Genomic DNA, 56086 nt, shown 5'->3' with positions numbered 1-56086 from the left:
CGACGTCGTCGTGTTCTGCGGCGGCATCGGCGAGCACGCCTGGCGCATCCGTGCGCGCGTCTGCCAAGGCTTCGAATGGCTCGGGATCGTGCTCGATGAGAGCAGGAATCGCGCGGGCGAAACCGTGGTCTCGGCGGATGGCTCGCGGGTTCGCGTGCTCATGATCAACACCAACGAGGACATCATGATCGCGCGGCATGCCGCGCGGCTGTTCGCTGTCCGGAGCAACGATTGATGCGGCGGGGCGGGCCTGCGGATTTGGCCCTTGCATGTCATCGTCTTTTGGTATCTCCAGGATGAAAGACCAAGAAAACCGGGCAGGGAAGCGATGGACGGCAGCGTGGCGGTGCGTGAGGCGGACCTGGAATTTGACTATGTCGTGGTCGGTGCCGGCTCCGCGGGCTGCGTTCTCGCCAATCGTCTCAGCAGCGACGGCAGGCACACGGTGCTGCTGCTCGAAGCCGGTCCCAAGGATACCAACATCTGGATCCACGTTCCGCTCGGCTATGGCAAGCTGTTCAAGGAAAAGACCGTCAACTGGATGTACCAGACCGAGCCCGAGCCGGGGCTCGACGGCCGCTCCGTGTTCCAGCCGCGCGGAAAAGTGCTGGGCGGCTCCAGCTCGATCAACGGCCTGCTCTACGTTCGTGGCCAGCACGAGGATTACGACCGCTGGCGCCAGCGCGGCAATGTCGGCTGGAGCCATGACGATGTGCTGCCCTATTTCAAGCGGGCGGAAAATCAGTGCCGCGGCGCGGATGACTACCACGGCGTCGGCGGCCCGCTGCCGGTGTCCGACTGGCGGCACGAGGATCCGCTGTCCGAGGCGTTCGTGAAGGCGGCGGTCGAGGCCGGCCTGCCGTTCAATGCCGACTTCAACGGCGCCAGCCAGGAAGGCGCAGGCTTCTTCCAGACCACGACCTTCCGCGGCCGCCGCTCCAGCAGCGCGGTGTCCTATCTGCGGCCGGCGCTCGGCCGCAGCAATCTCAACGTCGAGACCGATGCGCTGGCCCAGCGCATCCTGTTCGAGGGGCGCCGCGCCAGTGGCGTGAGTTTCAGCCAGCGCGGCCGGCTGCGGACCGTCCGCGCGCGCAAGGAAGTCCTGGTATCCAGCGGTGCTTATAATTCTCCGCAGCTGCTGCAACTGTCCGGCGTCGGCCCGGGTGACCTGCTCAAGCAGCACGGCATCGCCGTGGTGCTCGATGCGCCGGGTGTCGGCAGCGACCTGCAGGATCATCTCCAGGTGCGCATCGTGATGCGCTGCAGCCAGCGCATCACGCTCAACGACATCGTCAATAATCCCGTTAGCAAGGTGCTGGCCGGCGCGCGCTACGCGGCCTTCCGCAAGGGCCCGCTGACGATCGCGGCAGGCACTGCCGGCGCGTTCTTCAAGACCGATCCGCGGCTCGCGAGCCCGGATGTCCAGATCCACTTCATCCCGTTCTCGACCGACAAGATGGGCGAGAAGCTGCACAGCTTCTCCGGCTTCACCGCCTCGGTCTGCCAGCTCAGGCCCGAAAGCCGCGGCTCGCTGCGGATCAGGAGCGCCGATCCGGCGACACCGCCGGAGATCCGCATCAATTATCTCGCCAGCGAGACCGACCGGCGGGCCAATGTCGACGGGCTCCGGATCTTGCGGAAAATTCTGGCGGCGCCAGCCTTGAAGCCGTATGTCTCGGATGAAGCCTATCCGGGGTCCAAGATCGTGAGCGACGACGACATCCTGGCCTATTGCCGACAGACCGGCAGCACGATCTATCATCCGACCTCGACCTGCCGGATGGGGACCGATGCGCTGGCCGTGGTCGATCAGCGGCTGCGGGTGCGCGGCATCGACGGCCTGCGCGTCGTCGACGCCTCGATCATGCCGGACCTGGTTTCGGGCAACACCAATGCGCCGGTCATCATGATCGCGGAGAAGGCCTCCGACATGATCTTGCAGGACACGCGCTGACGCAGGAATGAGCTCGTGACACGTTTCCGGATCGGTACCCGCAAGAGCACGATGGCGTTGGCGCAGACGGAGGAGATCGCGCGCCGGCTGCAGGCCGCGATCCCCGCGCTCGACATCGAGATCGTCAAATTCGAGACGACCGGCGACTCTGACCAGACCAGCAAGCTTCTGACCCATGGCGGCAAGGGTGGGGCGTTCGTCGCCGAGATCCGCCGGGCCATGCTCGAGGGCAAGCTGCATGCAGCGATGCACTCGCTGAAGGACATGCCGGGCAATGAGGAGACGCCGGGTCTCGTGATCGCGGCCTTGCTGTCGCGCGATCCGCCGGGCGACGTGCTGGTGTTGCGGCGGGGGTTGTCGCTGGACGATTTCCGCAAGGATGGCGGCCGGGGCTTCAAGATCGGCACCAACGCCGTGCGCCGCGCGGCCTACGCGCGGCGGCTGTTTCCGCACGCCGAGCTGATCCATTTCCGCGGCGCCGCCGACACCCGCATCCGCAAGCTCGACAATGGCGAGTTGCAGCGGCTGCCGGATGGCGGTGCGGTCGGGCCGGCCGATGCGCTGATCATGGCGCGGTCCGGACTGGAGCGGGTCGGACTCTCCGACCGTGCGTCGTACGACTTTCCCGTCGCCGACATGCTGCCGGCGGTCGGGCAGGGCATCGTCGCAGTCGAGTGCCCCGCATCGGATTTCGAGACACGGCGGATCCTGGCGACCATCGATGACGTGGCAGCGCGGGCCTGCGCGGACGCCGAGCGCGAGGTGCTGTGGGTGCTCAACGGCCACTGCAACTCGCCGATCGCGGGCTTCTCGACCATCGACGGCGCGCAGATGACCTTGACCGCCTCAGTGCTCGACGAGGACGGCGGCCGCTTCATCGAGGCGCAACGCTCTGCGCCAGCTGATCGTCCGCGCGAGCTCGGCCGGACGGTCGGGCTCGAATTGCTTGCCAAAGGCGCGGCCGCGCTGATCGAGCGCAGCCGGCCGCGCTAGCCCGTCAGCCCTTGAAGGCGCGCACGCGCGCCAGCATCTGCTCGACATGGGCGATCGGGGTCTCCGGCAGGATGCCGTGGCCCAGATTGAAGATGTGCCGCCCGCTGGAATAGCTTGCCAGCACGTCATCGACCGCCTGGTCGAGCGCCGCGCCGCCGGTGATCAGCGCCAGCGGATCGAGATTGCCCTGAACCGCAACCTTGCTCTGCACCCGCTCGCGCACCAGGCCAGGCTCCGCGGTCCAGTCGATGCTGACAGCATCGATGCCGGTTTCCGCGACAAAGCCCGGCAACAGAGCACCAGCGCCGCGCGGAAAACCGATGATCTTCGCATCCGGCCGCGCCTTGCGCACGCCCTCGACGATGCGCTTGGTCGGCGCGACCGACCAGCGGGCGAACTCGCGCGGGGACAGCACGCCGGCCCAGGTGTCGAAGATCTGCAGCGCGTCGGCACCTGCGTCCAGCTGCTTCAGGAGATAGGCGATGGAGCTGTCCACCAGCGCGTCGATGATCTTGCTGAACGCTTGGGGATGGCGGTAGGCGAGCAGCCGCGCCGGGGCCTGGTCCGGCGTGCCCTGGCCCGCCACCATGTAGGTCGCGACCGTCCATGGCGCGCCGCAAAAGCCGATCAGTGCGGTGCTCGGCGGCAGCTCGCCGCGGACGCGGCGCAGCGCCTCGAACACCGCCTCGAGCTTGGAGAGATCCGCTTGGCCGGACAGCGTCGCGATCTTGTCGGGCGTGTCCAGCGGATCGAGTCGCGGCCCTTCGCCGACCTCGAAACGGACGCTGCGGCCGAGCGCGTGCGGGATGACCAGGATGTCGGAAAAGATGATCGCCGCATCGAAGCCGAAGCGCCGGATCGGCTGCAGGGTGACCTCGGCGGCCAGCTCAGGATTGAAGCAGAGGTCCAGGAAACCTCCGGCCTTGGCGCGGACCTCGCGATATTCCGGCAGATAGCGGCCGGCCTGGCGCATCATCCAGATCGGAGGCACGCTTTGCCGCTGACCGGCCAGCACGTCGATGAAAGGCTTGTTCACGGCAGTCTCACTCACGCTGGGGCTCCGCAACCTTCAGGACTGGTTTACCGCCCGTGATACATGGCCGGGCGGTTCCGGCCAAGCTTATATCGGTCCGGGCGCCAACCCGGCGGGCGTGCCCACGCGTCGACAGGATGCGGGATCGACCAGGGAACACGCCTCTCGCCGCGGCGTTGTCGGCGCACAGGGAGATCGATCATGGCTGAGAAATTCAATCCCGCACCGCGCGACAAGCATGCCGTCGATACACGCGAGGCCGCTCGTCTCGATGGCAAGGCTGCAACGGCGCTCGACGAGGGACTCATGGATACGTTTCCTGCGTCCGATCCGGTCAGCGCGCAGCAGCCGTCGACGACGCGCGTGAATGCGGCGAGTGGCGAGCGAGACGCTTCCGGGCAGCGGGCGTCCTCGCTGTGGGAGAAGGTCCGATCGGCGTTCGCACGTTGAACTAACAAGTATGGCGCGAGCGCGCACACCTGCGGCGACCCCGTAATTATACGGTTGAGCCGTAGTCCTACGGTGTGTCCCGAGGACGTGGAACCGGGCTCATTTCAGAGTTAGCTAAGATGTCCGTGAGACTCTGCCGAGGTCCGGAGAGTCCCGCGGAATGGACGTTGGTGCGACCAGAGTTGACCTGAGCCGCCTGCCCTTGTGGGCGGCTGGCGTGCTTGCGCTTTTGTGTGGCGCCATCCTCGCCTTCAGCGGCTGGGGCGAGTGGACGACGCGGAACGCCGAGGTGCGGAATGCCGAGATCGATCTGGCCAATCTCGCGCGATCTCTCACACAGCACGTCGAAGACACGTTCGAGCTCGCCGATTCGCTGCTGCGCGGGGTTGTTGCCGCACTTGAGACTGATGACGGCAAGTCCGGCGCAATCGCCCGTCTGCAGACGATCCTGAAGGCCCGAAAGGCGACGCTGGGCCGCATCCGGGGCGTCTTCGCCTATGACGGGAATGGCGACTGGCTCGCCACGACCGAGGACGTCACGCTCTCCAACTACAATAATGCCGACCGCGACTACTTCGCTCATCACCGCACATCGGCCGACCGCTCGCTGCTGATCGGCCATCCGGTGCAGAGCAAGTCCGGTGGGCAGTGGGTGATTACCCTCTCGCGCCGCTGGAATCACTCCGACGGCAGCTTCGGCGGCGTCGTGCTCGCGACCGTCGATGTCGCCTATTTCGCCGGGTTCTACCGCCAGTTCGACGTCGGCCAGCAGGGAACGATCAGTCTGATGAGCCGCGACGGATCGGTGCTCGCGGACAACTCCGAGCCGGATTCGCGAACGCTTGGGCATCCGGTCCTCGAGGTGATTCCCTATCACCCGGCGTCGGGCACCTTGCACTTCCGCCGCCCGGGCGAGATGTCCGACCGCATCGGCTTTTACCAGCACGCGCAGCGCTATCCGTTCCTCATCCTGGCCACGCGGACGGAGGCGGACGTGCTCGCCGAGTGGAAACGCGACGCTTTCGTGCGGTTCACTGTCCAGGTCAGTCTGCTCGCGCTCGTCGTTGCGATCGGCATGTTCCTCGTCAAGCAGCTGCTGCGGCGGCAGCAGCTATCCGCAGCGCTCGCGGCCAAGGAGGAGAACTTCCGGCTGCTTGCCGAAGGCTCCAGCGACATCGTGACGCGCATCGATCTCGACGAATGCATCGGCTACGTGTCGCCCTCGACCACGCGCGTTCTCGGATGGCATCCGTCGCAGCTGCTCGGCAAGCGCGCGATCTCCGGCGTGAATCCGCTCGATCGTCCGCAGCTCCAGGAGATCCTGGATCAGCTCAGGAAGGGCGCGGCCGACGAGGCGCGTGCGACCTATCGCATGCGTCGGCGCGACAAATCGGAAATCTGGGTCGAGGCCACCATTCGCGCCACACGCCAGCCGAACGGCGAACTCGATGGGTTCGTCGCGGTCACGCGCGACGTGACGCAGCAGAAGACGCTGCAGGGCCGGCTCGAGACGCTGGCGATCGAGGACGGTCTCACCGGGCTCGCCAACCGCCGCCGCTTCGACGAGCGGCTGATGGAGGAGTGGGGCAGGGCCTATCGCGAAAAGACCTCGCTGGCGCTCTTGATGATCGACATCGACCACTTCAAGGCCTTCAACGACACCTACGGCCATCCGGCGGGCGACGAATGCCTGCACACGGTCGCCAGCGTTCTGGCGGACGAGGCCCAACGCAGCTCGGATCTCGTGGCCCGCTATGGCGGCGAGGAGTTTGCGCTGCTGCTGCCGAACACCGATGCCGCGGGATGCGCGCGGCTCGGCGAGCGCATCCGGCGGGCCCTGCATGAAGCGGGCATCGTCCACGCGCACAACCCGCCGGGCATCGTGACGGCCAGCATCGGCGGGGCTGTCTGCCGCCCCGGCTTCGAGCGCTCCGCGGGCCCGGCTTCGCTGATCGAGTCGGCCGACCGCGCGCTCTACGCGGCCAAGGACGGCGGCCGCGACCGCTTGGTCATGGCAGGCGAGGTGGTCGATCTGCCCTCGAGCAAGGCGCCGGCGACCGTTCCGGCCTGAGGCTGCCGCACGCTCAGTAGTGCGGCGGCGGCTCATTGCGCGGCCCCTCGGCATTGCCTTGGGCGTCCTCGAGCCGCTCGACCATCAAGGCGATCTGCCGCTTCAGGGCGTCAATCTCGCGCCATTGCGCCGTGATGGTCTGGTTCAGGGTCTCGATCGTGTCGTCCTGAAACGTCAGCCGCATCTCCAGCCGGTCGATCCGTTCGGCCAGTTCCTGGCGCGACTGTTCAGAATGGCTCATCGCTCGCGCCCTCCGCCTGACCTTGGCTCGCAGCCGCGGCGTGCTCGCGCAGCCCGTGGCCGAGCGCGACCCGTTCGTCGAACACGAAACAGCCGCCGCGCCAGCGGCTGTCGGCTTCCGGGACCTCCTCGAGATATCTCAGGATGCCGCCCTTGAGGTGGTAGACCTCTGAAAATCCGCGGGCCAGCAGCAGCGCGCTCGCCTTCTCGCAGCGGATGCCGCCGGTGCAGAACATCGCGATCCGCTTGTGCCTGGCCGGATCGAGCGCGCGGGCCGCGAAATCCTTGAACTGTCCGAAGCTGCGCAGGCCGGGATCGACCGCGCCTTCGAACGTGCCCATCGCGACCTCGAACGCATTGCGGGTGTCGAGCACGAGCGTATCGGGCGCTGACATCAGCGCGTTCCAATCGGCGGGACTGACATAGGTCCCGACCTGGCGGGTCGGGTCGGCGGCGGCATCGCCCAGCGTCACGATCTCGCGCTTCAGCCGGACCTTCAGGCGCTGGAAGGGCATGGCCGCAGCCTGCGAGAACTTCAGCTCCAGATTGTCGAGGCGCCCGGCGAACAGCGTGCCGAGCCGAAACGCGTCGACCAGCGCGGCGATGGCCTGTTCGGACCCGGCCACGGTGCCGTTGATGCCCTCCTCAGCGAGCAGGATGCTCCCCTTGATACCGCGCTCCGCGCAGAAGGTCTTGAGCGGCGCGCGAAGGTCGCGGAAGTCGGGCAGTGCAACGAACTGATAGAAGGCGGCGACGGTCAGGGGCATGCGGCCATTTAGCAGCAGAGCTGACCATAGAAAAGCTGGTATCCCGGGCCATTGCCGAGGCTGGAAGGAATGTGCCATGTAGCTGGCCAGCACGGGCGTCCCGGCCCCAACAAGATCACGCAGCGAGCAACGATGAGAAGCTTCCATTTTCCCGGCAGGTCCACGGTCCACGCCCAGAACGGAATGATCGCAACCTCGCATCCGCAAGCCGCGCTGGCCGGGATCGAGGTGCTGCGCGCCGGCGGGACCGCAGCCGACGCCGCGGTGGCGGCCTGCGCGCTGCTCGGCGTGATCGAGCCGCAGTCCACCGGTATCGGCGGCGACTGCTTCGCACTCGTCCAGCCCAAGGGCGAGGGCCGGGTCACGGCCTATAACGGCTCGGGCCGGGCGCCGGCCGCGGCCACCGTCGACTGGTACCTCGAGCGCAAGATCCATTCGGTGCCGCTGACCTCGGCCCACGCCGTGTCCGTGCCCGGCGCGATCGACGCCTGGGACCGCATCCTGCGCGACCATGGCCGGCTCGGTCTCGACCGCCTGCTGCAGCCGGCGATCCGCGCCGCCGAGGACGGCTACGTGGTGGCGCCGCGAGTCGGCTTCGACTGGAACAACCAGTTCGAGAAGCTCAAGAACGGCACCAACACCGCGCGCTATTTCCTGCCGCGCGGCAGGGCGGCCGTGGCCGGCGACGTGATCCGCCAGCCGGAGCTGGCGCAGACCTTGCGCGTCATCGCCAAGGAAGGCCCGAAGGGCTTCTATACCGGCGCCGTCGCCGAGGACATGGTGCAGACCCTGCGCGGCATCGGCGGCCTGCACACGCTGGAGGATTTCGCCAACCACCAGACCGAGGTCACCGCGCCGATCGGCACCACCTACAAGGACCACGACGTCTGGCAGTGCCCGCCGAACGGTCCGGGCATCACCATGCTGGTGATGCTCAACATCCTGTCGCGCTTCGACCTGACCCGGATCGCGCCGCTCAGCGTCGAGCGCTTCCACCTCGAGGCCGAGGCCGCGCGCATCGCCTACATGATGCGCGAGCAGCACATCGGCGATCCCGCGCACATGACGACCGAGGTCGCCAGCATCCTCGCCAAGGAATTCGCCGACGAGTACATCTCGCAGATCAGCCTCGACAAGCTGCTCGATCTGCCGAACGTCGCGCCGCCGATGAATCCGGAGACGGTCTACATCACGGTGGTCGACCGCGACCGCAACGTCTGCTCCTTCATCAACTCGATCGCGCATTCGTTCGGCTCGGCGATCGTCTCCAACGAGACCGGCGTGCTGCTGCAGAACCGCGCCGGCGGCTTCCGCATCCAGCCCGGTCATCCGAACTGCATCGGTCCGGGCAAACGCCCGCTGCACACCATCATCCCGGCCCTGGCCACCAAGGCCGGCCGCGCCCAGATGTCGTTCGGCGTCATGGGCGGCCAGTACCAGCCGGTCGGCCAGACCCACGTGCTGACCAACATCCTCGACTATGGCTGCGACGTGCAGGAAGCCATCGATATGGCGCGCGGCCTGCACTACGAGGGCGTCTATCAGCTCGAGGACGGCGTGCCCGCGGAGGTCGTCGAGGGACTGCAGAAGATCGGCCACAAGACCACCAAGGTGGGCTCGCCGCTCGGCGGCGGCCAGGCGATCTGGATCGACTGGGACAAGGGCACGCTCACCGGCGGCTCCGACCCGCGCAAGGACGGCTGCGCGCTGGGCTATTGAGGCGGGTTCATTCTCCGCGGCTGTCGGTGTGGATGGCCACGGCGGCCACACCCTGCACCCGGCGTTCGTGATGACCGGCACGTCCCTCTGCATGAGGCATGGGCGGGGCGGCTCTGGTCTGATTTTCGTAAGACGCGAAGAACCCACTTTCGGGAGAGCGGAACCGACGCCGTGCCGCGGGCGCGGGCGCGCGGCCGCACTTGTCTCTCGCTGCTGCCAGGCGTCAGCCGCGTCCCATCGTGAAGATCGGCCGGAAGCAACCGAGGATCAGGCGCTTGCGATCGAATGGTATCTCGCCGGATATCTCGAAGCGTTGATCGTGGCGCATGCGCGCTTCAGCCGCGTCGAGCGTCGCCTTGTCGGGCCAGACCTGCCAGGAGAAGACGATCTTCTCGCCAGCTTGTGCTGCCACGGCGCGGCGAAAATCGGTGAAGGTGCCGTCTGGAACCTGGTCCTCCCAGGACTCGACGATCTCGAGGCAACCATATTCCTTGAACAGCGCGGCCCCGTGCTCGGCCCAACGGCGGTAGGCCTCCCTCTTGTCCTCCGGTACCGGGATCACGAATCCTGCGACATACATGGCTCAGGCTCCCCTGGGGATCGTGCCGAGAGGCTAGCACGGATCCAGTTGAGCGGCGGCGCCGGGCGGCTGGGCAAAGCGGCATGTTGCCGCTCGGAACACTCGTGTTCCGGCGCCGCTTAGCGTAAAGCAGCCGGAATCAACCGAGGTTTTCCGTCCATTGTCCTTTCCCGCTACAGTTTCGCCGCTCGCCCGCGCTCTCGCCGAGCGCAATTACGAGCAGCCGACCCCCGTTCAGCTTGCCGTTCTCGATGACGAGGCGGTCGACCGCGACCTGCTGGTGTCCGCCCAGACCGGCTCCGGCAAGACCGTCGCTTACGGTCTGGCGATCGCGAAAAACCTGCTGGGCGAGGCCGAGCGGTTCGAGCGGGCGTCAGCGCCGCTGGCGCTGATCGTCGCGCCGACGCGCGAGCTGGCGTTGCAGGTCCAGCGCGAGCTCGCCTGGCTCTATCAGCATGCCGGCGCGCGGGTCATCTCCTGCGTCGGCGGCATGGATCCGCGGCGCGAGCAGCGCGAGCTGGAAGCAGGCGCCCATATCGTCGTTGGCACGCCCGGCCGGCTGTGCGATCACCTTCGGCGCGGCCGTCTCGACATTTCGGAGCTGAAGGCGGTGGTGCTCGACGAGGCCGACGAGATGCTCAATCTCGGCTTTCGCGAGGACATGGAGTTCATCCTCGAGACCACGCCGGAGACGCGGCGGACGCTGCTGTTCTCGGCGACCTTTCCGCGCGGCATCGTGGCGCTGGCGAAGCAGTATCAGGACGATGCATTCCGGATCGAGGTCGAGGGCGACGAAGGCGGGCATGCCGACATCGAGTACCGCGCCATCCGCATCGCCGCCGACGATGTCGAGCACGCGGTGGTCAACGTGCTGCGCTTCTACGAATCGCCGAGCGCGATCGTGTTCTGCAACACCCGCGAGGCGGTCCGTCACCTGCAGGCGGCGCTGCTGGAGCGCGGCTTCTCCGTCGTCGCGCTGTCGGGTGAATTGACCCAGAACGAGCGGACCACGGCGCTGCAGTCGCTGCGCGACGGCCGCGCGCGCGTCTGCGTGGCGACCGACGTCGCGGCGCGCGGCATCGACCTTGCGAAGCTCGATCTCGTCGTCCACGCCGAGCTGCCGAATGATCCCGAGGTCATGCAGCATCGCTCGGGCCGCACCGGCCGCGCCGGGCGCAAGGGCGTCAGCGTGCTCCTGGTGCCGCCGGCCCGACGGCGGCGGGCGGAAACGCTGCTCAATCTCGCCGGCATCGATGCCGTCTGGGGAGCGGCGCCGCAGGCCGACGAGATCCGCAAGCTCGATCAGGAGCGCATGCTGCACGATCAGGTCTTCACCGAGGAGACGACGGCGGAGGATCTGGCGCTCGCACAGGCCCTGCTCGCGGAGCGCTCGGCCGAGGACATCGCTGCGGCCTTGGCGCGGCTCTATCGCGCCCGGCTGCCGTCGCCCGAGGACATTCTCGATCCCGGCCAGGATCGTGGCCGGGCGCGCGAGGATCGCGGCCGCGACGCCAATAGGCCGGTGCGTGGCGAGGAGCGCGCTCCGCCAGCGCCCCGAACCAAGTCGGGGAAGCCGTCCGCGCGTCATGGCATGGGCGAGCCCAGCGTCTGGTTCCGTGCGGCGATCGGGCGCAAGAAGAATGCGGAGGCGCGCTGGCTGCTGCCGATGATCTGCCGCCGCGGCGGCATCGACAAGAATGACATCGGTGCCATCAAGATCCTGGACACCACGACCGAGTTCGAGATCGCTGCCCGCGTCGCCGATGCCTTTGCCGCCAGCATCCGTCGTCCGGACAAGGAGGACAACATCCGCATCGAGGCGCTTGCCGGGGCGCCATCCGGGCAGGGACCTGCGGACAAGCCGCGACCGGACAAGCGGCCGCCGCCGCGGCGCGACGTGGAGGAGAGCGATCACCGTGCGCCGCGCCGGGACGATCGGCGCGATGGCAAGGACACCAGGCCGCGCAGCAAACCGTATCGGGACAGCGACGCGAAGCCCGGCCGCGAACCGGCGTTCGCGAAGAAAAAGCCGCATCGCGACAAGTCCAGCCATGCCGCACGGACGTATTCAGGAGACGCCCCGCGAACGAAACCGCCAGGCGGCAAGAAGGCCAAGGCCAAGCGCCGCGGCTGACCTGCATCTGGCCTGGGCGCGGGAGCTGGGGTCGGCCAGGCTGCCGATCAGCGAACATGAGGGAGACGCCGCGCATGAGCCGGTACGCCGTTCTGTATTTTGCGACCCTGGCCGTGCTGCTCGGCTTCGACATCCCGTTCCTGAGCATCGTTGCCAAAGGCTTCTTCCAGTCGCAGGTCGGCGAGATGCTCGGCGAGGTCCGCCCGGTCCCGGCCGTGCTGTTCTATCTGCTCTATGTCGTGGGCGTGCTGATCTTCGTCAGCGCATCGGCGGATGCGAATTGGCGCTCCACGTTGCTCTACGGCGCGCTGTTCGGCCTGTTCTGCTATGCGACCTTCGAGCTGACCTCGCTCGCAATGCTCAAGCAGTGGACCTGGGCCGTGGTGGCCATGGACATCAGCTGGGGCGTGTTCGTCACCGCGGTCTCGGCCACGGTCGGACTGTTGATTGCGGATTGGGTCACGCCGCGGGCTTGAAGGCCGCGCTCGCACCTGCACCTGTCGCAGACGACAACGCCGCAGCGTCTGCTGCGGCGTTGCAAGAGGATGACAGACTTTAAGCGGCTCTAGGCCGCCCTCACGGTCTGCAGGAAGCGGCCGACTTCCGAGCGCAGCTTGTTGCTGTCGCTCGACAGCGTCTTGGCTGCCGACAGCACCTGGGAGGAGGCCGATCCGGTCTCGCTGGCGCCCTGCTGCACCGCCGAGACGTTGGACGAGACCTCATGCGTGCCCTGGGCCGCCTGCTGCACGTTGCGTGAGATCTCCTGGGTGGCCGCGCCTTGCTCCTCGACTGCGGCTGCGATCGTCGAGGCGATCTCGGACAGGCGTTCGATGGTTCCGGAAATCTCGCGGATGGCGGCGACGGAGTCCTGGGTCGCGCCTTGGATGCTGGAAATCTGGTGGCCGATTTCGCCGGTCGCCTTTGCCGTCTGTTCCGCGAGTGCCTTGACCTCGGAGGCGACGACGGCGAAGCCGCGCCCGGCTTCGCCAGCGCGCGCCGCCTCGATCGTGGCGTTGAGCGCCAAGAGGTTGGTCTGGCCTGCAATCGTGTTGATGAGCTCCACGACATCGCCGATGCGCGCGGCGGCCTTCGACAGCTCGCCGACCCGCTCATTGGTGCGTCGTGCCTGTCCCACCGCGTCGCCAGCCATGCGGGCCGATTCCTGCACCTGGCGGCTGATCTCATTGACCGAGGAGGTGAGCTCCTCGGTGGCCGACGCCACCGACTGCACGTTGGTGGAGGCTTCCTCCGAGGCGGCGGCCACGGTGGTTGCGAGCCGCTGCGAGCGGGTGGCGGTGGAGGTTAACGATCCCGCCGACGCCTCGAGCTCGGTCGAGGCCGACGAGACCGTCCTGATGATCTCGCCGACGGCGCTTTCGAAATTGTCCGCGAGCCTGTGCATGTCGGCCTTGCGCTGCTCGGCGCTGCGCCGCTCTATTTCTTTCTGCTCGGCCTCCATGCGGAGCTTGGCGAGCCCGTTCTCCTTGAAGACCTCGGCCGTCCTGGCGACGTCGCCGATCTCGTCCGTGCGGTCGGTCGAATGCACGGCAATGTCGTAGTTGCCGCCGGCAAGCTGCTGCAGCAGAGCGACGATGGCGCGGATCGGCTTCACGATACCGAACTGGCCGATCAGAAAGCCAAGCATGCCGCTGAACGCGATGCCGACCGCAGCGAGGATGATGAGGTGGCGAGACGTCGCCTCATACTGATCGTGAGCCTCCTTCGCCTTTTCCTCGACCCGGGCGTTGAGGCGGTCGGCCACCGCGCGGACTTTGGTCTGCAAATTCTCCGCGGCGGCACGGCTCTTCATCGCGCTCTCGCGCAGGCGCACGGCGCTGTCGCTGACACCGCTGGACTTCTCCGCGTCGACCACGGCCAGCGTCTTGTCGAGCTGACTCTTGTAGGCCGTGAAGGCCTCCTTCACCTCGGGCAGCATGGCCTTCGCCTTCTCGTCCACGGTCTCGCTCACCAGGGCGAAGCGTTCGTCATATTGCTTGAGCTGGGTCTGGATCACCTCGCGCGCGGCAAGCCTGTTCTCGTCACTCGGATCGAGCGCGCTGCGAAACTCGGCGCGGTTCAGCGCGATGACGTTCTGGTTGACCCGGGCCGCCAGGAGCGCGCGCTTGGACGCTGATGCCATGACATCGGCCTTCTCACTGAGGTCGCGCAATGAGGCAATGCCCAGCCAGGCCATGGCTGCAGCCACTGCGCTCAGCAGAATGACGATCGAAAGGACCTTGGTGAGAATGCGGAAACGACCCATGAACTCCATGCTTCACTCCAAATAAATTGATCCGGCGGCGGCCGCAGACGGCAACCGCGCCACGCGCCAAGCTGACGCATGATCAGAATCCTTCAGTTAGAGTTAAATTTTGCGCAATGACGATGGACTGGCGGATACGTATAAATACGACATGCGGCCACGGTTGTCGTGCGCGTGAACGAAGAAGCCCTTCGCCGGGCACGTCGGGACCGAGATGGTGAGGATCTGGATCGGCCGGTTAGCGGTGTTGTCCACGTGAGCGGTGAGGATCGCCCGCGATCGCCTAGAAGGTCAGAGGAGAGCCGGGGCGCACGATGGCGCCCCGGGATGATGTCAGCGAACTTCGTTTGCTGTCGTTACTTCGGCTGCGGCACCACGCGCAGATACGGCTTCGGCGCCTTCCAGCCGTTCGGGTAGATCGTCTTGGCCTCGTCGTCGGACACCGAGCCGGCGATGATGACGTCCTCGCCCTGTTTCCAGTCGGCAGGCGTCGCGACACGGTGCTTGGCGGTCAGTTGCAGCGAGTCGATGACGCGGAGAATTTCCTGGAAGTTGCGGCCCGTGGTCATGGGATAGACCAGGATCAGCTTGATCTTCTTGTCCGGGCCGATGATGAAAACGTTGCGGACGGTCAGGTTGTCGGCGGCGGTGCGCTTGGCCGGATCGCCGGAGACTGCGGCCGGAAGCATGTCATAGAGCTTGGAGACGTTGTAGTCGGTGTCGCCGATCATCGGGTAGTTCGGCGCCGTACCCTGCGTCTCGCGAATGTCCTCCGACCACTGCGCATGCTTGTCGACCGGATCGACCGACAGGCCCAGCAGCTTGACGCCGCGCTTGTCGAACTCCGGCTTCAGCCGGGCGAGCGCGCCGAGCTCGGTGGTGCAGACCGGGGTGAAATCCTTGGGGTGCGAGAACAGCAGCGCCCAGCTGTCGCCGATCCAGTCGTGGAATTTGATCTTGCCTTCGGTGGTTTGCGCGTCGAAGTCCGGGGCGACTGAGCCGATCTGGAGAGCCATGGGTATCCTCAATTCCATTGCAGGAGGGCGTATAAATTCTTCTAATCACTATAGGAAATACCTCCCATGAAGGGAACCGTTCCGGAGAAAAGAGAAAATTTTTCCATTTCAGCTCAAGCGCGCAACACGTTCTTTTGAGTTCCGCGGGTGCGGGGAAACATCCGTGAGACTACCGGCTGCCCAGATTTCGCCATGTCTCGGTCGCAACACGCCGCCCCCGCAGCCAGCCGCTTTGAACCGTGATCGAGGTCACTGCGGCTAATCGGCAACCGATACAAAAACCCACAAGGCCGTTTCGAACCGTTAACCACTCGTTCAGACGCGGACCGACAAGGTGGGTCAACACAGCAACTGAGAAGAGAACATGTCTGCCTCTGCCCCAAAAGCCATCGGCGCCCTTGATGGTCTCGAGCCGTCCTCCTGTGAAAGTGCTGCGTCCGCGCTCGCCATCGTGCGCGACGGCGTGATCACCGGGGAAGGCCCGACCACTGCGGGACGCGTCCATTTCTCCCGTGTCCTCGATGCCGATGACGCCGCCTGGTGTGCGCGTATCCTGACTGCTGCTGCGATCAATGACGCGCCGGTCAGCCGCGCCGAGGCCGAGGCCCTGTTCGAAATCGATGCTGCCGCGACCGAGCGGAAGGACGACGGCCGTTTCGAGGATCTGCTCGCCAAGGCGATCGCGCACCACACCGCCGCAGCTTCGGGCCTGCCGGTGCCGCCGCGCAGCGTCGCGCTGTCGCCGGACACGGCGATCGAGAGCTGGGCGCCGGCCAATGCGCGCGGCCTGCGCAGCGATGCGCTGGAGTGGGTCGCCAAGCAGATGCGCGGCAAGCGCCAGGGCAACCGCAACCGCGCGCTGATGGCGATGGTTGCGACCCTGGTCGGCGTCACCGTGCTGCCGCTGGCGCAACTGCCCTCGATGATCGATATCGGGATGTAATCCGTCCTCCGACCCTCAGCGAATGCGAAGAGCGCGATGGCATCATCGCGCTTTTTGCTTTTTGTGCTCTCGGCGTGTCGAGGCTTGCTCGGCTCCAGCCTCTTGATGAGGCGGGCGCGCTGGTGAATCAATCGGCCGTGATGAGACCGAGCACGGAGACCTCGAGATGAGGCAATGGAGCTTTCCCGCGCGTCTTCTTGCGGTGGCGGCGACGGCGCTGCTGCTCATGATGGCCTGGCAGACCTTTCCGTTGATCCAGGCGGAGCTGCTCGGCCTGCGTTCCAAGCCCCGCGACATCACGCCGCGCGGCGATCTCGCGTCGGATGAGAAGAGCACGATCGCGCTGTTCGAGAGCCGCAGCGGCTCGGTGGTGTTCATCACGACGGTCCAGCAGTCGGTCAATCCCTGGACGGGGAACGCGCAGGGGGAGCGCTCAGGCACCGGCTCGGGCTTCGTGTGGGACGAACTCGGCCACGTCGTCACCAACTATCACGTCATCGAAGGCGCGACGGAAGCGCTGGTGAGCCTCACCGACGGACGCTCGTTCCGTGCCGCCCTGGTCGGCGCCAATCCGGAGAATGATCTCGCCGTGCTCGTGATCGGCGTCGGCGTGGACCGGCCGAAGCCGCTGCCGATCGGCACCAGCGCCGATCTCAAGGTCGGACAGAAGGTGTTCGCGATCGGCAATCCCTTCGGCCTCAACAGCACGCTGACCACCGGCATCGTCTCGGCGCTCAACCGCAACCTGCAGGTCACGCAGGATCGCGTCCTCAACGGCCTGATCCAGACCGATGCCGCGATCAATCCCGGCAATTCAGGCGGGCCGCTGCTCGACAGCGCGGGACGGCTGATCGGCGTCAACACCGCGATCTACAGTCCGTCGGGAGCATCTGCCGGCATCGGCTTCGCCGTGCCCGTCGACAAGGTCAACCGCATCGTACCGCGGCTGATCGCGGCGGGACGCTATGTCAGCCCGAGCCTCGGCATCCGCACCGATCCCAAGGCCAATGAGGCGCTGTCGGCGCGCCTAGGCCTCTCCGGCGTGTTCGTGCTCGACGTCGAGCCGGATTCGGCAGCCGAGAAGGCGGGGCTCATTCCGGCGCGGCTGAGCCGCGACGGCGGCTTCGTGCTCGGCGACGTGCTGCTGGCGATCGACGGGCAGAAGATGGATTCGCCCGACGACATGACACGCGCATTGGAGGGCAAGTCGCCGGGGGACCGTGCCGTGCTGCGCGTGCTCCGCGCCGGCAAGACGATCGAGGTCCGGGTGGCGCTCGACGTGGCGCGGTGAGGGTGGCGTGATGCAGCATGATGGGCGCAGCTCCGCACGGGAGAGCTCGTGTTTCCACGCGTCATTGCGAGCGCAGCGAAGCAATCCAGGGCGGTGCGCGGGATTCTGGATTGCTTCGCTACGCTCGCAATGACGCGGAGAGAGCGGGGGCCCGCAGGAGCGAAACGACTTGCGGGACGAGATCACCCGGGTTGTCGCTGACGCTCACCCGGGTGGTACGCGGTTGGTTATTTCACTGCGTTGGCTATCTGATTACTTCGCCGCCGCCTTCTGTTTCGGCGCCTCTTCGTCGAGCCCAACCGTGCGGCCGGGGAAGCCGGCAACGTCGAAATAGCGCTGCTGGCCGACGCGCTGCAGCTTCAGCACCGTGCGCAGGCCGCCGGCGGCGGGATCCGACTTGATGACGTCGGTCGTGGCCTTCGGCGTCGCGCCATTCGGCATTGCCTCGGTCATGACGCGGCCGATCAGCTTGCCATTCGGCTTGGTCTTGAGGTCGAGCAGCTTGGCGGCGGTGATGCCGACGTCGGCGTTGCTGACGGGCAGCGGATCGACGAAGCCCGACTTGAAGTCGGGACCGATGGCGGCCATGAAGTTGTAGGTATCGCCGCGGCTGAACGAGCCGTGCATGCCCTGGCCCTGGCGCAGCACGGTATCGGCGACCTCGACCGAGCAGTTGCTCGGTACGTCGCAGCCCGGCGCGACATAGGAGCGGAAGTTGACGACGACCGCCGGATGCGGCGTCACGGCCTTGCCGTCGAGATTGACGACCGACAGCGGCAGCGTGCCGGGGATCTCGCCGAGCTTGTCATCGACGAAGATGCCGGAGACGTAGTCCTGCTCGAGCAGTGCCTTGATGGTGCGGCGGGCGAGCTTCCTGTCGTTGTTCGGCAGATAGATCAGGTCCGAGCCGCCATTGGTGGCGACGACGAGATCGGGCTTGGTCGGATCCTTGCCGAGCACGCCGTTGCCGGCCTTCGGGTGTTTGCCGGCGGGTACTGCCGCGTTCTTGTCGTTCGGATCGAACAGCGGCAGGTCGAGCGCCTTGGCGAGGTCGAGCGCCAAAAAGCCCATCGGCAGGAAATCCTTCGGCGTGTCGTCATAGCTGACCTTGGCCGAGGGACTGGTCTTGCTCTCCTTGGAGATGGTTGAGAAGCCGTGGTCGGCCTGCACCATGATGTTGGTCGAAGCCGCCAGCCCGAGATCGTCGAGCGCCTTGCGCAGCGCCGCCAGATTGTCGTCGGCGTTCCTGATGCCGGCCATCGAGGTCGGGCCGTTGATTCCAGGCGTGATGGTGTTGAGGCTGTCGCCGTGATTGTGCTGGCTGCCGTCGGGATCGCGCGACCAGAACACCAGCACGAACGGCTTGTTGCGCGCCTTGAACATCGGCAGCACCACCTTGGTGGCCACATCGACCATGTAGGCCTGCTGCGGCACGTTGGCCGATGTCGTGCCCGGCGTCTTGGCGTCGCCGGCCTTGCCGTTGTCGCCGCGCGGCGGCGTTGCGGTCGGCAGCCCGGCCTTGGTCATGGCCTCCTTGACCTCGTCGGTCACGGCCACGCCGTTCTTGCCGCCGGTGGAATCGTCGATCACGATCGAGGAGGTCGCGCCCGGCTTGCAGGGGCAGGCGGTGTGGTCGAACAGATAGGTCGGGCCGAGCTTGCCGATCGCGGCCGTCGAATAGCCGGCCTTGCGGGCGAGCTTCAGGATCGTGTCCTCGTTGAGGTAGTCGCCATTGAAATGCTCGTCGATGTCGCCGAGCACGGCGTCGTTCTCGATGAAGGGCACGACGGTATCGCCGGCGGGCGCCGAGGTGTAGCCGGTGAAGATCGTGTTCGAGAACGTGCCGGTGTCGCCGAGATAATGGCCGGTCGCCATCGCCGAGCCATTGGCCATCGTGAAGGTCGGAAACAGCGAATGCGAGTTCTTGAAGTTGACGCCCTTGTCGCGGACGGCCGCCATGGCCGGGGCGGTGTCCGGGGTGACCTTCAGCGCCCGCAGGCCGTCGGGAATGAACAGGATCAGGTTATGGGGGGAGGCGTTCTGCGCAAATGCGGCGCTGGACGACAGCAGGGTCAGTCCGGCGCACAGCAGGACGAGCGGGCGGCGCATTTAAAACTCCTGAAAAGCATCGGCGGAATCGCGGCGTCTCGCCGCATGGCGAAGGTTTAGTTTTGCCGCATGACGGTTTCGTTACAAGAGGGAGGCGCGTGAATGCTGCGCAGCGGAATGATTATTGCCGTTGCGGCAGCTGATGTGAGGAACAAGCACCACGCTCCCCGGTTGTCGGCGCGCAACAACCAGGGAGTTTACCATGCCTGCCGAGAAGGATCTCAACGAACTCTTCCTTGATACGCTCAAGGACATCTACTACGCCGAGAAGCAGATCCTGAAGACCCTGCCGAAGATGGCCAAGGCCGCCCAGTCCGACAAGCTGCAGGCCGCCTTCCTCAAGCACCAGGACGAGACCGAAGGCCAGATCGAGCGCCTCGAGCAGATCTTCGAAATGCTCGGCAAGCCGGCCCGCGGCAAGAAGTGCGATGCGATCGAGGGCATCATCGACGAGGGCAAGGAGATCATGGACGAGTACAAGGGCACGCAGGCGCTCGACGCCGGTCTCTTGGCCGCCGCCCAGGCGGTGGAGCATTACGAGATGTCGCGCTATGGCACGCTGAAGGCCTGGGCGCTCAAGCTCAACATCCCGAAGGCGGCCAAGCTGCTCGACCAGACGCTGAACGAAGAGCGCAAGACCGATGAGACCCTGACCAAGATCGCGGAGACTGCGGTCAACTACGAAGCCGCGGCCTGATCGCCGGGCTGATCGTCACCACATCGCCGCCGCCAGCGCCGCAACCAGCGCTGGCGGCGTTGCTACGAGTCCGATCTTCAGAAACTGCCAGGCGGAGACCTCGATCTTTTCGCGCCGCAAGGCGGTGAGCCAGAGGATGGTGGCGAGCGAGCCGGTCACGGAGATGTTGGGGCCGAGATCGACGCCGATCAGGATCGCGCGGATGACCTCGTGCGGCAGGTGGTCGCTGGCCGCGACCGAACCCGCGACGAGACCGACCGGCAAATTGTTGGCGATGTTGCCGGCCGCGGCCGTCATCAGCCCGGCCGCCCAGGCCGTGCCAAGCGGCGCCTGGGCGACGCCGTCATGCAGCCAGGCGCTGAGCTGACCGATGGCGCCGACGCGGTGCAACGCCTCCACCATCACGAACAGGCCGCCGACCAGCGGCAGTACGCTCCATGACACGCCCTCGATCACGGGCCACGGCGATTGCCTGCTCATCAGCAGGATTGCGGCAGCCGTCACCACACCGCAGACGAAGGTCGGCAGGCCGAGCTGAACGTCGAGTGCCGACGCCGTCAGCAGCACGGCCGCGATCGCCATGATGCCGAATGCGGCCAGCCGCCCCTCGCGGCTGAGCCGGGGCTTGTCGACATCGGTGCGCAGCGTCTCCGCACGCAGCGCTCGGCGCTGGGTCAGCCACAATGCGACATAGGTGATCGCAATCGCGGCGATCGAGGGCAGCGTGAACTGGCGCAGCCAGTCCGTAAGGTGCGGCATGCGCTCGCCGAACACCACCAGATTGGCGGGGTTGGAGATCGGCAGCACGAAGCTCGCGGCATTGGCGATGAAGGCGCAGACGTAGAGATAAGGCAGCGGCGAGGCGCCGGCCGCGCGCGTGGCGGCGTAGACGGCCGGCGTCAGCACGATGGCGGTGGCGTCGTTGGATAGCAGCACGGTGACCAGGGTGCCGACCGCATAGACCAGCAGGAACAGCATCTGCGGCGAGCCGCGCGCATGTTCGACGGCGTAGGCGGCGAGATAGTCGAACAGGCCCTCGCGGCGGGCGAGCTCGGCAATCAGCATCATGCCGATCAGGAACAGATAGACGTCGACGCCTTTGCGGATGCCTGCCAGGGCGTCGGCCACCGGCAGCAGGCCGAGCGCGACCAGCGCCGCGGCGCCGAGCATCGCCCAGATCGCCTCCGGCAGCCGGAAGGGGCGGATGATGACGCCGGCGGTGGCGGGGATGATGATGCCGAGGGCGAGCCAGGTATCGTGCGAATTCATGATGGCGGAGCGGGCTGGAGAAACAGATTATCCGGCTGCGATAGCCGAAGGCGCGGGCTGTGTCTGCGGCTTTTGATCGCGTTCGTCTGCAGAGCCGTCCCGCGTTTCCGGCAGCAGCAGCCAGCACACGATCACGGCAATGGCTGCGGTCGCGCCGAGCGCCAGGAAGGCTGCGCTGTAGCCGCCATACACCACGATGACGCCCGCCAAGGCCGTGGAGAGCGCAGCGCCAATGCTCTGCGCGGTGATGACGGCCCCCTGCGCGACGTTGAAGCGGCCGGTGTTGCGCATGAGGTCGGCCACGATCACCGGCATGATGGCGCCGAAAATGCCGGCGCCGACGCCGTCGAGCAGCTGGACCCCGACCAGCCAGGCCTTGTCGTCCGACAGCGTGTAGAGCACGGCGCGCAGCGGCAGGATCAGCAGTGCGGCCAGGAAGAAGCGCTTGTGGCCCCAGCGGTCGGCGCGGGCGCCGACCAGCAGCGCCATCGGCACCATCACGAGCTGCGCGGCCGCGATGCAGGCCGACATCAGGCTGGTGCCGAGATTCTTGTCCTGCAGCGCCAGCTTCTGGCCGACCAGCGGCAGCATCGCTGCATTGGCCAGGTGGAACAGCGCGACGCAGACGGCGAAGATCAACAGCGGCCGGCAGGTCAGGAGAACGCCGAGGCCGGAGGGCTGCTCGCCCGCCGAGGTGTCGGCGGAGCCGTCGGCGTTGCGCCCCAGGCCGCGCGCCACGTCGTGGTCGATGGCGCGCTCGGGAATTGCGAACACGCTGACGAGACTGCCGAGCGACATCACGGCCATCAGATAGAACACGGCGGATGGGCCGAGCGCATAGGCGGCGGCGCCGGCAATGACGGCGCCGACTGCGTTGCCGGCATGATTGAAGGTCTCGTTTCGGCCGACCCGCGCGGTGAACGCTTTCGCTCCGAAGATTCCGAGCGACACCGCGCCGATCGCCGGCGCGAAGATCACCCCCGCGACATGGGCGATGCTCTGCGAGATCGCGACCGGCCAGAAGCTCGCCGTCAGCGGCAGCAACAGCGACGCGGCGGTCACCGTGATCGCGGCGGCGATCATGATCAGTCGCTTCGCCCTGGTGGCATCGACCAGCGCGCCGGCCGGGGTCTGCGCGAGGATCCCTGCGATCGTCGCCAGCGACATCACGAGGCCGATCGAGGCCTCGTCCCATTTGTGCTCGGTGAGCAGATAGATCGCGAGATAGGGACCGAGGCCATCGCGCACGTCGGCCAGGAAGAAGTTGGCGGCGTCGAGCGCATGGCCCGCGCGGCGCCTGGTGTTGTCGTCCTGTGACATGCTGGTGACCTCGGATCCCGGTTGCGTCAGGCTTGGCGCGCGCTATGCGCGGGTGTCGTGGTCGCGGTCATGCCCCGGCTTGGGCTTATGCTCGTGCTTCGGACCATGCTTATCCTTTGGCCCAGGCTTGTGCTTGGGGCCGGGCTTGCCATGCTTCAGCGGCATGAGCGTCGTCAGGCTCCGGCCGGCTTCGCGGGCGTGGACGATGCGGCCGAAGCGCGTCTCGATGCCGTCACCGCGCACGGCGAGCGCGGCATTTGGCGCCAGCAGCCCGGCGACATCGGCGGCTTGCTTCGGCCCGATCCGCACGACGGTGCCGTCGGTCAGGAGCGCGCCGCGCAGCTCGCCCTTGGGGCCGAACAGAGACAGCCGTACCGTGCCGGCGGCGTCCATCGCGTGATGGTCGTGCTTGGGATGCTCGCGCTCGTCATCCGGTCCCTGGTCGACGATGGGCCGGCCATCCGCCGCGATCACCGCGACCGCAGCGAGCAGGTTGGCGCCGCGCGGCCTCACGCCGTGCACGCCGATCTCCTCACCGGGCTTGATGTGGCGCGTCAGCTCCGCCTCCATGTGCGGTGGCGTGTGGACGAGGACGTCCTTGCCGTGCGCTGTCATGATGAAGCCGTCGACCTCGCCGTGAGGATTGAGCACGAAGCGTTCGAGCTTGCCGGTCACGACGGGCAGGCTGTCGGGGTCGATCCAATGCATGTTTGTCTCCTGCGTGTTCGTTGGGGGGATCAGGTCACGGCGGCGTCAGCCCCGGGGCGGGGGCGGCGGAGGTGGAGGCGCGAGCCGGTCGGGACCGCCGTTCGGGCCACGCGGCGGCCGCGGGCCCTCCACGGCGGTCAGCTGGTCGGGCGAGGTGCCGATCGCGTCGACGTCGACCAGCTTGCCGAGCGCGGTCTCGATCAGGTTGCCGCGGACCGAGATCGTCTGTCCCGGACGCAGCCAGTCGGTCAGGCGTTCGGCCTCGGGCGGCGGCAGGCGCAGCTGAGTGCCGTCGTCGAGCACCGCGCCGTTGACCTCGCCGCGCTTGCCATGCAGCAGCGCGGTGATGCGCCCGCTCAACGTCTGAGCTGCACCGCGGCGTCCCGGTCCGCCGGGCGGACCGTTGTCGACGGCGCCCTTGCCGGTTGCGATGTTGGTGATCGCGGTCGCATCGACCAGCGCAATCGCGCGTGCCCGCAGCCCGCGGACGGAGACGGCATCGCCCGGCCGGATCGCGAACACCACCTGGGCCGTCAGATGCGGCGGCAGCTTCACCTCGGTGCCGTCGTTGAGGATCAGGCCATCGACGTCGCCGCGCGGCGTCAGCGTGTACTGCTTGACGATGCCGCGCGTCTCCGGCAGCTGCGACGCGTCCCAGGTCGCGTCAGGAGGTGATTGTGGTGTCTCCGCGCGCACCGCACAGATACCTACGGCCGTCGTGGCGAGCATCAGCATGAGGGCTGTCGCCGATCGCAGTCTCGTTCGCGTCGTCATGAAAACTCCTTGTCGAGTGATGTTGACGCGATCATCCTCGCAACGGCCGTGCCAGCGCGCCGCCGTCGTGAAATCAATGGGTTGCATGCAGGGGAGGCGCGCTAGCCGTCGTCTTTCCCGACGGCCCGCGTCAGATTTCCTGACACCGCCTCATCGAGAAGTCCGTAGCGCTGCATCTTGGTGTAGAGCAGCTGCCTGTTGATGTTGAGCCGGCGCGCCGCCTCGGTCCGGTTCCCGGCGCAGCTGTCGAGCGCGCAGCGGATCATGCGCCGTTCGAGCTGCGCGACCGCGGTCGGGAGATCGGAGGACGGTTCTGCCGCATCGCCGGGAGCCGTGGCGATGTCGATGTCATCGGCTTCGATCACCGGACTGCGCGTCATCACGCAGGCCCGCTCGATCACGTTGCGAAGCTCGCGGACATTGCCGGGCCAAGGCGCGCGAACGAGCTTGTCGGCCGCAGCCTCACTCAGCCGCGGCCGCGGCCGCTCGGTGCAGGCGAGCGCGAGAAAATGGTTCGCCAGCGGCACGATGTCCTGACATCGCTCGCGCAGCGGCGGCAGGTCGATCGGGACGACGTTGAGCCGGTAGTAGAGATCCTCGCGGAAGTCGCCGGCCGTGACCAGTCGCGCGATGTCGCGATGAGTTGCGGCGACGACACGGGCCGTGACCGGCGCCGGCTTGCCGCCGACCGGCGTGATGATGCGTTCCTGCAGGGCGCGCAGGATCTTGGCCTGCATGGACAGCGGCATGTCGCCGATCTCGTCGAGGAACAGCGTGCCGTTGCCGGCATCGCGAAACGCGCCGGTCCGGTCGGAGGTGGCGCCCGTGAACGATCCCTTCACGTGACCGAACAGCTCGCTTTCGAGCAGGTCTAGCGGAATTGCGGCGCAGTTGACGGCGACGAAGGGGCTCGCGCTGCGGCGGCTGTGGACATGGAGCGCGCGGGCGACCAGCTCCTTGCCGGTGCCGGTCTCGCCGCGGATCAGCACCGTTGCATCGGCGTCCGCTGCGAGCCCGATCGTCTTCTGCACCTTGCGCATCGCCGCACTCGCGCCGATCAAGCCGCTGTCGCGGACCGCGCCGCGATCGGCCTGAGCCGGCGAACGCGGCGGCAGCCGGTCCAGCAGCGCGCGCAGCTCATCGCGTCCGATCGGCTTGAGCAGATGGTCGAAGGCGCCGAGACGCATGGCCTCGATCGTGTTCTCCGGGCTCGCATAGGCCGTCAGCACGATCACCGCTGGGGCGTTGTCGTCGGCGCGCATGCGGCGCAAGGTCTCGATGCCGTCGATCCCAGGCATGCGCAGGTCGAGCAGCACGGCGTCGATCTCCGGCGAGACCATTCCGATGGCCTCGCGCCCGGACGCGGCGACGCGCGCGTCGTGACCGAGATCGGCCAGCGTCTCGGCGAGACCCTCGCGCAGGGCCGCATCATCGTCGACGATCAGGATGGTTGACATGGCAGGTGAATCTCGAAGCTGGCGCCGTTGCGGGTCTGTCCGAGCCGCGCATCGCCGTGATGGGCGCGCGCGATCTCGCGCACGATGGCAAGGCCGAGGCCGGTGCCGTCGGTGCGGGTGCTGACGAACGGCTCGAACAGCCGATCCTTGATGCTGATATCGACGCCGGGGCCGCTGTCGGTGACGCGAAGCAGCAGGCGTCCGCCGTGGATCTCGCAGGCCATGACGATCTCGCCGCCCTCAGGCGTGTTCTGGATCGCGTTCAGGATCAGATTATCAAGCGCGCGCTGCATCTGCAGCGGATCGAAGCAGGAGGTCGGTGCAGAGGAGGGGACGATGGTGCGGAGCGCGATGCCGTGACGGGCGGCGAGCTCGCGATGCGCCTCGATCGTCGACTGCAGGAAGCTCTCGAGCTGGATGGAACGAGCCTTCGGCTGGCTGGCCTGCGTCATTGCCAGCAGATCGCGGAGCAGCGCATCGAGCCGCGCCACCTGTTTCAGGATCGCTTCGAGCGCACCGCTCTTGCGGGCCGGGTCGGACGAGGCGAGCGCGTTCTCCGCCTTCAGGCGCATCGCGGCAATCGGATTGCGAATTTCATGCGCGAGATTGGCCGAGAGCCGCCCGACCGCGGCAAGGCGTTCCGCTGCCGCGGCGCGCGTCCGTTCCGCCGACAGCCGGCTGCCGGCGTCGTTGACCGCATCGACGAGGCGATCGAGCTCGCGTGCGCCGGTGTGTGGCAGATGCGGCAGATCGGCGTTGTCGGTCGGCGCGCTCAGCGCCGTCTCGATCATGGCGATGCGGCGCGACCACGACACCAGGATCCAGGCGAGAAACACCGCTGAGCCGAGCAGCGTCAGCGCAAGCATGATCAGTCCCGCCAGCAGATGCGTGTAGGCCGGACCTTCCGCGGTGATCGCGCGCGTCATCGTCCAGGCGGTGACGTCCTGAAGCGGACCGCGCATCGGGCAGGCATGGACGATCAAGGTTTGCGACCGTCCGGCAGTGGTCGTCGTGGCCTGGCGCATGCTGCGCTGCGCCTCGCCGTTGACTTGCTGGATCACGCCGAGCTCCGCCGCAGGCAGGTCGGTCTTCGGTCCGGTGCCTTGATAGCTCGGATAGGCGTAGGCCAGCGATCCGCTCCCGGCCTGCCAGATGCCGCCCTCGACGCCAGGGGCGCCCGCCAGTGCTGTCCGCACCACGGGCACGAGCTCCTGCTTGAGCCGGTCGTCGACCGGCCCGCCGCGCCAGCCGGAGACGAAGAACTGATAGCGCTCGGCGATGTCGCGGCAGCCGCGGATGACGAGATCCTGCGCGCGCGCCGCGCGGGCCTCGGCCGATTGCTGAAACGACTCGACGAGGAGATATCCCGTTGCTGCGCCCGAGACCGCCAGCATGAGCCATAGCGCCGACAGCCGCGAGCGAAGAGAGCGCATCGAATGGTCCGCAATGCCAAGGGGATGACCAAGGAGCCGGCGTTGCACGCAACGCCGATCGCGGCCCCTCATCGCCGTGCAAAACGCCTGATGATCGGCATTGGTTCCCGCGGCGCTCAGTGCGGCAGCGGCGCCTTCTCAGCCATCGCCTTGCGCAGAATGCGCGACAGCGATTCGACCGAATACGGCTTCTTGATCAGCTCGAAGCCGTGATGGGCGTTTTCCGCCAGCACGTGGCTGTAGCCGGAGGTCAGCACCACCGGCAATCCGGGATAGCGGTCGCGGATGATGCCGGCGAGCTCGAGGCCATTGATGCCGGGCATGATGACGTCGGAGAACACCAGATCGACCGCGAACTCGTCGTTCTGCAGGATCGTCAGCGCATCCTGGGCGTTGGCCACGCGACGTGTGACGTAGCCGAGGTCCTCGAGCAGCTCGGTCGAGAACTGTCCGACCTCGTCATTGTCCTCGACCACCAGCACGCGATAGCCGCGACCGATCGTGGCCGGCTCGATCCGGGCAAGGATCGCATCCGTGCCGGTCTGCGGCGCAGTGGCTTGCGGCAAATAGATCGTGAAGCTCGCGCCGTGGCCGAGCCGGCTGTCGACCGCGATGTCACCTTCGGACTGCTTGGCGAAGCCGAAGGCTTGGCTGAGGCCGAGGCCGGTGCCCTTGCCGACCTCCTTGGTGGTGAAGAACGGCTCGAAGATCGCGTTGAGATGCTGAGGCGCAATGCCGGAGCCGGTGTCGGCCACCGAGATTGCGATGAATGCGCCGGGACGCGCGCTCTGGCCCCGCAGCGGCGGGATCGCCTCGGTGCTGCGCACGCTGATCGTCAGCCGTCCTTCGCCGTTCATGGCGTCGCGCGCATTGACGGCGAGGTTGATCAGTGCGGTCTGGAATTGCGCGATGTCGGCGAGCGTGAACAGCCTGGACTCGGTGGCGGCGAGCTCGATCTGGATGCGGCTGCCGACGAGAGGCCGGATCAGCTGCACGACGCCTTCGACCTGCTCGCCGACGTCGAACACCTGCGGCGTCAATGGCTGCCGGCGCGCGAAGGCGAGAAGCTGGGCGGTCAGCTTCGAGGCCCGCTCGACCGTCTCCGAGATCGCGTCGACATAGCGCCGGCGGCGTTCTTCAGGAAGATCGCGGCGGCGTAGGAAGTCGGTCGCCGAGCGGATGATCGTCAGCAGATTGTTGAAGTCGTGTGCGACCCCGCCGGTGAGCTGGCCGACGGCCTCCATCTTCTGCGACTGGCGCAGCAGCTCTTCGCCCTGGATGCGCTCGGTAACATCGACGGCCTCGGCGACCGCACCCGTGATCGCGCCATGCTGGTCGAGCAGCGGCCGCATCGAGAGCTCGAAATGTCGCTCGCCGCTGGCGAAGTCCAGCCGCATCTCCTCGCGAAAGGTCTCGCCCTTGCATACGCGGGCAAAGGCGCCGCGGAGCATCTCGCTGACGCCCGGCGTATGGCTGAACCACTCAGCTTCCCACAGCCGCTGTCCGAGCACATCGATGCCGCCGGCGCGCATGCCGGCGAGTGCGATCCGGTTGGCGTGGGTGACGCGGCCCTCGATGTCCAGGATGGCCTGATATTGATTGCTGGTATCGAAGATGGCGCGCATGCGCGCTTCGTTGGCGGCGAGCTGCGCCGTGCGCTCCCGGATCCGCTCCTCCAGCGTCTCATTCATGCGGCGAAGTTCGATCTCGCCTTGCTTGGCGGCGGTGACGTCATGGGCGACGCCGATGAAGCCGATATGTTGACCGCCAGCATCCCAGCGCGGCTGCGATTCGGAGCGCAGCCAGCGCCATTGCCCGTCGGCGCGACGATAGCGCGCCTCGAGGAAGAACGGCTTCAGCGAGCACTCGCCCGAGTGCTGCTGCTCGAGCACGCGTGCGAGGTCATCCGGATGCAGCGCCTTGCGCCAGTCGAAGGCGAGCGCCTCGTCATGGGGCAGGCCGAGAAAGTCGACATAGGCCCGATTGACGAAGGAGCGGGTGCGGTCGAGCTTAGTCACCCAGATCGGCACCGGCGCGCTGTCGGCGATCAGCCGGAAGCGCTGCTCGCTCTCGCGCAGCTTGGCCTGCGCGAGCATCTGATCGCTGACGTCGATATGCGCGCCGACCAGCCGGATCGCCCGGCCGCTCCGGTCGCGCTCGATGCGGGCGATGACGCGGATCCAGCGGATCTCGCCGTCGTTCGGGCGAATGATGCGGTATTCGGTGGTGTAGTCCTCCTGATTGCCCTTGACGGCGGCGATGAAGTCCTGCTCGGCCTTGAGCCGATCTTCAGGATGGACGCGCCTGACCCAGTCTTCATGGGTCTCGTGGACGGCCTCGGGCGGCAGGCCATGAATGATCAGGTATTCGGGCGAGCGGCGGTTGCGAAAGCCTTCGCGCAGGTCGACCTCGACGCCGCCGACCCGCGCAATGCGCTGGATGCGTGCAAGCTCGCCCTCGCGCTCCTGCAGCGCCCGATAGGCCTGATCGCGGTCGCGCGCGATCTCCTCGATGTGCTGACGCAGCTCGGCCGCTCCAGCGGCTTCAGGAACGACGTCTTCATCTTTGGGCGCATCCGCGCTGTTCATGCTGACCTGCATTGGTACGACGAGCGGCCGCCCGAGGTTTCCACCGCGGGTGTTCGGAAGCGTGGCGACATTGGGGTCACGGGAAGCAAACTGGCCAGCGATTGAGGCGGGCAAACGCCCGCATGACGTGAACGCCGGGGCATACAAAAAGTTCCGTGTTCCCGGAACAGACTGTTACTGTCGCGCGTCGTCAGGCGCTGAACACTGCAACGCGTAGGTCCACCCTGTGAAGCTCTTCGTCTGCCAAGCCTGCAAGAACATCCTGTATTTCGAGAATCGCAGCTGCGGGCGCTGCGGCCATCAGCTCGCCTTCATGCCGGAGCGGCAGATCCTGTCGGCGATCGAGCCGGCGGAGCAGGGGTTTCGGACGCTGGCCGATGGCCAAGCGGGGCGCTTCTTCTGCGCCAATGCCGAGCAAGACGCCTGCAATTGGCTGCTCGAAGCCGGGGAGAGCACCGGATTTTGTCGCGCTTGCCGCCACAACGGGACAATCCCGAATCTCTCCGACCCGGCGCAACTCGCCGCGTGGCGCGAGCTTGAGCTGGCAAAACACCGGCTGTTCTATTCGCTGATCCGATGGAAGCTGCCCGTGAAAACACGGGTCGAGGATCCGGAGCATGGGCTGATCTTCAATTTCCTGGCCGACGACCCCGCAGGCCAGCAGAAGGTCATGACTGGTCACGACAACGGCCTGGTCACGATTGCGCTGGCCGAAGCGGACGACATCGAGCGTGAACGCCGCCGGCTGGAGATGGACGAGCCGTACCGGACGCTGCTCGGACATTTCCGCCACGAGGTCGGACACTATTTCTGGGACGTGCTGGTGCGGGACGCCGGTCGGCTCGAGGAATGCCGGGCGATGTTCGGCGACGATACCCTGGATTATGGCGAGGCATTGAAGCGTCACTATGAGGAGGGCGCGCCGGCCAATTGGCAGGACAATTTCGTCTCCGCCTATGCGACCACGCATCCCTGGGAAGACTTTGCCGAGACCTGGGCGCACTATCTCCACATCGTCGACACGCTGGAGATGGCCTCCGAGTTCGGCATGGAGATCGATCCGCCGGCCGACCAGATCGGCGGGCTGACCGTGCGCGTCACCTTCGATCCCTATGAGGCCAGCGATTTCGATGCCATCGTCAACGCGTGGTTGCCGTTCACCTTCGCCATGAACAGCGTCGCCAGGGCAATGGGCGGGCGCGATCTCTACCCCTTCATCCTGACCCCGCCGGTGATCGCCAAGCTCGGCTTCATCCATGAGCTTGTGCGGCAGGGCACGCCGGTGGCGCTGGCGCCGGAGACCTCGGACGCCGAACAGCAGCAGGAGGAGGTCGGGGCGTCGTGATACGCCTTGACTCCAAGGAACATAAAGTGAACATGGTGGCCTGACCCGAGCGAGGGATCGCCATCACGCCATGCCGTCCGAATTGCACGCCAACGCCGGGCAGACCGAGGATGCGGCGCTGAATGCCGCCATGGATCAGGCGATCGCAGCCTGCGGTGGCGACCTCCGGGCGACTATTCGCGCGCTGATTGTTGCAAACGATTATCTGGAGACCGAGGTGACCGAGCTGATGAAGGCGGTGTCACACGCCTACGCCCGCGGACGTTTCCACAGCTATTCCGGCTGACGGGAGCGCTGGTCTTTGGCATGCCTCGCGAGATCGGCAGGATCGCGCCGACAGGCGGGTTGCGCGCGGGCAATTTTGCTATAGACGAACCGCTGAGCTCGCGGTGGTCGTGCCTGTGCCGTGAGCGGGGAGCCCGCCCAAAGGTATCAAGAAAAAACATGTTCAAGACCATTCTGATCGCGAACCGCGGCGAGATCGCCTGCCGGGTCATCAAGACCGCCCGCCGCATGGGAATCAGGACCGTAGCGGTCTATTCGGAAGCCGATCGCGATGCACTGCATGTCGAGATGGCCGACGATGCCGTGCTGATCGGACCGCCTGCCGCCGCCGAGAGCTATCTTTTGATCGAGCGCATCGTCGAGGCCTGCCGCAAGACCGGCGCCGAGGCCGTGCATCCCGGCTACGGCTTCCTGTCGGAGCGCGAGGCGTTTCCGCGGGCCCTGGCCGAGGCCGGCATCGTCTTCATCGGCCCCAACCCGGGCGCGATCGCCGCGATGGGCGACAAGATCGAATCGAAGAAGGCGGCCGCGAAGGCCAAGGTTTCCACCGTCCCGGGCTTCCTCGGCGTCATCGAGGACGACAAGCACGCGGTGCGCATCGCCGACGAGATCGGCTATCCCGTGATGATCAAGGCCTCCGCCGGTGGTGGCGGCAAGGGCATGCGCATCGCGCATTCGACCAGCGAAGTGGCCGAGGGCTTCAATCTGGCGAAGGCCGAGGCCAAGGCCTCGTTCGGCGACGATCGTGTCTTCGTCGAGAAGTTCATCACCGATCCCCGGCACATCGAAATCCAGGTGCTCGGCGACAAGCATGGCAACGTGATCTATCTCGGCGAGCGCGAATGCTCGATCCAGCGCCGCAACCAGAAGGTCATCGAGGAGGCGCCGTCGCCGCTGCTCGACGAGGAGACAAGGCGCAAGATGGGCGAGCAGGCGGTCGCGCTCGCCAAGGCCGTGAACTACGACTCCGCAGGCACGGTGGAGTTCGTCGCCGGCCAGGACAAGAGCTTCTACTTCCTCGAGATGAACACGCGCCTGCAGGTCGAGCATCCCGTGACCGAGCTCGTCACCGGCGTTGATCTGGTCGAGCAGATGATCCGGGTCGCTGCCGGCGAAAAGCTCGCGCTTGCGCAGAAGGACGTCAGCCTGAAGGGCTGGGCCGTGGAGTCGCGCGTCTATGCTGAAGATCCGTTCCGCAGCTTCCTGCCCTCGATCGGGCGCCTCGTGAAGTATCGGCCGCCGGCCGAGAGCAAGGCCGACGGCATCACGGTGCGCAACGACACCGGCGTGCAGGAGGGCGGCGAGATCTCGATCTACTACGATCCGATGATCGCCAAGCTGGTCACGCATGCGCCGTCGCGGGCGGCGGCGATCGAGGCGCAGTCCACCGCGCTCGACGCCTTCTATGTCGACGGCATCCGGCACAACATTCCGTTCCTGTCGGCGCTGATGAATCATCCGCGCTGGCGCGAGGGGCGGCTGTCGACCGGCTTCATCGCCGAGGAGTTTCCCAAGGGCTTTGCCGCCCGCGCGCCGGAGGGCGAGATCGCGCGCCGGATCGCGGCTGTGGGGGCGGCGATTGATCACGTGCTCGGCGAGCGCAAGCGGCAGATCTCGGGACAGATGATCGGCCGGCCCGTAAAGCGGCAAGGCCGCCGTGCCGTATGGCTCGGACGTGACGAGATCCTGCTCGACATTGCGAGAGACAATGGCGCGATCACCGTCCGCTTCGTCGGCGCTGACGGCAAGGTCGGCCCGGCGCATCAGCTGGTGTCCGACTGGAAGCCGGGCGATGCGGTGTGGCACGGCACCATCGACGGCGCGCCGATCGCGGTGCAGGCCCGCGCGATCCCGAATGGCGTGCGGCTCGCTCATCAGGGTGTCGAAGCGCCGGTCTACGTCTACACGGAATCCGAGGCGGCCGCGGCGCGGCTGATGCCGGTCGTCACCGCCGGTGACAGCGGCAAGAAGCTGCTGTGCCCGATGCCGGGCCTCGTGGTCTCGATCGCCGTGACCGAGGGGCAGGAGGTCAAGGCCGGCGAGACCTTGGCCGTGGTAGAAGCCATGAAGATGCAGAACGTGCTGCGCGCCGAGCAGGACGGCACCGTGAAGAAGGTCCATGCCTCCGCCGGTGCCACGCTCGCGGTGGACGCGCTGATCCTGGAGTTTGCGTAAAGGCATAGTAGCCGTCATTGCGAGCGAAGCGACGCAATCCAGGGCTCGGCGGATCACTCTGGATTGCTTCGTCGCGGAGCCTGTCATCGGGCCGCGCTTTGCGCGGACCCGTCGGCTCCTCGCAATGACGAAGGAGAGGAGGCGAGGATGACCTTCCGTGCACGCAGAGAGGCGCTCCGTGCGATCCTCGCGAGTGATCGCTGCATCCATCCGGGCTCGGTCTATGACGCGATCTCGATCCGCATCGCCGCGGGTGTCGGGTTTGAACTGGGCATGTTCGGCGGCTCGGCGGCTTCGCTGGCCGTTCTCGGTGATCCCGACATCGCGCTGATCACCTTGACCGAGCTTGCGGAGCAGATGCGGCGGATGTCGCGCGCCGCGACGCTGCCGGTGCTGGTCGACGCCGATCATGGCTATGGCAATGCGCTGAACGTCCGCCGCACGGTGCAGGAGCTGGAGGCTGCCGGTGCTGCCGGCCTCACCATCGAAGACACGCTGCTGCCGCAGGCCTTTGGCGCAGCCAAGCCGCAGCTGATCTCGCTCGCCGAGGGCGTCGGCAAGGTCAAGGCTGCGCTCGATGGCCGCGGCGATCCTGCGCTGGTCATCCTGGGGCGGACCGGTGCTGCTTCGATCACCTCGCTGGACGACGCGATCGCGCGGGCCAGGGCGTACGAGGCCTGCGGCGTCGACGGGTTGTTCTTCACCGGAATCACCGCGCGCGACCAGCTCGACGCGATCGCCGCTGTGACCACGCTGCCGATCGTGCTGGGCGGCGCGCCCGAGGAGATGTCTGATCTCGGCTATCTCGCCGCGCGCCGCGTCCGCATTGCGCTGCAGGGCCATGCGCCGATCGCCGCTGCGATGCAGGCGGTCTATGAGACGCTGAAGGCGCTGCGCGACGGCGCTTCGCCGCAGCAGCTCAAGGGGCTGCCGTCGTCCGAACTGACCGCGCGCGTGATGCGCGAGGCGGAGACCAAGAAGCGCCTGCGCGACTATCTGGGGCTCGGATCATGACCGATCGCGCCATTGCTCACGTGATGATCCACGGTCGCGTCCAGGGCGTCGGCTATCGCGCCTGGGTCGAGGACCAGGCCATCCTGAATGGCCTGGAGGGATGGGTGCGCAACCGCACCGACGGCAGCGTCGAGGCGGTTTTCGCAGGCCCAGCCGATGACGTTGCGGCGATGGTCGGCGCCTGCCGCAAGGGACCGCCGGCTGCGCGGGTCGATCGCGTGACGGACGAGCCGGCGGTGGTCGACCAGCTCGCGCTGCGCCGCCCGGGCGAGGCGTTCTCGGTGATTCAGACGGCGTCATCGTCTTGAATCGTCACGATTTGATCGGCGCCCGAGACGGCAGCTTCAGGAATTTGCGATGATTGAACGTCGATTGATCATGGGCGACCAACGCGTATGGCGGAATTTCTCCTGGCTGCGCTTCGGCTGATCCTCGAATTTGCCCTGTACGCGACCCTCTATGCCACCGGACGGCTGATCCTGCCGTTGATCTCGCTCGGCCGGATCAAAGTCGCGCCGTTGCGTGAACCCATCGGCCGCGCCCGGGAGCTCGCGACCCGGGCGACCGGCGACATCGTTGCAGGCGAGGGATGGTGCACGTTTGTTGGATTCGTGTTCTGGGCCGCCGTCATCCTGCTCCTGGCGCATTTCGCTCGCGCGCCATAGCCGTTCGAGTCTCGTTCGCTCAGGCAGCTGAGATTACCAGTGCCTGAATGCGCCCTTCGATCGGTCCGCGTCCGAACTGTCGTTCGAGCGCCTCGGCAACCGCCTGCGTCACCGCCGCGAGCCCCGGCGTGCCGCGCGCCTCGATCTCGCCGCGCATCGGCGTGCCCTGGCAGAACGCCGTGGCCGGCTCATGTGACGAGGCCGCCCGGCTGCGATGTGTGACCGTCTCGATTTCGATATCAATGAATCCCGCTGCGGTCAGGTCCGCCTTGATCCGTCCGATGTCGTAGTAACCGTGCGGCGTGCGTGTGAAGAACTGCGGCGGGTTGTCGGGGAACAGCTGCTGCAGCGTCTCATGCACCACTTGGGGAAACGCGTTGTGCTCGATGCGGTCCCAGACATTGAAGATGAAACGTCCGCCGGGTCTCAGCACGCGACGTGCCTCGGCATAGCCCTTGAGCCGATCGGGAAAGAACATCACGCCGAACTGACACACGACAGCATCGAAGCTCGCATCGGCAAAGGGCAGGGCCAGCGCATCGGCCTGCTGCCAGGTCATCCGGTTCCCTTCGGCGAAATGCGTCTTCGCCAGCATCAGCATGGGTTCGCTGAGGTCGGTCGCGGTGATCCGGACGTCCGGCGGCAGCCCTGCATGCAGCGCCCTGGTGACGACGCCGGTTCCCGCGGCCGTCTCCAGCACGTCGCGCGGCCGCCGAGCCGTCGTGCGCTGCGCGAGATCCTGCGCGTAGGGCTCAAAGATCAGGGGAACCATGAGCTGATCGTAGATCTGCGGGATCGATCCGGTGAACGCCTTGTCGGATGCGGTCATGGCTTGCTCCTGTTCCGAACGGGCAGGGGCAATTCGCGCCTGCGGCAAAATGTGCGTCTTCATGTCCGTCTTTCCAATCGTCCGCCGGTTCACCGTCGGCCGCTCTTGACAATTGATCTCGATGGTCAGATATTTCTGTCATGACAGAAATAACCGGTAAAAAGAAACTTCCCTCCGCCGTCGAGCGCTTCGTCCTCAACTGGGGCGACATGGGCGATCAGTGGGGCGTGAACCGCTCGGTGAGCCAGATCCACGGGCTGTTGTACCTCGCCGAGAAGCCGATGACGGCGGAGGACATCGCCGACACGCTCGGCATGGCGCGCTCCAACGTGTCCAACTCGCTGAAGGAGCTGCTCGCCTGGGACCTGATCCGCCGCGTGCCGATCCTCGGCGACCGCCGCGATCATTTCGAGGCGGAGACCGATATCTGGGAGGTGGCCCAGCGTATTGCGGCCGGCCGCAAGCAGCGCGAGATCGATCCCGCGATCGCGGCGCTGCGCGCCTGCGTGGCGGAGGCGACCGGCGATCCCTCGATCAGCGCGGTCGCGAGCAAGCGGCTGACCGACATGCTGGCGTTCACCGAGCTCGTCGACCGCTGGTACGTGCAGATGCTGAAGGTGCCGCGGCCGCGCCTGCTGGCGCTGATCAGGCTCGGCGAGAAGATTGCAAACCTGCTGCCGATGGGCCGGTCCCGGTCCGGCAGCGGCTAGGTCAAATGGAGGGTGCGTCATGGTCAGCCTGCGACATCTCGGAGCCTCGACGCCCTCCACTGCAAGGCTCCACGACGATCACCGGTTTCGCGCGCTGCTGTCGCCGGAGGATTGGGGACGGCTGCCGGTGTCGATCTGGCGCCGCTTCTCCAAGCGGCTCGCCGATGGTGCGACGGTGGTCTATGTCGGCGAGGTCGATCAGGCGGAGATCAGCCGTGCCGGCCGCTGGTTTGCCCTGGCGGCGCGGCTGATCGGCGGGCCGCTGCCGACACGCGCCGACCTGGGCGTGCCGATGATCGTCGCCGTGACGGAGGACGCCGCCAGCGGCGGCCAGATCTGGACCCGGATCTGCGGACGTCCGCACGGCTTCCCGCAGGTGATCCATTCGGCCAAACGCTTCGCCGGTCCCACCGGGCTCGAGGAATATCTCGGCTGGGGGCTCAGCATGAGCCTGCGCGTCTGTGTGACCGATGGGGCGCTCGCCTTCCATAGTGCCGGCTACACCTTCGCGTTCGCCGGCCGGCGCTGGCCGCTGCCATCATGGCTGACGCCCGGCGATCTCACCGTCATGCATTCGGATCTCGGCGCCGGCGCCTTCCGCTTCGCGCTCGAGATCGTCCATCCGCGCTTCGGCCGCATCATCCGCCAGAGCGCCACATTCCGGGAGTCCGCGCCATGACGCCGCTGCTGTGGTCCCTGATCGCCCTTCAGATCGTGATGGGCGTGTTCGATACCTTCTATCACCACGAGTTCACCGAGCGCCTGGCCTGGCGGCCGTCGCAGCGAGGCGAGCTGAAGCTGCACGCCGTCCGCAACGGTCTCTATGCCCTGTTGTTCGCCGTTCTCGGCTGGTGCCAGCCACAGGGCGTGTTCGCGCTGCTCGTGCTTGCCGTGCTCGCCGCCGAGATCGTGATCACCTTGACCGATTTCGTCGAGGAGGACCTGACGCGCAGGCTGTCGCCGAGCGAGCGCATCAATCACACCCTGCTTGCGATCAACTACGGCGCGATCCTGATGCTGCTGGTGCCGCTGCTGATCGACTGGGCGATGCAGCCAACCGCGATCGTGCCGGCCTATGCCGGTCTGCTCAGCTGGATTGCCGCGGCCGCCGCGGTCGGCGCCGGCCTGTGCGGGCTGCGCGACGTCACCGCCGCACGGCGCCTTGCGCGCATGTCGCAACCCGATGCGGCCGGATTGGTGGCAGCGCTGCCGCCGGCGCAGACGATCCTGATCACCGGAGCCACCGGCTTCATCGGCGCGCGGCTCGTCGCGAGCCTCACCGCAGCCGGCCATCACGTCATCGCGCTGGTGCGAGATCCGGGCCGTGCGGCTGGCCTGCCGCCGCCACTCACCCTGGTCACCAGGCTCGACCAGCTCGCCTCCGATACGCGCATCGACGCCATCGTCAATCTGGCCGGCGAGCCGATCGGCAACGCGCCGTGGACCGCAGCGAAGCGTGACAGGATCCTGCAGTCGCGGCTCGCCACGACGGAGGCCGTCGTGGCCCTGATCGCGCGGCTCGCGCGCAAGCCGAAGGTGCTGGTCAACGGCTCCGCGATCGGCTGGTACGGCCTGTGGCAGGACCAGCCGCTGACGGAATCGGCCAAGCCGCATGCCTGCTTCAGCCATGATCTCTGCGAAGCCTGGGAGCAGGCGGCCCGCGGCGCCGAGGCCCATGGCGTGCGGGTGGCGCTGCTGCGCATCGGTCTCGTCGTCGGCCGCGATGGCGGCTTTCTGGCGCGCATGCTGACGCCGTTCGAGTTCGGGCTCGGCGGTCCGCTCGGCTCTGGCCTGCAATGGATGTCGTGGATCGAGCGTGACGATCTGGTCCGGCTGATCGCCCATGTGCTGGCCACCGACACCATGGCCGGCCCCGTGAATGCGACGGCCCCGCTGCCGTTGCGCAACCTCGCCTTCACGGCCGAGCTGGCGCGCTGCCTGCGGCGTCCGGCGCTGCTGCGCGTTCCGGCTGGCCTGCTGCGCCGGATCGGCGGCGATCTTGCCGAGGAATTGTTGCTCGGCGGCCAGCGTGTCGTGCCCAACAAGGCGCTGTCGAGCGGCTTCGTGTTTCGCCACCAGAGCCTGCGCAGCGCGCTCGAATCGATCCTGTGAGCGGCGGGTACGAGACGCGTCATCTGCGCTCCGCCCGTGCGATCGTGACCGATGGCAGCTCACCGAACGTGGCGCGGTAGTAGCGGGCGAAGTGTCCGGCATTGGCGAAGTTGCAGGCCGCAGCGGCCGCCGCCACCGTCACCGCCGGATCGCCGGACCGCAGCATCTCATGCGCGCGGCGCAGGCGGACGGATTTTGCAAAGGCCATCGGCGAATAGCCGCGCACGCGCTCGAAGACGCGGAAGATCGAGCGTGCGCTGACGCCGGCTTCGCGCGCCAGGCGTTCGATCGTGATCGCCTCGCGCCAATTGGCTTCGATGTAATCCTCGAGCCGCTTGACGAGGCCGAAATCGGGCATCGGGGAGGGATCGATCAGCACGTCGCGGAAGCGATGCCGGCTGGCACACAGGAAGGCGACGTGCACCGCGTCTTCCAGCTCGCGGTAGACGGCGGCGGGAAACGCGGCGTCCGGCTCGCTCAGCTGGGTGGTGAGGAATTCGAGCAGCCGTAGCAGGCTGCGGGCCTGCGGGTCGGCCGCGGGGATCGCCGGATCGATCGCGTAGTCGGCGCGCGGCTGCACGCCGACCAGCACCGCGAGCCGCTGCCGCAGCACCTTCGGATCGAGCCGCAAGGTGAGCCGGCGATGACCGCCCTGGCAGGCCATCTGCCACGGAACGTCCGCCGGCGCGACGGCGAACTGGTGCTCGTTGACGTCGGTCGCCTCGCCACGGGCGCAGCTGACCGCACGTCCCTTCAAGGCGATCTGCAGCCTGAGGAACTCGGCGGCGCGGTGGTCGGAGACCATGTCGCACGACGTCGTGCCGAACGACAGGCCGATCGTCTGCAGCTCGATCATGTTGACGATGGCCTCGAAGCGTTCGGCCTTCCTGAAATCGACGCGCTCGGCCCCGAGCTTGCGGCTTGCGAGATCGCGCAGCACGTCCGCATTTGAGGTTCGGATCAGCGCGTGGCGATGCAGCGGTTCGAGGCCGATGTCGCCCGGCGTCGCCGGGCTCGGCTGTGGTGCAGCGCTGATGACGTCAGCTGCAGTCAAGAGACGGTTCAAGCCGCTGCTCCTGAGCTCCGATTGGGATGACATGCTACATCACGTCCCGTTGACGTCAATTACTTCGACATCGACGCGCTTCGGAACGCCGCAGCCAGCATCCGCAGCGCCGCGCGCTTGGCAGCGTCGCTGACCTTGGCATGCAGGATGACCTTTGACCGCCCGAGCTTCGGCAGGCCGAGCGCCGGCCCGATGTCGAGCAGACCGCCTGGCGCGATCCGGCGCGCCAGCGGCGCGATCGCGAGGCCGGCCTGTGCCGCGGCGGCGACGGCCGCGACCCCGCCGCCGACGAAGGCCTCGACAAACGGCAATCTGGCCTTGTCCAGGGCGCGGACCACGATCGCACGCACCCCGCAGGGCGCGGCCAGCGTGGCGAGCGGGAGCGGGCCGTTGGCGGGCGCGCGAAAGCGCGGGCTCGCGAACCAGCCGAACTCGTCCTCGGCCAGGGCCTCGCCGCCGCGCCGCGACGCCTCCTGCCGGATGATGATGGCATCGAGCGTGCCGGCATCATAGCGATCGAGCAGGTCGCGCGAGAAGCCGATGCCGACCGACAGGCTCATGTCCGTGGTGATGGCCTCGAATTGCTGCAGCATCGGCACCAGTTCGGGGCCTGCGGCATGATCGCTGATGCCGAGCGACAGGCGCGGCCGGACACGGGGCGCAGTTCCCGCCAGCGCGAGGTCGTGCGCGGCGACGAGCGCGCGGGCGTTCGCGATGAAGGCCGCGCCGTCCGCCGTCAGCCGCACCGCGCGCGGCGAACGGTCCAGCAGGCGTTTTCCAAGCGCAGCTTCCAGTTTCTGCAGCTTCAGGCTGACGGCCGCCTGTGTCGTGCCCAGCGCCTCGGCCGAGCGGGTGAAACTGCTGAGGTCGCAGACCAGCATGAAGGCGCGCACGGCGGCGATGTCGAGCGTGGGTGTCATCGGACGTCTTATAATTCGAAATGCTTATCATTGATATCTTTCATCATAGCATACAGAAATCATGGCCGCTGCGCTAAGTACGGGGCGTCCGCGGCGTTGCCGCCTCACGGGAAAAAGACCATGCCCCTCATCACCGTCACCTATGCCAGCCAGCGCCGCTCGCCGTCGCTGAAGAAGGACATTGCCGAAACCATCACCGCGCTGACCGCGCGCATCCTCGGCAAGGATCCCAAGGTCACCGCCGTCATCGTCTCGGAGGCGGATGCGGCGGACTGGTTCGCCGGCGGCGCCTCGCTCGCCGAGCAGGGGCTCGCCAGCTACTGGATCGACGTCCATGTCACCGAAGGCACCAACACCAAGGACGAGAAGGCGGCCTATCTCGCCGCGGTGTTCGCTGCAATGGCCGAGTTGCTCGGGCTGCTGCACCACGAGACCTATCTGCATGTCGACGAGGTCAGGGCCGATGCCTACGGCTTCGGCGGCTTGAGCCAGGAGCGCCGTTATGTCGCCGCCAGGCTCGGCGTGCCGCCGCAGCCGGATGCGGCCTGATCTCATGCCGTCTCCGGCAGCGCCGCGCGCGTGGCGCCGAATACGCTTTCGAAGGCCTGCCGGAGCGCGATGTCGACATCGGCCATGCTCACCGGCAGGCCGAGATCGACCAGGCTGGTGACGCCGTAGCGCGGGTCGGTCACCCCGCAGGGCACGATCGCCTGGAAATGCGACAGGTCCGGTTCGACATTGATGGCGATGCCGTGGAAGGTCACCCAGCGTTTCAGCCGCACGCCGATCGCGGCGATCTTGTCCTCGAAGCCCTCGCCCTTGTCGGGGCGCTTGACCCAGACGCCGACGCGGTCCTCGCGCCGCTCGCCGCGGACGTTGAAGGCGTCGAGGGTGCGGATGATGGTCTCCTCCAGCGCCGCGACATAGGCGCGCACGTCCGGCCGGCGCCGCTTGAGGTCGAGCATGACATAGGCCACGCGCTGGCCGGGGCCGTGATAGGTCACCTGGCCGCCGCGTCCCGTCGCAATGAAGGGAAAGCGCGGATCGCGCAGGTCCTCCGGCTTGCCTGACGTGCCGGAGGTGTAGACCGGCGGGTGCTCGAGCAGCCAGACCAGCTCCTCGGCCTCATGGGTGGCGATCGCCGCCGCGCGGGTCTCCATGAAGGCGATCGCCGCTTCATACGCGACCAGCGAATCGGAGATGCGCCACGCCGCGGCGTTGCCGGGCGGTCCGGCGAAGCTGGTGAGGTCGAGCGTTTCGCGGCTGTTAACCATTGGCTAACCACAACATGGTGATGTCTCGGGTAACGGAATCCAGTGACTTCGGTGGTCCTGCAGTGTCAACCCTCGATAAAGTGACAGTCGACCTGATGGTCGTGCTCGGCACCTGCTCCATGCCTATCCACCAGGTTCTGCGCCTGTCCCGCGGCGCCATCATCGAGCTGGACGCGACCGAGGCCGACGACGTCAAGGTGCTCGCCAACAACCTGCCGATCGCCAATGGGGTGGTGCTGGTCGACCGCAACCGCATTGCGGTCGAGGTCAAGCAGATGCTGCCGCGATCGCCGACGCCGACCACGCGATAAGGTCCGATCAAGGGCCGACGGCGCGAAAAACCATCCACAAAACCTGACGATAGGGGCCGGGCAGGCCTTGTCCCCCCGAGATCCATTTGATACACGGGCGCCATTGAACCGGTGCCTCCCTTCCTCTGGTCCCGGCTTCTCGTTGCGCTCGTGGCGGAATTGGTAGACGCGCTGCCTTGAGGTGGCAGTGGGTAACACCGTGGGGGTTCGAGTCCCTCCGAGCGCACCACCACTCTCCTTGACATCCCAGTTGAAATCCCCGTCCAGTTGCCGGTTTGTTCCGGCATGACCCGGCGTTCCCGCAGCGCACATCGCGTTCGGGGCGTGCCGGTCGTTTGCCCCCTCTTCGATGAGAGGGCGCGGGGAATGCCGGGCGCTGGCCGCACCCATGGCCCGCCTGCAGAAAAAAAGCAGGCGGCAGTCACCACAGGTTCAGCCGAGACATCCCGGCATTCCCCGCGCGATGGTTTTCACGCTTATCTCGCGCTCTCCCCGGTGTCCGGCTTTTAGCCACCGTCGCCGTCCGGATCATCATCACCGAACGACTTGGCGCCAGCTTCGGGGCGCCAGGACCACGCGTCTTCACGTCCGCAAGCCTGCCGTTCGTCGGCGAGCACGAAGCCCGCTGCAGCCGGCTCGCGGCCATCGCATCCCCGGGCCCCACGTCTCGTGACGATCGCGAAGCGCCCCTCTCGGCGGGCCGGGATGGCGCTAGACAATCATATATTCAGAAAAAACGAAAGTAATTTATTTTTCACAGAAGGACTGGACAGGCCAAATCAGCTTGGATCTGCTGACGAAATTCGTCGTTCGGCGCAGGCACTCGTCCCGTCATTGCGAGCCAACGGGTCCGCGCGAAGGCGCGGCTCGATGGCAGGCTCCGCGAAGCAATCCAGAATCCTCGTGCTGCCCTGGGATTGCTTCGTCATTGCCTGGTCGAATTGCTCGCAGGTCTGCGTCGGTCTCCCGACCCGGCGGTTGCGCAGCGGGCGATGGGAGCAGCCTGGCGAGACTTTCGCTCGGGCTTCGGAGCGAGGGTCGACGGGGATTTGCGTTACGCCGTCACCCTGCGGCTCTTCGGCTTGGCCTTCTTGTCGAGAGAAGCTTTCGCCAAGGCCGGGCGAGCGCCTGGACCGGGATGGACATGAACTTCCTTGGCCGAAAGCGGCTCGCCGCATTCCGAGCACACCATCACGGGATCAAACATCTTGCCGCACTTGCGGTGCTCATGCAGGAGCGGGCGTCCGCGTTCGTCGACCATGTGGGTGTCACCCCAATGCACGAGAGCCATCATGATCGGATAGAGATCGAGGCCCTTCTGCGTCAGGATATACTCGTGGCGCTTGGGAGACTCTTGATAGGGAATGCGGCGCAGCACACCTTGGCGAACCAGCTTTTTCAGCCGCTCCGCGAGCAAATGGCGCGTGATGCCAAGCGCCGACTGAAAACCTTCGAAGCGACGCGTGCGCAGGAAGCACTCGCGGAGGATCAGAAGCGTCCAGCGGTCGCCGATCACACCGATGGTCCGAGCCATCGAACATGGCTCTTCCTCAAGTTCGTCCCATTTCATTCCTGCTCTCCCGCACCGGTCCGCGCGAATCCTTCAGCGAACCGAAGCTGCCTATGCCATTCTAGATAGGCACTAGAGTTGACACAATACCCTCAAGGTAGGCTCAACGCAGCGGAATCTCATGCATATTTGACAGTTCAATTTTAGAACTATATTGGTCGACGGTCGCCGGAGCTCGGCTGGAAGATCGCCGAGCCTGACCGTCAGTGCGCTCTGTGGGAGGAGTCGACATGCCCCTGAAGGTTGAATTCCTGTTCGATTTCGGTAGCCCGAATGCGTACCTGGCGGAGCTGGCCCTTCCGGGAATCGAACGGCGTACCGGCGTGAAATTCGAATACGTTCCGGTCCTGCTTGGCGGCATCTTCAAGGCGACGGGCAACATGTCACCCTTCGAGTCGCTTCGCGGGATCAAGAACAAGCCGGAGTATCAGGCGCTGGAAACCCAGCGCTTCATTCGGCGATATAACGCGACGAAATTTCAACAGAATCCGTTTTTCCCGGTCAACACGCTGATGTTGATGCGCGGCGCGGTTGCGGCTCAGTTCGAAGGTGTGTTCGAACCCTATTTCCGCGCGGCCTATCGGCATATGTGGGAGGAGCCGAAGAAGATGGATGACCCCGAAACCTTCCGGAACGCATTCGTCTCCTCAGGCATCGATATCGACCGGCTGATTGCGCGCGCGCAGCAGGATGATGTCAAGAAGGGGTTGATCGATCGGACCTCGGACGCCGTTAACCGCGGGGCATTCGGCTCGCCGACTTTCTTTGTTGGAAAGGAAATGTTCTTCGGCAAGGACCAGCTCCGCGACGTCGAGGAGTCGATCGTCGAGCAGATCCACCAGCCGGACTCCAAATCCGCCTAAGCATGGGAATCGAGGCCTGAAGCGGCTGATATCCCGGCCTGCATGACGAAAGCTCGGTCAGCTTCATAGCAAGATTAACTCAGGGAGAATGTCATGCCTGGCCCACTCAACGGCGTTCGCGTCCTCGATTTGACGGGCGTCGTGTCAGGTCCTTTCGCGACCATGTTTCTGGCGGATCAGGGCGCCGACGTTCTGAAGATCGAGCCGATCGGCGGCGACATTACCCGGCGCAGCCGCGCTACGATCGACAAGGCCGGTGAGTTTTCGGCGCTGTTCATTTCTTCGAACCGCGGCAAGCGTTCATTGTCGATCGACGTCAAAAGCACGGCTGGCCGCGAGGTTCTCGCAAAGCTGGTCGCGCAGGCGGACGTCCTGGCGCAGAATTTTCGCCCGGGCACCACCGAGCGCCTCGGTCTCGGTGTCGATGAATTGCGGCGGCGTCATCCACGCTTGATCTATGTCTCGATCAGCGGCGTCGGCGACACCGGACCCTACGTGAAGAAGCGCGTGTATGACCCGATCATTCAGGGCCTGTCGGGCTTTGCCGATATCCAGTCGCAGCCGGTAACGAACCGTCCGCAGATGATCCGAACCATCGTATGCGACAAGACGACGGCGGTGTTCACGGCGCAGGCGGTGGCCGCGGCCCTCTATGCCCGCGAGAAGACCGGGCATGGCGACCATATTCAAGTCGCCATGCTGGACGCAATGATCTCATACCTGTGGCCGGAAGGCATGATGCAGTACACGGTGGTGGGGGGCGAGGCCGTCGCAGCCGATCCCAACGATCGACCAGATCTCGTGTTCAAGACCAGCGACGGCTACATCACAGCGGGAACCATTTCGGATTCGGAATGGCAGGGGTTCTGCCGGGCCTCTGGCGATCCCGAGCTTGCCAAGGATCCCCGGTTCGCAACGCCAGCGGCGCGCTCGGTGAACGCCACGGCACGTATCAACAAGATGGCGGAGTATATCAGCCAGCACACCACAGCCGAATGGCTGGAGCGTCTGGACGCTGCTGACGTCCCTTGCGCGCCGATCCTGCGGCGCGGCGAGATCATTCACAATGAACAGGTGATCGCGCGCAATATCATCGCGGAGTTCGATCAGCCGAACGTCGGGCGGGTGCGGCAGCCGAAGCCGGCCGCCCGCTTTGAGATCAATGAGGCCATGATCGGAGGGCCCGCTCCCCGAATAGGCGAACACTCGCGCGAGGTGTTGCGCGAACTGGGCTATGACGACGCCGCCATCGACCAGATGGTCGCCGAGCGCAGCGTGCGCGTAGCGATCTAACCTCCCATGCGCCGCAAGTTACGGTCGGCTGTTAACTTGCGCCGGCGCTGGCGTGATCGGCACCAAAGGCACGTTCGCCGTAGCGGCTCGCTGATACGCGTCTCGTTTCCTGATACGTTCCAGATAGGGCTGCGCATTGTCGCAAATGCCAACGCCATAGGCGACGGCCCACTCGAGGCACGTCGTGAGCAGGATGTCCGCGCTGGTGAACCGGTCGCCCATCAGGAATTGCCGGCCATCCGCGAGTGCGACTTCAACATGCCGCAACTGCTGGCGGAAATACTCGCCGGCCTGGGCAACGACCTCCGGCGCAATGCCGTAGATGGGACCGAGCCCGTCGGCGCGATGGCGGCGCATCACGTAAAGGCTGGTCGAATCCAGCTCCGCGACGATGAAGAAGCACCACTCCAGCCAGGCGGCATACTCGCGAGGCGCCTCGGGAATCAGCGAATGGTCCGCCGTGGAGTACATTCGTGACAGGTAGGCAACGATCGCGGCGCTCTCGCCGATGGCGAAGTCGCCGTCCTGAAGCAAGGGGATCTTCTGGCGCGGATTGAGCTTGGTGTATTCAGCGGTCTTGGTCTCGCCCGTTCGCGGCCCGATCGGCCTTGTCTCGTAGACCAAGCCCAGCTCCTGCATGGCCCAATGCGCACGAATGGTACGGCTTGTCCCAACGCCCCACAGGATCAGTTCTGGTGTCGCGTTCATGTCACCATTTCTCCATGGACGGACGGAGATCCAGCTCGTGGGTCCAGCCATCCTTGGTTTGCTGGTGGGTGAACCAATAGGCGTCGGCAATGGAAGACGTCTTGGTCAGACTGTCTGGTGGAATTTCGCCGGCCTCGATCCCTCTCGCGGCCTTGATGCGCTGGTGGATGGCCTCGCTGTCGACGCCAGCATCGATCAGGAGATGCACGACGTGAATGTTCTTTGGCCCCAACTCGCGCGCCATCGCCTGGGCCACGGCCCGAAGTCCGAACTTGGCTGATGAAAATGCCGCAAACCCCTGGCCCCCGCGCACGCTGGCCGTCGCGCCGGTAAAGAAGATCGTGCCGTGTCCACGCGGAAGCATGACGCGTGCGGCTTCGCGTCCGACCAGGAAGCCGCCGTAGCAGGCAAGTTCCCAGGCCTTGAAGAACAGCTTCTCCGTGGTGTCCAGCAGCGGCTTGTTGACGTTCGAGCCGGCATTGTAGAGGCAGACCTCGATCGGTCCGAACTCCTTCTCGACCCGCGCGAATATGCTTTGGACATCTGCTTCCTTGCGAGCATCGACGCTGAACGCGTGAACGTCATGCCCCTCAGCCCTCAGCTCGGAGACGAGCTCCTGCGATTTGGACGCATCACGCCTGCAGATGCATACCGTGTACCCGCCCTTGGCAAAGCGTCGTGCGACCGCCGCCCCAATGGCATCCCCAGCACCCACAAGTATCGCTACACCTTGGCTCGCCGCCATCTCGATCCTCCCCTTTTAGTTCTAATTTGGTACTTAATCTAGCTGCCGACGGTTGCGTTGTAAACGGTGGTTTCAGGTACGTTTAATAGTGAATGGTAATGTCCGAAGCGCCGACATGAAAACCTCAAGCAAAGCGCGGCGGCAGTTGCCAATTGACAAGTTCTAAAAAAGAACTGTAATATGTCGCGACGCCAGCCAGCGCGAAAAGTGCACTGGTGCAAAAGCAGGCGTGGTTTTGCCGGGGAGGGCAGGCGTGGTCGAGCGTTCGGAGGTGACCAGTCGCGGCGAGATTGCTGTCGGCCTGCCCGGCCGCATCAATCATGGAGCGGAAAGGCAGGTGGCCAATGCCCCCGGCCAGACTGCGCGTGTCGAAGATGGGGAGCCCAGGAACCGTCGCGTTCCGTGGCGGCGCGTTGGCGAAATCGCCGCGCCTTGTCGACCACATCTTCCCCTGATGCAGCTTCCGCCGGCCTCGACGCCCTCGGCTGCCTCGATTGGCAGGACCGTCATGGGCAGGCGGGTCAAGGCGCGGTGGGAGTGAAGCCCATGCCGCGCGGACGGCCGAATTGTTCGCACGAAACATGTCCAAGTGACCGGGAGAGCACCCTTGCAGAAGAGAAACGCGACCGTGGCCGTCATCGGCGCAGGAGACTACATCGGCGGGGAGATTGCCAAGAAGTTCGCCGCGGAGGGCTTCACGGTGTTCGCCGGCCGTCGCAATGGCGCCAAGCTCGAGCCGCTGGTCAAGGAGATCGAGAAGGCCGGCGGCGAGATTCACGCGCGGACCCTCGACGCGCGCAAGGAAGAGGAGATCATTTCGTTCCTTGGCGAGGCTGACAAGCACGCGCCGCTGGAGGTCTGCATCTTCAACATCGGTGCCAACGTCAACTTCCCGATTCTGGATACGACCGAACGCGTATTCCGGAAGGTCTGGGAAATGGCCTGCTATTCCGGCTTTCTCGCCGGTCGCGAGGCGGCTCGGCTGATGCTGCCACGCGGCAAGGGCAACATCTTCTTCACCGGAGCGACGGCGAGCCTTCGTGGGGGAGCGGGATACGCGGCCTTCGCCAGCGCCAAGTTTGGCCTGCGGGCCGTGGCCCAGGCGATGGCGCGCGAGCTTGGGCCGAAGAACATTCACGTCGCACACCTCATCATCGATTCCGGTGTCGATACCGAGTGGGTTCGCCAACGGCGGATCGAGGCGCTTGGCCCGAATGCGCTGGATGATCCCGATCTCCTGATGCCGCCGTCATCGGTCGCGGAATCCTATTGGCTGCTCTATCAGCAGCCCAGAAGCGCCTGGACCTTTGAACTGGAGATTCGTCCCTTTGGCGAAAAGTGGTAAAGGGAGTCTCTCGCGATGGAGCTCAACCTGTCCAGCGAGGGTGCTGCCTTTCGAGACGAGGTGCGCGCTTTCATCGCTGGCCGCGACATCTGAAAATCTCCATGGGAGGCATTGGTGAAGACAGCGATCACTGAGATGTTCGGTATCGAACATCCGATCATCCAGGGTGGAATGCACTATGTCGGGTTTGCCGAGCTCGCGGCCGCGGTGTCGAACGCGGGCGGACTTGGAGTTATCACGGGTCTGACGCAACGGACGCCGGAACTGCTGGCCAAAGAGATCGCGCGTTGCCGAGACATGACGGACAAGCCGTTCGGCGTGAACCTGACGTTCCTACCCACCTTCAGTGCGCCGCCTTATCCGGAGTACATTGCGGCCATCAGGGAAGGCGGGATCAAGGTGGTTGAGACGGCAGGACGCAGTCCCGAGCAGTACATGCCGGCCTTGAAGGCGGCAGGCATCAAGGTCATTCACAAATGTACGTCGGTCAGGCACTCGCTGAAGGCCGAGCAGATCGGTTGTGACGCTGTCAGCGTCGACGGCTTCGAATGCGGTGGTCATCCCGGCGAGGACGACATACCCAATATGATCCTGTTGCCACGCGCGGCCGAGGAGCTGAAGATTCCGTTCGTTGCCTCGGGTGGCATGGCGGATGCGCGCAGCCTGGTCGCGGCTCTTGCGATGGGTGCGGCCGGGATGAACATGGGAACGCGCTTTATCGCGACCAAGGAAGCGCCCGTGCACGAGAACGTCAAGAATGCGCTGGTCAACGCTTCCGAACTCGACACGCGGCTGGTCATGCGTGGGCTGCGGAATACAGAGCGCGTATTGAGGAACAAGGGCGTCGAACAATTGCTCGAGATCGAGCGCGAGAAGGGGAAGCAGCTCAAGATCGAAGACATCCACGATCAGGTGGCAGGCGTCTATCCCAAGGTGATGATCGACGGAGACATGGACGCTGGCGCGTGGAGCTGTGGCATGGTCGCGGGTCTTATTCACGACGTGCCGACGGTGAAGGAACTGATCGACCGCATCATGCTGGATGCCGAACGGATCATCCGTGAGCGCCTGATCGGAGTCCTCGCCTGACCGGATTGCTTGATGGTGCCGAGCAAAGGACGGCTGTCGTTTGGCCGATGGCGTGATTGTCAGTGACGAAGTCCGACCGCCTGCGACGGTTGGACCTCGTCAATTCGGAAGAAATCCATGGATCTGGGCGACATGGACGATTGGAGCCGTCGCGGGACCGCGGCCTCCGACACAATCCGTTGAACGCGATTGGCGCGCCGCGTCCGGTCGGCAGGGCTTTATCGCGAGCGCCGGGCATATAGGCCGAACGCCAGCAGTGAAAACGCAGTCAAGACGATACCAAGTGCCAACATGGCTTCATGCGACACCGTCGCGGCGAGCCATACACCGATTGCGGCGGTCATCATCTGCCAGAAACCCAGCAGCGCCGAGGCGGCGCCGGCCTTCTCTCCGAACGGAGAGAGCGCCTGTGCGGTGGCCAGTGGATTGACGACGCCCATGCCGAGGAGAAAGACGATCATTGCGCCCAGAAACGGCGGGAACGTGGGGCTGATGACCGCGATGGCTACGATCGCAATGCTGCTGGCGGCAGTCGCCCATAGTCCTGCTTTGATCGGGCCATCGAGCCCGTAGCGTGGTGCCAATCTCGTCGCCAGCATACCGGCGGCGAATACGATAAAGACGGTGCCGGCGAAGAAAAGGCCGAGCTGGATCGGCGTGAAGTGCAATGCTTCAATCAACAGGCGCGGCATAGCCGAAAACATCGAGAACAAGCCGCCGATGATCAGGCTCGTGGTTGCGGCCGGGATGACGAAACGACGATCGCTGGCCAGGCCGGCATAGGTCCTGACGATAGCAACGGGATTGAGCGGAGCGCGGATCGAGTGATGGGTTTCGCCGAGGACGATCGCGTAGGCGATCGCGCCGAAAGCCGCAACGGCCGCGACGAGAGCGAATTCGGAGCGCCAGCCAAAGGCGTGATCGAGTGCGCCGCCGAGCAGAGGCGAGAAGCCGGGGGCTGCGGACATTGCGATCATGATCAGCGCCAAGGCGCGTGCCAGCGCGGCCCCGCTGAACATGTCCCGGGCGATGGCGCGGGACAGCACTGACGTGGCGCAGGCGCCCGCAGCCTGAACGGCGCGACCGACCAAGAGACCGGGGAGATCATTGGCCAGGCCGCACCAGACGCTGCCGCCGAAGAATACGGCAAATCCGATCAGGACTGGCCAGCGTCGACCGTAGCGATCCGAGAGCGGTCCGACCACGAGCTGGCCCAGCCCGAACACCGCAAGAAAGACCGTGATGGCGGATGTGACCGCCGCGCTCGTGACATTCAGGGAGACTGCGATTTGCGGCAGCGAAGGCAGCAAAATGTTGGTCGCAAGCGTTCCCATGGCAGCCAGGAGGGACATGATCGCAATCGGCAGGGCGCCGGAGGTCGTCGCGCGTGGCGGCGCAGAGTCGATTGCTTCGCATTGGTCTACGATTTGAGCCATTTCAACTTTCGCAATGATGGAAGCAGACAGGGCGGGCGGCGAGCGCCACGGTTCGTGGTGCTCGCTGCGCCTTTTGCAGGGATGGTCTGTGTTATCAGCGGGCGACGCGCTCGACCGCGATGGCGGTCGCTTCACCGCCGCCGATGCAGAGTGCAGCCACGCCTCGCTTGAGGTTTTTCGCTTCGAGCGCATGTAACAGCGTCACGATCAAGCGCGCACCGGTGGCGCCGATGGGATGGCCAAGGGCGCAAGCGCCGCCATTGACGTTGAGCCTCTCCCTGGGAATGCCGAGATCCCTCTGTGCGGCCATCGCGACCACGGCGAAAGCTTCGTTGATCTCGAAAAGATCGACATCGCCCGCGCTCCAGCCGATCTTGTCCAACAGCTTTCGGATGGCAGGGATCGGCGCCGTGGTGAACCATTGCGGCTCCTGGCTGTGGGTGGCGTGCCCTCTGATTTCGGCCAGCACGGGCAGGCCGTCGCGATCAGCGAGAGAGCGCTTTGCGAGGATGAGGGCCGCGGCGCCGTCGGCATTGGCGGAGGAGGCGGCCGCTGTAATGGTTCCATTGGCGCGGAACGCTGCTTTCAATCCTGGAATCTTGGCGGGATCCACCTTCAGCGGATGTTCGTCGTTCGCGATGATCCGCGGCCCGGTCTTCTCGGTCAGCGTGATCGGCGCGATCTCAGCCTTGAACGCACCACCTTCGACCGCGTTGCGCGCGCGGGTCAACGTCTCGATCGCGTAGGCGTCCTGGTCATTGCGGGTGAACTGATAGGCCTCCGCGGTCGCCTCGCCGAAATCGCCCATTGAGCGCCCGGTCTCATAGGCGTCTTCCAGGCCGTCCATCATCATGTGATCGATGATCCTGTCATGCCCGGCGCGGTATCCCCCCCTCGCTTTCGTCAGCAGATAGGGAGCATTGCTCATGCTCTCCATTCCACCGGACACCACGATGTCAGCTGATCCCGCGTTGATGATGTCATGGGCCAGCATGGTCGCCTTCATGCCGGAACCACAGACCTTGTTGACGGTGGTGGCTCCCGTCGCATCCGGCAGCTTCGCGCCGCGCGCAGCCTGGCGAGCCGGTGCTTGGCCCTGGCCGGCCGGCAGCACATTGCCCATGAACACCTCGTCGATCTTTTCAGGCGCCAGCTTCGCCCGCTCCAGCGCCGCGCCGATCACGTGAGCACCAAGCTTGTGGGCGCTCTGGGACGACAGCTCGCCCATGAATCGGCCGAGTGGCGTGCGAGCGGCGGAAACAATGACGACGGGATCGGAAGCGGCGGTCATTGCAAAATCTCCTGCTGATATCTGTTGTTATATGACGATTATCATATAAGATGACGGGCATTGCAATTGAATCTTGTCATTGGCCTTCAATGAAGCGCGGTTCCTGAACTGTTCGAAGGGGATGAGCACGGGCGTACAGCTGGTCCTCTTGAGAGCTCGCAACGGGGTGGCGATGCGTTACGAAGAAAACCACAGGCGCCGGACGCACCGCCGGATCGTCGAGCAGGCCTCCTACGGCCTACGACAGAACGGGGCCAAAGGACTCAGTGTCATCGACGTGATGAAGCTCGTCGGCCTGACGCATGGCGGCTTCTACAACTATTTCGAGTCGCGCGATGCACTTGTTGGCGAGGCCATCGCCTTTGCAATGGACCAGACCACCGAGCGTTGGAAAAAGCTGACCAACAACAAGGAAGATGGCGAACCCTTCGAGACGGTGATCGCCGACTATCTGAGTTCCCGGCATCGAGACAATCCCAAACAGGGGTGCGCCCTTCCGACGCTGGCCGTCGATGTCGCTCGATCCGGCGCGAGCGAGCAGCAGGCGCTGGCCTCCAAGCTGGAGAAGATGATCGATGTCTTTGTCGAGCTGCTTCCCGACGAGCCACCTCGACAGGCCCGCCAAATCGCAACCGGCGCTATCGCGGCCATGGTCGGATCAATGGTGCTGGCGCGCGCCGTGGGAGCCGGGAAACTATCCGACGGCATTCTCGCTGCGGGACGCATGACCGCCGGTGGCTGCACGCAAAAGCTACCGCGTAGAACGACGGCGATGATGCGCTGCGACAAATAGCACGACCAGGGAGGTCACCATGACGGCCGGAGTTTGGCTCAAGACAGCCTGCAACCTATGCTACGTAAATTGCGGTATTGAAGTCCTGGTGGACGACGGCCGCATCGAGAAAGTGCGGGGCGACCGCTCAAGTCCGAAATCGCAGGGATATCTGTGCAACAAGGCGAGCCGGATTCGATACTATGCGCATCACAAGGATCGGCTGACGACCCCGCTGCGCCGTCGCGCCGACGGCGGCTTTGACGAGATCGCGTGGGACGTCGCGATCTCGGAAATCGCCGCGCGGCTGCAAGACATCGTCGACAGACATGGTGGCAGGAGCATCGCTCTCTATGGTGGCGGTGGGCAGGGCAACCACGCCGGCGGCGCCTATGCCAGTGGCTTGTTGCGCGCGCTGGGGTCGCGCAGCGTGTTCAACGCGCTTTCACAGGAGAAGACTGGCGATTTCTGGGTCAACGGCCACATGTTCGGCAGCCAGACATGCCACACGGCCGAGGATGTCCATCATTGTGACCTCCTGCTTGTCATCGGTGCAAATCCCTGGATCGCCCACGGCTTCCCCAATGCGCGCGATCATCTCAATCAGATCCGCAAGGATCCCGAGCGCAAGCTGATCGTCATCGACCCGCGGCGAACGGAAACGGCTGAAATGGCGGACCTGCATCTCGCGGTTCGTCCCGGAGCCGATGCGTTTCTCCTCGGCGCATTGCTGGCAACCCTTGTCCGTTCCGACAGGATCGACCATGCGTTCATCAAGGAGCACACGATCGGCTTCGCGGAAGTGAGGCAGGCGCTGCTGGACATCCCTGTCGAACAATGGGCTGCCGCGGCTGATATCTCGATCGGGGATCTGGAGCGGTGCGCCGCGATGATCGTAGCGGCGAAGGCCATGGTTGTGCGCGTCGAGCTTGGCATCCAGCAAAGCATCAACTCGACGCTCAACTCCTATCTCGAGAAGCTCTTGATCATGCTTTCCGGAAGTTTCGGCCGGAAAGGGACCAACCAACTGCATAGCTGGCTTCAACCTCTGTGGGGCAACTCACCGAACCAGACGTTCGCGCCAACCGGCGACGCGATCATAGGTGGGCTGTTGCCTCCCAACATCTTCCCCGAAGCGGTGCTCAGCGATCATCCTGACCGATTGCGCTGCGCCTGGATCGACAGCTCCAATCCCGCCAACACCGCGGCAAACACCGAGGCGGTGGAACGCGCACTGCGCTCGCTCGAGCTATGCGTGGTGGTCGACGTTGCGATGACCGAAACTGCGCAGCTGGCGCACTACGTTCTCCCAGCGTCGTCGCAATACGAGAAGACCGAATTCACCCTGTTCAATTTCGAGTTTCCGACCAATTTCTTTCACGTGCGTGCCGGCGTATTGCCGCCGCTCGCCGGCACCTTGCCGGAGCCGGAGATCTACACGCGGCTTGCGGTCGCCCTGGGGCTTCTGCCAGGCGACAATGCGCTCGCCCCCTTGCGTGAGGCGGCACGGCGTTCGCGCCCTGAATTCGCTGCCGCCTTCCGTGCCTTCATGGCCGAGAATCCGAAGGTGGTCGCTGCCCTCGTGCTCTATCACACGCTGGGGCAGACGCTTCCGGATGGCACGGCGGCCGCGGCTCCGTTGTGGAGCGCGGCGTTGGCCTGCGCAAAGCGAACGCCGCAGGCGGTGCGGCGGGCGATCGGCGCATCGGACGACGTTGCTGATCATCAGCTCGGCGACCTGCTGTTCGACACGATCGTTTCCGCCCGGCAGGGCACCGCGGTCACACGTCACGGCTATGACGAGGTCTGGTCGTTGATCGGCCATTCGGATCACAAGGTGCGGCTCGTCGTTCCGCAGATGCTGGAATGGCTGGCGTGCCTCGATCCGCAGGCGGCGCGTGCTCCAAAGGCGTTTCCGTTCATGCTGGCGGCCGGTGGCCGCCGCATGTTCAACGCCAATCAGATCTTTCGCGATCCCGCGTGGCGCCGTGACGATCCGGACGGTGCCATGTTGATCAATTCGAGCGATCTGAGAGCGCTCGGTGCCAAGGATGGCGATTGGATCGCCGTCGAGTCGGCGGTCGGCCGGCTCGTCGTGCGCTGCAAGGTCGATGACGCCATGCGGGGCGGCCAGCTGGCGCTCCCCCACGGCTACGGTCAGGCGTATCCTGCGCCGGATGGAGAACGCCTCATCAGCGGGCCGCGCATCAATCTGCTGACCGAGAGCGGCAACCGCGATCCCATTGCGGGGACACCCTACCACAAGAATGTCGCGGTTCGTCTTGCCCTGGCATCTGCGCATGAGGTTGCCTCCCATCAATCGCAGTCCGAGCGAATTCATGCCAGCGCGGCCCGACTGTAGCTCGAAGAGGACGACGAATGACCGGGAAACCAACGGCGATCGTGACCGGCGTGGGGCCGGGGACGGGAGCTGCCATCGTCAAGCGCTTCTCAGCTGG

Annotated in this window: 53 protein-coding genes and 1 tRNA gene (2 of these 54 cut by a window edge); 30 read left to right on the top strand and 24 right to left on the bottom strand. The window is 65.8% G+C overall.

Annotated features, from left to right (window positions below):
* From QQL87_RS25850 to hemC, 3 genes are all read left to right on the top strand, one after another.
* A protein-coding gene (locus QQL87_RS25850; protein ID WP_284421785.1) for an acetate/propionate family kinase crosses the window boundary here: on the top strand, positions 1-235 show its 3' end. The gene continues 959 nt to the left of window position 1, outside the view; the window shows 235 of its 1194 coding nt (coding positions 960-1194); its start codon lies off the left edge, out of view; it ends in the stop codon at positions 233-235.
* 93 nt (positions 236-328) lie between these two features.
* A complete protein-coding gene (locus QQL87_RS25845) occupies positions 329-1954 on the top strand; it encodes a GMC family oxidoreductase (RefSeq protein ID WP_284421784.1) in 1626 nt (541 codons plus the stop codon).
* A gap of 15 nt (positions 1955-1969) precedes the next feature.
* Positions 1970-2947: a hydroxymethylbilane synthase gene (gene hemC / locus QQL87_RS25840; RefSeq protein WP_284421783.1), complete on the top strand. Its 978-nt coding sequence runs from the start codon at positions 1970-1972 to the stop codon at positions 2945-2947.
* Between the two features lie 4 nt (positions 2948-2951).
* Here the strand turns inward: hemC and hemE are convergent, their stop codons facing one another.
* Positions 2952-3998 carry a uroporphyrinogen decarboxylase gene (gene hemE, locus QQL87_RS25835; RefSeq protein ID WP_502871221.1) on the bottom strand — a complete coding sequence of 349 codons (1047 nt, stop codon included), beginning with the start codon at positions 3996-3998 and terminating at the stop codon, positions 2952-2954.
* A 183-nt stretch (positions 3999-4181) separates the two neighbouring features.
* On the opposite strand from hemE, the gene QQL87_RS25830 reads away from it, so the two are divergent.
* Together QQL87_RS25830 and QQL87_RS25825 are read left to right on the top strand one after the other, a co-directional pair.
* Positions 4182-4430, top strand: coding sequence for a hypothetical protein (locus QQL87_RS25830; protein ID WP_284421782.1), 249 nt, complete (start codon positions 4182-4184; stop codon positions 4428-4430).
* A gap of 160 nt (positions 4431-4590) precedes the next feature.
* On the top strand, positions 4591-6501 hold the full coding sequence (locus tag QQL87_RS25825) for a diguanylate cyclase (RefSeq protein WP_284421781.1): 1911 nt from the start codon (positions 4591-4593) through the stop codon (positions 6499-6501).
* Positions 6502-6514: 13 nt separating this feature from the next.
* Here the strand turns inward: QQL87_RS25825 and QQL87_RS25820 are convergent, their stop codons facing one another.
* Complete coding sequence (locus tag QQL87_RS25820; protein ID WP_284421780.1) at positions 6515-6742, bottom strand: SlyX family protein; 228 nt, start codon at positions 6740-6742, stop codon at positions 6515-6517.
* Positions 6729-7508 carry an oxygen-dependent tRNA uridine(34) hydroxylase TrhO gene (gene trhO / locus QQL87_RS25815; protein ID WP_284421779.1) on the bottom strand — a complete coding sequence of 260 codons (780 nt, stop codon included), beginning with the start codon at positions 7506-7508 and terminating at the stop codon, positions 6729-6731. Before trhO ends, QQL87_RS25820 begins: the two co-directional genes overlap by 14 nt.
* 132 nt (positions 7509-7640) lie before the next feature.
* Between trhO and ggt the strand changes: the two genes are divergently transcribed.
* Positions 7641-9227, top strand: coding sequence for a gamma-glutamyltransferase (ggt, locus tag QQL87_RS25810; RefSeq protein WP_284421778.1), 1587 nt, complete (start codon positions 7641-7643; stop codon positions 9225-9227).
* A gap of 223 nt (positions 9228-9450) precedes the next feature.
* Here the strand turns inward: ggt and QQL87_RS25805 are convergent, their stop codons facing one another.
* A complete protein-coding gene (locus QQL87_RS25805) occupies positions 9451-9807 on the bottom strand; it encodes a DUF1428 domain-containing protein (RefSeq protein WP_284421777.1) in 357 nt (118 codons plus the stop codon).
* Between the two features lie 160 nt (positions 9808-9967).
* Between QQL87_RS25805 and QQL87_RS25800 the strand changes: the two genes are divergently transcribed.
* Together QQL87_RS25800 and QQL87_RS25795 are read left to right on the top strand one after the other, a co-directional pair.
* Positions 9968-11941, top strand: coding sequence for a DEAD/DEAH box helicase (locus tag QQL87_RS25800; RefSeq protein ID WP_284421776.1), 1974 nt, complete (start codon positions 9968-9970; stop codon positions 11939-11941).
* 74 nt (positions 11942-12015) lie between these two features.
* Positions 12016-12417, top strand: coding sequence for a DUF2177 family protein (locus tag QQL87_RS25795; RefSeq protein ID WP_284421775.1), 402 nt, complete (start codon positions 12016-12018; stop codon positions 12415-12417).
* Between the two features lie 89 nt (positions 12418-12506).
* Here the strand turns inward: QQL87_RS25795 and QQL87_RS25790 are convergent, their stop codons facing one another.
* Together QQL87_RS25790 and QQL87_RS25785 are read right to left on the bottom strand one after the other, a co-directional pair.
* Positions 12507-14213: a methyl-accepting chemotaxis protein gene (locus QQL87_RS25790; RefSeq protein WP_284421774.1), complete on the bottom strand. Its 1707-nt coding sequence runs from the start codon at positions 14211-14213 to the stop codon at positions 12507-12509.
* A gap of 347 nt (positions 14214-14560) precedes the next feature.
* Positions 14561-15220 carry a peroxiredoxin gene (locus QQL87_RS25785; protein ID WP_284421773.1) on the bottom strand — a complete coding sequence of 220 codons (660 nt, stop codon included), beginning with the start codon at positions 15218-15220 and terminating at the stop codon, positions 14561-14563.
* A 364-nt stretch (positions 15221-15584) separates the two neighbouring features.
* Between QQL87_RS25785 and QQL87_RS25780 the strand changes: the two genes are divergently transcribed.
* Both QQL87_RS25780 and QQL87_RS25775 read left to right on the top strand, forming a co-directional pair.
* A complete protein-coding gene (locus QQL87_RS25780) occupies positions 15585-16163 on the top strand; it encodes a hypothetical protein (RefSeq protein ID WP_284421772.1) in 579 nt (192 codons plus the stop codon).
* 166 nt (positions 16164-16329) lie between these two features.
* Positions 16330-17454 (top strand): S1C family serine protease, encoded by a 1125-nt coding sequence (locus QQL87_RS25775; protein WP_284421771.1) that lies wholly within the window; start codon positions 16330-16332, stop codon positions 17452-17454.
* A 252-nt stretch (positions 17455-17706) separates the two neighbouring features.
* Here QQL87_RS25775 and QQL87_RS25770 read toward each other — a convergent pair whose 3' ends face one another.
* The gene (locus QQL87_RS25770; protein WP_284421770.1) at positions 17707-19563 is read right to left on the bottom strand and encodes an alkaline phosphatase family protein; all 1857 of its coding nucleotides are present in this window, start codon (positions 19561-19563) and stop codon (positions 17707-17709) included.
* A gap of 202 nt (positions 19564-19765) precedes the next feature.
* Between QQL87_RS25770 and QQL87_RS25765 the strand changes: the two genes are divergently transcribed.
* On the top strand, positions 19766-20260 hold the full coding sequence (locus QQL87_RS25765; protein WP_284421769.1) for a YciE/YciF ferroxidase family protein: 495 nt from the start codon (positions 19766-19768) through the stop codon (positions 20258-20260).
* 15 nt (positions 20261-20275) lie between these two features.
* Here the strand turns inward: QQL87_RS25765 and QQL87_RS25760 are convergent, their stop codons facing one another.
* From QQL87_RS25760 to QQL87_RS25730, 7 genes are all read right to left on the bottom strand, one after another.
* Positions 20276-21529 (bottom strand): arsenic transporter, encoded by a 1254-nt coding sequence (locus QQL87_RS25760; RefSeq protein WP_284421767.1) that lies wholly within the window; start codon positions 21527-21529, stop codon positions 20276-20278.
* 27 nt (positions 21530-21556) lie between these two features.
* Positions 21557-22849 carry an MFS transporter gene (locus QQL87_RS25755; protein WP_284421766.1) on the bottom strand — a complete coding sequence of 431 codons (1293 nt, stop codon included), beginning with the start codon at positions 22847-22849 and terminating at the stop codon, positions 21557-21559.
* Positions 22850-22891: 42 nt separating this feature from the next.
* Positions 22892-23557, bottom strand: coding sequence for a hypothetical protein (locus QQL87_RS25750; RefSeq protein ID WP_284421765.1), 666 nt, complete (start codon positions 23555-23557; stop codon positions 22892-22894).
* Positions 23558-23602: 45 nt separating this feature from the next.
* Entirely contained in the window at positions 23603-24331 is a 729-nt protein-coding gene (locus QQL87_RS25745; protein ID WP_284421764.1) for an OB-fold nucleic acid binding domain-containing protein, read from the bottom strand.
* Between the two features lie 101 nt (positions 24332-24432).
* On the bottom strand, positions 24433-25788 hold the full coding sequence (locus QQL87_RS25740) for a sigma-54-dependent transcriptional regulator (protein ID WP_284421763.1): 1356 nt from the start codon (positions 25786-25788) through the stop codon (positions 24433-24435).
* Positions 25773-27221 carry a sensor histidine kinase gene (locus QQL87_RS25735; protein ID WP_284421762.1) on the bottom strand — a complete coding sequence of 483 codons (1449 nt, stop codon included), beginning with the start codon at positions 27219-27221 and terminating at the stop codon, positions 25773-25775. The genes QQL87_RS25740 and QQL87_RS25735 overlap by 16 nt, the downstream gene beginning before the upstream one ends.
* A 116-nt stretch (positions 27222-27337) precedes the next feature.
* The gene (locus QQL87_RS25730) at positions 27338-29809 is read right to left on the bottom strand and encodes a PAS domain-containing protein (protein WP_502871220.1); all 2472 of its coding nucleotides are present in this window, start codon (positions 29807-29809) and stop codon (positions 27338-27340) included.
* Positions 29810-30035: 226 nt separating this feature from the next.
* On the opposite strand from QQL87_RS25730, the gene QQL87_RS25725 reads away from it, so the two are divergent.
* The 6 genes from QQL87_RS25725 to QQL87_RS25700 all read left to right on the top strand — a co-directional run bounded on the left by QQL87_RS25725 (position 30036) and on the right by QQL87_RS25700 (position 35293).
* Positions 30036-31154, top strand: a complete 1119-nt coding sequence (locus tag QQL87_RS25725) for a zinc-binding metallopeptidase family protein (protein ID WP_284421760.1) — start codon at positions 30036-30038, stop codon at positions 31152-31154.
* Positions 31155-31224: 70 nt separating this feature from the next.
* Positions 31225-31440 (top strand): hypothetical protein, encoded by a 216-nt coding sequence (locus QQL87_RS25720; protein ID WP_284421759.1) that lies wholly within the window; start codon positions 31225-31227, stop codon positions 31438-31440.
* A gap of 158 nt (positions 31441-31598) precedes the next feature.
* Positions 31599-33614 carry an acetyl-CoA carboxylase biotin carboxylase subunit gene (locus tag QQL87_RS25715; RefSeq protein ID WP_284421758.1) on the top strand — a complete coding sequence of 672 codons (2016 nt, stop codon included), beginning with the start codon at positions 31599-31601 and terminating at the stop codon, positions 33612-33614.
* Between the two features lie 147 nt (positions 33615-33761).
* Positions 33762-34628, top strand: a complete 867-nt coding sequence (locus QQL87_RS25710) for an isocitrate lyase/PEP mutase family protein (RefSeq protein WP_284421757.1) — start codon at positions 33762-33764, stop codon at positions 34626-34628.
* Positions 34625-34936 carry an acylphosphatase gene (locus QQL87_RS25705; protein WP_284421756.1) on the top strand — a complete coding sequence of 104 codons (312 nt, stop codon included), beginning with the start codon at positions 34625-34627 and terminating at the stop codon, positions 34934-34936. Before QQL87_RS25710 ends, QQL87_RS25705 begins: the two co-directional genes overlap by 4 nt.
* A gap of 87 nt (positions 34937-35023) precedes the next feature.
* A complete protein-coding gene (locus QQL87_RS25700) occupies positions 35024-35293 on the top strand; it encodes a hypothetical protein (protein ID WP_284421755.1) in 270 nt (89 codons plus the stop codon).
* Between the two features lie 19 nt (positions 35294-35312).
* Here the strand turns inward: QQL87_RS25700 and QQL87_RS25695 are convergent, their stop codons facing one another.
* Positions 35313-36122: a class I SAM-dependent methyltransferase gene (locus QQL87_RS25695; RefSeq protein ID WP_284421754.1), complete on the bottom strand. Its 810-nt coding sequence runs from the start codon at positions 36120-36122 to the stop codon at positions 35313-35315.
* A gap of 140 nt (positions 36123-36262) precedes the next feature.
* On the opposite strand from QQL87_RS25695, the gene QQL87_RS25690 reads away from it, so the two are divergent.
* From QQL87_RS25690 to QQL87_RS25680, 3 genes are read left to right on the top strand one after another with little or no spacing between them, the layout of a single operon-like run.
* On the top strand, positions 36263-36832 hold the full coding sequence (locus tag QQL87_RS25690) for a GbsR/MarR family transcriptional regulator (RefSeq protein WP_284421753.1): 570 nt from the start codon (positions 36263-36265) through the stop codon (positions 36830-36832).
* A 19-nt stretch (positions 36833-36851) separates the two neighbouring features.
* Positions 36852-37511, top strand: coding sequence for a DUF4166 domain-containing protein (locus QQL87_RS25685; protein WP_284421752.1), 660 nt, complete (start codon positions 36852-36854; stop codon positions 37509-37511).
* A complete protein-coding gene (locus QQL87_RS25680) occupies positions 37508-38944 on the top strand; it encodes a TIGR01777 family oxidoreductase (protein ID WP_284421751.1) in 1437 nt (478 codons plus the stop codon). Before QQL87_RS25685 ends, QQL87_RS25680 begins: the two co-directional genes overlap by 4 nt.
* Positions 38945-38963: 19 nt before the next feature.
* Here QQL87_RS25680 and QQL87_RS25675 read toward each other — a convergent pair whose 3' ends face one another.
* Together QQL87_RS25675 and QQL87_RS25670 are read right to left on the bottom strand one after the other, a co-directional pair.
* Positions 38964-40010 carry an AraC family transcriptional regulator gene (locus tag QQL87_RS25675; protein ID WP_284421750.1) on the bottom strand — a complete coding sequence of 349 codons (1047 nt, stop codon included), beginning with the start codon at positions 40008-40010 and terminating at the stop codon, positions 38964-38966.
* Positions 40011-40069: 59 nt separating this feature from the next.
* On the bottom strand, positions 40070-40930 hold the full coding sequence (locus QQL87_RS25670; protein ID WP_284421749.1) for a LysR family transcriptional regulator: 861 nt from the start codon (positions 40928-40930) through the stop codon (positions 40070-40072).
* 120 nt (positions 40931-41050) lie between these two features.
* Between QQL87_RS25670 and QQL87_RS25665 the strand changes: the two genes are divergently transcribed.
* Positions 41051-41479, top strand: a complete 429-nt coding sequence (locus tag QQL87_RS25665; protein WP_284421747.1) for a tautomerase family protein — start codon at positions 41051-41053, stop codon at positions 41477-41479.
* 2 nt (positions 41480-41481) lie between these two features.
* Here QQL87_RS25665 and lipB read toward each other — a convergent pair whose 3' ends face one another.
* Positions 41482-42204 (bottom strand): lipoyl(octanoyl) transferase LipB, encoded by a 723-nt coding sequence (lipB, locus tag QQL87_RS25660; protein ID WP_284421746.1) that lies wholly within the window; start codon positions 42202-42204, stop codon positions 41482-41484.
* A gap of 62 nt (positions 42205-42266) precedes the next feature.
* On the opposite strand from lipB, the gene QQL87_RS25655 reads away from it, so the two are divergent.
* Together QQL87_RS25655 and QQL87_RS25650 are read left to right on the top strand one after the other, a co-directional pair.
* Positions 42267-42515: a FliM/FliN family flagellar motor switch protein gene (locus tag QQL87_RS25655; RefSeq protein WP_035639045.1), complete on the top strand. Its 249-nt coding sequence runs from the start codon at positions 42267-42269 to the stop codon at positions 42513-42515.
* Positions 42516-42659: 144 nt separating this feature from the next.
* A tRNA-Leu gene (locus QQL87_RS25650) sits at positions 42660-42744 on the top strand.
* Positions 42745-43569: 825 nt separating this feature from the next.
* Here the strand turns inward: QQL87_RS25650 and QQL87_RS25645 are convergent.
* Entirely contained in the window at positions 43570-44085 is a 516-nt protein-coding gene (locus tag QQL87_RS25645) for a winged helix-turn-helix transcriptional regulator (protein ID WP_284421744.1), read from the bottom strand.
* Between the two features lie 230 nt (positions 44086-44315).
* On the opposite strand from QQL87_RS25645, the gene QQL87_RS25640 reads away from it, so the two are divergent.
* The gene (locus QQL87_RS25640) at positions 44316-44948 is read left to right on the top strand and encodes a 2-hydroxychromene-2-carboxylate isomerase (protein ID WP_284421743.1); all 633 of its coding nucleotides are present in this window, start codon (positions 44316-44318) and stop codon (positions 44946-44948) included.
* Positions 44949-45041: 93 nt separating this feature from the next.
* Positions 45042-46241, top strand: a complete 1200-nt coding sequence (locus QQL87_RS25635; RefSeq protein WP_284421742.1) for a CaiB/BaiF CoA transferase family protein — start codon at positions 45042-45044, stop codon at positions 46239-46241.
* Positions 46242-46259: 18 nt separating this feature from the next.
* Here the strand turns inward: QQL87_RS25635 and QQL87_RS25630 are convergent, their stop codons facing one another.
* The 3 genes from QQL87_RS25630 to QQL87_RS25620 form a co-directional block, all read right to left on the bottom strand.
* Positions 46260-46949 (bottom strand): glutathione S-transferase family protein, encoded by a 690-nt coding sequence (locus QQL87_RS25630; protein WP_284421741.1) that lies wholly within the window; start codon positions 46947-46949, stop codon positions 46260-46262.
* Position 46950: 1 nt separating this feature from the next.
* Complete coding sequence (locus QQL87_RS25625; protein ID WP_284421739.1) at positions 46951-47694, bottom strand: SDR family NAD(P)-dependent oxidoreductase; 744 nt, start codon at positions 47692-47694, stop codon at positions 46951-46953.
* A 124-nt stretch (positions 47695-47818) separates the two neighbouring features.
* Positions 47819-48139 carry a hypothetical protein gene (locus tag QQL87_RS25620; protein WP_284421738.1) on the bottom strand — a complete coding sequence of 107 codons (321 nt, stop codon included), beginning with the start codon at positions 48137-48139 and terminating at the stop codon, positions 47819-47821.
* A gap of 162 nt (positions 48140-48301) precedes the next feature.
* Between QQL87_RS25620 and QQL87_RS25615 the strand changes: the two genes are divergently transcribed.
* Both QQL87_RS25615 and QQL87_RS25610 read left to right on the top strand, forming a co-directional pair.
* On the top strand, positions 48302-49039 hold the full coding sequence (locus tag QQL87_RS25615; RefSeq protein ID WP_284421737.1) for an SDR family oxidoreductase: 738 nt from the start codon (positions 48302-48304) through the stop codon (positions 49037-49039).
* A gap of 114 nt (positions 49040-49153) precedes the next feature.
* Positions 49154-50128, top strand: a complete 975-nt coding sequence (locus tag QQL87_RS25610; RefSeq protein ID WP_284421736.1) for an NAD(P)H-dependent flavin oxidoreductase — start codon at positions 49154-49156, stop codon at positions 50126-50128.
* A 218-nt stretch (positions 50129-50346) separates the two neighbouring features.
* Here QQL87_RS25610 and QQL87_RS25605 read toward each other — a convergent pair whose 3' ends face one another.
* Positions 50347-51564 (bottom strand): multidrug effflux MFS transporter, encoded by a 1218-nt coding sequence (locus QQL87_RS25605; protein WP_284421734.1) that lies wholly within the window; start codon positions 51562-51564, stop codon positions 50347-50349.
* A gap of 94 nt (positions 51565-51658) precedes the next feature.
* Positions 51659-52855, bottom strand: a complete 1197-nt coding sequence (locus QQL87_RS25600; protein ID WP_284421732.1) for an acetyl-CoA C-acyltransferase — start codon at positions 52853-52855, stop codon at positions 51659-51661.
* A gap of 79 nt (positions 52856-52934) precedes the next feature.
* Between QQL87_RS25600 and QQL87_RS25595 the strand changes: the two genes are divergently transcribed.
* The 3 genes in view from QQL87_RS25595 to QQL87_RS25585 are tightly spaced (at most 41 nt apart) and all read left to right on the top strand, a layout consistent with a single transcriptional unit that may run on beyond the window.
* Complete coding sequence (locus tag QQL87_RS25595; RefSeq protein ID WP_284421731.1) at positions 52935-53648, top strand: TetR/AcrR family transcriptional regulator; 714 nt, start codon at positions 52935-52937, stop codon at positions 53646-53648.
* Between the two features lie 19 nt (positions 53649-53667).
* A complete protein-coding gene (locus tag QQL87_RS25590) occupies positions 53668-55989 on the top strand; it encodes a molybdopterin-dependent oxidoreductase (RefSeq protein ID WP_284421730.1) in 2322 nt (773 codons plus the stop codon).
* Between the two features lie 41 nt (positions 55990-56030).
* On the top strand, positions 56031-56086 hold the 5' portion of the coding sequence (locus QQL87_RS25585) for an SDR family NAD(P)-dependent oxidoreductase (RefSeq protein WP_284421729.1). The gene runs 625 nt beyond the window's last position; the window shows 56 of its 681 coding nt (coding positions 1-56); its start codon is at positions 56031-56033; its stop codon lies off the right edge, out of view.

Source organism: Bradyrhizobium sp. SSBR45G, assembly GCF_030159255.1.
Taxonomy (GTDB): domain Bacteria; phylum Pseudomonadota; class Alphaproteobacteria; order Rhizobiales; family Xanthobacteraceae; genus Bradyrhizobium.
The sequence above is the reverse complement of the archived record's forward strand: the minus strand, read 5'-3'. Positions and strand labels throughout refer to the sequence as shown.

Bases quoted from the DNA above. Each gene is read 5' to 3' on its own strand.
- QQL87_RS25845 (WP_284421784.1), top strand. From the start codon at position 329: ATGGACGGCAGCGTGGCGGTGCGTGAGGCGGACCTGGAATTTGACTAT.
- QQL87_RS25830 (WP_284421782.1), top strand. From the start codon at position 4,182: ATGGCTGAGAAATTCAATCCCGCACCGCGCGACAAGCATGCCGTCGAT.
- QQL87_RS25825 (WP_284421781.1), top strand. From the start codon at position 4,591: ATGGACGTTGGTGCGACCAGAGTTGACCTGAGCCGCCTGCCCTTGTGG.
- QQL87_RS25820 (WP_284421780.1), bottom strand. From the start codon at position 6,742: ATGAGCCATTCTGAACAGTCGCGCCAGGAACTGGCCGAACGGATCGAC.
- trhO (WP_284421779.1), bottom strand. From the start codon at position 7,508: ATGCCCCTGACCGTCGCCGCCTTCTATCAGTTCGTTGCACTGCCCGAC.
- ggt (WP_284421778.1), top strand. From the start codon at position 7,641: ATGAGAAGCTTCCATTTTCCCGGCAGGTCCACGGTCCACGCCCAGAAC.
- QQL87_RS25805 (WP_284421777.1), bottom strand. From the start codon at position 9,807: ATGTATGTCGCAGGATTCGTGATCCCGGTACCGGAGGACAAGAGGGAG.
- QQL87_RS25795 (WP_284421775.1), top strand. From the start codon at position 12,016: ATGAGCCGGTACGCCGTTCTGTATTTTGCGACCCTGGCCGTGCTGCTC.
- QQL87_RS25790 (WP_284421774.1), bottom strand. From the start codon at position 14,213: ATGGAGTTCATGGGTCGTTTCCGCATTCTCACCAAGGTCCTTTCGATC.
- QQL87_RS25785 (WP_284421773.1), bottom strand. From the start codon at position 15,220: ATGGCTCTCCAGATCGGCTCAGTCGCCCCGGACTTCGACGCGCAAACC.
- QQL87_RS25780 (WP_284421772.1), top strand. From the start codon at position 15,585: ATGTCTGCCTCTGCCCCAAAAGCCATCGGCGCCCTTGATGGTCTCGAG.
- QQL87_RS25775 (WP_284421771.1), top strand. From the start codon at position 16,330: ATGAGGCAATGGAGCTTTCCCGCGCGTCTTCTTGCGGTGGCGGCGACG.
- QQL87_RS25770 (WP_284421770.1), bottom strand. From the start codon at position 19,563: ATGCGCCGCCCGCTCGTCCTGCTGTGCGCCGGACTGACCCTGCTGTCG.
- QQL87_RS25765 (WP_284421769.1), top strand. From the start codon at position 19,766: ATGCCTGCCGAGAAGGATCTCAACGAACTCTTCCTTGATACGCTCAAG.
- QQL87_RS25760 (WP_284421767.1), bottom strand. From the start codon at position 21,529: ATGAATTCGCACGATACCTGGCTCGCCCTCGGCATCATCATCCCCGCC.
- QQL87_RS25755 (WP_284421766.1), bottom strand. From the start codon at position 22,849: ATGTCACAGGACGACAACACCAGGCGCCGCGCGGGCCATGCGCTCGAC.
- QQL87_RS25750 (WP_284421765.1), bottom strand. From the start codon at position 23,557: ATGCATTGGATCGACCCCGACAGCCTGCCCGTCGTGACCGGCAAGCTC.
- QQL87_RS25745 (WP_284421764.1), bottom strand. From the start codon at position 24,331: ATGACGACGCGAACGAGACTGCGATCGGCGACAGCCCTCATGCTGATG.
- QQL87_RS25740 (WP_284421763.1), bottom strand. From the start codon at position 25,788: ATGTCAACCATCCTGATCGTCGACGATGATGCGGCCCTGCGCGAGGGT.
- QQL87_RS25735 (WP_284421762.1), bottom strand. From the start codon at position 27,221: ATGCGCTCTCTTCGCTCGCGGCTGTCGGCGCTATGGCTCATGCTGGCG.
- QQL87_RS25730 (WP_502871220.1), bottom strand. From the start codon at position 29,809: ATGAACAGCGCGGATGCGCCCAAAGATGAAGACGTCGTTCCTGAAGCC.
- QQL87_RS25720 (WP_284421759.1), top strand. From the start codon at position 31,225: ATGCCGTCCGAATTGCACGCCAACGCCGGGCAGACCGAGGATGCGGCG.
- QQL87_RS25715 (WP_284421758.1), top strand. From the start codon at position 31,599: ATGTTCAAGACCATTCTGATCGCGAACCGCGGCGAGATCGCCTGCCGG.
- QQL87_RS25710 (WP_284421757.1), top strand. From the start codon at position 33,762: ATGACCTTCCGTGCACGCAGAGAGGCGCTCCGTGCGATCCTCGCGAGT.
- QQL87_RS25705 (WP_284421756.1), top strand. From the start codon at position 34,625: ATGACCGATCGCGCCATTGCTCACGTGATGATCCACGGTCGCGTCCAG.
- QQL87_RS25700 (WP_284421755.1), top strand. From the start codon at position 35,024: ATGGCGGAATTTCTCCTGGCTGCGCTTCGGCTGATCCTCGAATTTGCC.
- QQL87_RS25695 (WP_284421754.1), bottom strand. From the start codon at position 36,122: ATGACCGCATCCGACAAGGCGTTCACCGGATCGATCCCGCAGATCTAC.
- QQL87_RS25690 (WP_284421753.1), top strand. From the start codon at position 36,263: ATGACAGAAATAACCGGTAAAAAGAAACTTCCCTCCGCCGTCGAGCGC.
- QQL87_RS25685 (WP_284421752.1), top strand. From the start codon at position 36,852: ATGGTCAGCCTGCGACATCTCGGAGCCTCGACGCCCTCCACTGCAAGG.
- QQL87_RS25680 (WP_284421751.1), top strand. From the start codon at position 37,508: ATGACGCCGCTGCTGTGGTCCCTGATCGCCCTTCAGATCGTGATGGGC.
- QQL87_RS25670 (WP_284421749.1), bottom strand. From the start codon at position 40,930: ATGACACCCACGCTCGACATCGCCGCCGTGCGCGCCTTCATGCTGGTC.
- QQL87_RS25665 (WP_284421747.1), top strand. From the start codon at position 41,051: ATGCCCCTCATCACCGTCACCTATGCCAGCCAGCGCCGCTCGCCGTCG.
- lipB (WP_284421746.1), bottom strand. From the start codon at position 42,204: ATGGTTAACAGCCGCGAAACGCTCGACCTCACCAGCTTCGCCGGACCG.
- QQL87_RS25645 (WP_284421744.1), bottom strand. From the start codon at position 44,085: ATGAAATGGGACGAACTTGAGGAAGAGCCATGTTCGATGGCTCGGACC.
- QQL87_RS25640 (WP_284421743.1), top strand. From the start codon at position 44,316: ATGCCCCTGAAGGTTGAATTCCTGTTCGATTTCGGTAGCCCGAATGCG.
- QQL87_RS25635 (WP_284421742.1), top strand. From the start codon at position 45,042: ATGCCTGGCCCACTCAACGGCGTTCGCGTCCTCGATTTGACGGGCGTC.
- QQL87_RS25630 (WP_284421741.1), bottom strand. From the start codon at position 46,949: ATGAACGCGACACCAGAACTGATCCTGTGGGGCGTTGGGACAAGCCGT.
- QQL87_RS25625 (WP_284421739.1), bottom strand. From the start codon at position 47,694: ATGGCGGCGAGCCAAGGTGTAGCGATACTTGTGGGTGCTGGGGATGCC.
- QQL87_RS25620 (WP_284421738.1), bottom strand. From the start codon at position 48,139: ATGTGGTCGACAAGGCGCGGCGATTTCGCCAACGCGCCGCCACGGAAC.
- QQL87_RS25605 (WP_284421734.1), bottom strand. From the start codon at position 51,564: ATGGCTCAAATCGTAGACCAATGCGAAGCAATCGACTCTGCGCCGCCA.
- QQL87_RS25600 (WP_284421732.1), bottom strand. From the start codon at position 52,855: ATGACCGCCGCTTCCGATCCCGTCGTCATTGTTTCCGCCGCTCGCACG.
- QQL87_RS25590 (WP_284421730.1), top strand. From the start codon at position 53,668: ATGACGGCCGGAGTTTGGCTCAAGACAGCCTGCAACCTATGCTACGTA.